Consider the following 57,671-nt stretch of genomic DNA (forward strand, 5'->3'; position numbering starts at 1 on the left):
GGGCGCGGCGGCGGCGGCGCTCTACTTTGTCCAGCTTGCGCGGCGCCTTCTGCGTGCGGCGCGGCGCGGGACAGGCGGTGCGGCGCAGGTGCAGATCGGGTTGGTGCTGATGCTCGTCCTCATCGGAGCGGTTCTCTGGGCGGCAACGATGACGGGCGTGCGGCATTTCTTTGCGGCAGTGGGAGGATTCCTTCTGATGCACGCGCTGATGATGGCACAGCTGATCGGCAGGGCTCTGTACGCAGATGGAAAGGACCGTCCGACGGACGGTTCGAAGTAGGAGGGGGGAGACCCCCGAGGGAGGTAGAGGTTATGCACGAAATCGGTGTTCGCGAGGCAGTGCAGATCGCCGGATTTACCTTCAATTCACAGACCCTCGTCATGACGTGGATCTCGATGGCCGTGGTGCTCCTGATCGGCTGGCTGGCGGTACGCAATCTGAAGGTTGTGCCGACGTCCAACTGGCAGATGATGATGGAGACGGTGATCGAGGCGCTGCATGACCAGGTGGAGGAGAACATGGGCCCGCGCGGGCGTGGATTCCTGTCCACGTTCATCGTGTCCCTGTTCTTGTTCCTTCTCGTGTCGAATTGGATTGGTCTTATTCCGACGATGGCATCGCCGACAAATGATCTGAACACCACCCTGGGACTGGCTCTGCTGGTCATCGTCATGATGCACGTCCTTGGACTGGCGGTGAAGGGAATGCACTATGTGGCACATTTCTTCCAGCCGGTCGCACCGTTCATCATCATCAACATTGTCGAGGAGCTCGCGAAACCGATTACGCTGTCGTTCCGTCTTTTCGGCAACATTCTGGCGGGTGAGATTCTGATTCACATCCTGCTGCAGCTCCTCGGGAACGGTTCGACGATCCCGTCGGTGATCTGGCTCGCGTTCAGCGTGTTCGTCGGCATTGTGCAGGCGCTGGTCTTTACGATGCTGTCGACGGCGTACATCGGCGCTGCCATCAAGACGGACGACGGTCACTAACGGCAGTATCGGTCGTGACCACACAGGTTTTGCACGCCGTGCAGCAGGCACGGACACGAAGATTTTGTTCACATATTTAAGGAGGATCTTTTCATGGAAAACGCAATCATGGTCGCAGGCGCTCTTATCGGTGCGGGTCTCTGCTTTGGTCTTGCTGCAATCGGCGCAGGCATCGGTGACGGCCTTGTCACGGGCCGCTTCATCGAGGGCCTCGCACGTCAGCCGGAGGCGGGCGGCGTCCTCTTTACGCGTACGCTGATCTCGGTCGGTCTGATTGAGGCACTTGCCATCATCGGCGTCGTTTTCGGCATCATCATGCTCTTTGCAAATCCGCTGATTCACTAAGACGCATGTGGCACGGATTTTGCAAAGGGGGCATAGGAATTGAGTGAAATTACGCAAGGCCTGATTGATCTCAACGGGACGCTGCCCATCCAAATCATCAACTTCCTGATTCTCGTTGCACTTCTGCGCGCGGTGGCATACAAGCCGATCGTGCGCATGATGGACGAGCGCAAGGCGAAGATCGCTGAGAGCATCGAGAAGGCGGATGCGGATGCCGCGGCAGCGGAGGCGACGCTGAACGAGTACAAGGCGCAGCTCGCTGCGGCGCGTACAAAGGCGCAGGAGATCGTCGATATGGCGGAAAAGCGTGCCGGCGAGGAGCGCGAGGCGAGCATCCAGGCGACGAAGCGTGAGATCGAGCAGATGAAGAAGTCCGCCGAGGAACAGATGGAGCGCGAGCGCGCCCATGCGGTGGAGCAGCTGAAGGCCGAGGTCGTCGCCCTATCGCTCGCAGCGGCGGGCAAGATCATCCAGAAGAATCTGGACGCAAAGGACAATGACGCCATCATCGGCGAGTTCATCGCAAAGCTCGACGCGAAAAAAGTCGGTGACGCGTCATGCTGAACATGGAGCTGGCGCGCAAGTATGCGCGTGCGATCTTCGAGCTGGCGTGCGAGGAGAACGCGCTCAGCGCCTACGGAAATGACCTCGCCAAGGTGCAGCAGACATACGTCGACTGCCCGGAGCTGAAGGCGTACCTCTGCAACCCGAACATCCAGCCCGAGGACAAGAAGTCCCTCCTGAAGGAAGTGTTCGGGGACGATGTGCGCGAGATGGTGCTGAACTTCCTTCTGCTGCTCATCGACAAGCGGCGCATGATGGTGTTCGAGGCGATCAGCGCGATCTTTGTGCAGCTCTCGAACGAGAAGCTCGGCATCGCTGTGGCGGATGTCACGACGGTGGAGCCGCTCAGCGAGATGCAGAAGGCAGAGCTGATGGAAAAGCTCGGACGCGTGACGGGCAAAGAGGTTTCCCTGCGCGAGCACCGCGACCCCTCGCTCATCGGCGGCGTGGTGGTGCGCATCGGCGACCGCCGCATCGACGGCAGCATCAAGGGACGTCTGGCAGCGATGACGGCAGAGTTAATGGCGAACTAGCGGGGTGACAGCGAAATATGAAAATGAATCCGGAAGAGATTACTTCCATCATCAAGGAACGCATCAAGAACTATGATGTCGATCTGAACGTCAACGACGTCGGCACGGTTCTTGAGGTCGGCGACGGCATTGCGCATATCTACGGCCTCGACAAGGCGATGGCAGGCGAGCTGCTCGACTTCGGCAACGATGTTTACGGGCTCGTGCTGAACCTCGAGCAGGAGAGCGTCGGCGCGGTGCTGCTCGGCGGCGAGACCCTCATCAAGGAGGGTGACACCGTAAAGCGTACGGGACGCATCATGCAGGTGCCCGTGGGCGAGGCGATGGTCGGACGCGTCGTGGACGCACTCGGCCGCCCCATCGACGGCAAGGGTCCCATCGATACGAAGGAGTTCCGTCCGGTCGAGTCGCCGGCACCCGGCATTGCCGACCGCAAGAGCGTCCATGAGCCGCTCCAGACGGGTCTGAAGGCGATCGATGCCCTCGTTCCGATCGGCCGCGGCCAGCGCGAGCTGATCATCGGCGACCGCGGCACGGGCAAGACGGCGATTGCCGTCGATACGATCCTGAACCAGAAGGGACAGAACTGTATCTGCGTCTACGTCGCCATCGGTCAGAAGGCCTCCACCGTCGCGCGCGTCGTCAAGACGCTCGAGGACGGCGGCGCGATGGACTACACGATCATCGTCGCGGCGACGGCAGCAGACTCTGCGCCGCTGCAGTACCTCGCACCGTATGCGGGCGTGGCGATGGCAGAGTACTTCATGTACAAGGGCGGTCACGCGCTCTGCGTCTATGACGACCTCTCCAAGCACGCGGCGGCGTATCGCGCCATGTCGCTCCTGCTCCGCCGTCCGCCCGGACGCGAGGCATACCCGGGCGACGTGTTCTACTTACACTCCCGCCTCCTCGAGCGCGCGGCAAAGCTCTCCGACGCACTCGGTGCAGGCTCCATCACGGCACTGCCGATCATCGAGACACTCGCGGGCGACCTCTCGGCGTACATCCCGACGAACGTCATCTCGATCACCGACGGTCAGATCATGCTGGATACCGACTCGTTCTACTCGGGCATCCGCCCGGCGATCAGCGTCGGTCTCTCGGTCTCGCGTGTCGGCGGCTCCGCCCAGATCAAGGCGATGAAGCAGGTCGCGGGCACGATGCGTCTCGACCTCGCACAGTATCGCGAGCTCGCGGCGTTCGCTCAGTTCGGCTCGGACCTTGACAAGGCGACGAAGGCACAGCTCGACCGCGGTGCCCGCATGGTTGAGACGCTGAAGCAGGCGCAGTACAGCCCGCTCTCCGTTGCGGAGCAGGTGCTCGTCATCTTTACGGCGGTGCGCGGCCATCTCGCGGACATCCCCGTCAGCAAGGTCGTCACCTTCCACACGGACTTCCTGAAGTTCATGCGCACGGCGCATCCGGAGATCGCAGCGGCGATCACGGAGATGAAGAAGCTGGACGATGGGCTCGAGGGAGACATCACGAAGGCGATCGCGGAGTTCAAGGAAACCATCTCCTACAAAGAAGCGTAAGGGGAGAGGTGACCGTATATGGCAAATTTACAGGACATCCGCCGGCGCATCCGCAGCGTCAAGAGCATCCAGCAGATCACGAACGCCATGGACATGGTCGCGACCTCGCGTCTGCGCCGTGCCAAGGAGGCGGCCAACAGCAACCGCCCCTACGCCGAAAAGACGGCTGCGGTCATCCGCAGCGTGGCGGCAGCGGCGACGGGCATCGCGCATCCGCTCCTCGAGCAGCATGAGAGCGGCAAGCGCCTCATCCTCGTCATGGCGGCGGACAAGGGGCTTGCAGGCGCATACTCCAGCAACGCGCTCAAAAAGGCGATGACGCTCGTCGAGGATAAGTCCAACACGCAGATCGTCACCGTCGGGCGCAAGGCACGCGACTTCTTCAAGAACCGCAGCTTTGACATCATCAGTCAGCGCGTTGGCATCAGCGAGCGCCCGCAGGCGCGTCATGCACAGAAGATTGCGCGCACGCTCATCAGTGCGTTTGAGTCCGGTGAGATCAAAGAAGTCTACATGGTCTACACGCGTTTCGTGTCGGCCATTACCTGTGTGCCCGAGGCCGTGAAACTCCTGCCCTTTACCGCAGAGGCAGGCGAGGGACACGCACAGGCACCCTACATCTATGAGCCGAATGCCGAGGAGGTGCTCGGGGCACTGCTGCCGCAGTACCTTTTCACCACCATCTATGCGGCGCTCCTCCAGTCGGCGGCGAGCGAGCTGAGCTCACGCATGAACGCGATGAGCAACGCGACCGACAACGCCGGGGAGCTCATCGGGAAGCTCGACCTCTACTACAACAAGGTACGTCAAGCGGGCATCACGAACGAGATCAACGAGATCGTCGGCGGCGCCGAGGCACTCAAGTGACATCCATGTACGCCGCGTGCATGGAGGTAAGGAGGTTTTCCATTGGCAAAAGGTAAAGTCGTACAGGTCATCGGACCTGTCGTAGATATTGAGTTTCCGGCGGGCGAACTGCCGGAGATTCTGAACGCCATCAAGGTCAGGGGCAAGACGGCCGACCATGACATCGACCTCACGGTCGAGGTCATGCAGCACCTCGGCGACAGCGTCACGCGCTGCATCGCCATGAGCTCCACCGACGGCCTGATGCGCGGCATGGAGGCGGACGACACGGGCGCGCCGATCAGCGTGCCGGTCGGCGAGGCGACCCTCGGACGCGTCTTCAACGTCCTCGGCGAGACCGTTGACCACAACCCTGAGCCCGTCGGCAATAAAGAGGTGTGGCCGATCCATCGCGCCGCCCCGAAGTTTGACGAGCAGGAGACATCGACCCAGATCCTCGAGACGGGCATCAAGGTCGTCGACCTCATCGCCCCGTACTCGCGCGGCGGAAAGGTCGGACTTTTCGGTGGTGCCGGCGTCGGCAAGACCGTTCTCATCATGGAGCTCATCCACAACATCGCGACCGAGCACGGCGGCTACTCCGTCTTTGCGGGCGTCGGCGAGCGTACGCGTGAGGGCAACGACCTCTGGTCGGAAATGACCGAGTCGGGCGTTATCGACAAGACCGCCCTCGTCTACGGCCAGATGAACGAGCCGCCTGGAGCACGTATGCGCGTCGCTCTGACGGGTCTGACGATGGCAGAGTACTTCCGCGATGTGCAGGGGCAGGACGTTCTGCTCTTCATCGACAACATCTTCCGTTTCATCCAGGCAGGTTCCGAGGTCTCGGCGCTGCTCGGACGCATGCCGTCCGCCGTTGGCTACCAGCCGACGCTGACGACCGACGTCGGTGCCCTGCAGGAGCGCATCACCTCCACGAAAAAGGGCTCGATCACGTCCGTGCAGGCGGTCTACGTCCCCGCGGACGACCTCACCGACCCGGCACCGGCGGCGACATTCACCCATCTCGACGCGACGACGGTTCTTTCCCGTCAGATCGCCGAGCTCGGCATCTACCCCGCCGTTGACCCGCTGGACTCCACCTCGCGTATCCTCGACCCGCACGTCATCGGGCAGGAGCACTACGAAGTCGCGCGCGGTGTACAGGCGGTGCTCCAGAAGTACAAGGAGCTGCAGGACATCATCGCCATCCTCGGTATGGAGGAACTCTCCGACGAGGATAAGCTCACCGTCTCGCGTGCACGCAAGATCCAGCGTTTCCTCTCGCAGCCGTTCGCCGTCGCCGAGGTATTCACGGGCTCGCCCGGAAAATACGTCGCGCTGAAGGACACGATCCGCGGGTTCAAGGAAATCCTCGACGGCAAGCACGACGACCTCCCCGAGGCTGCCTTCTACATGGTCGGCGGCATCGACGAAGTCATCGAGAAGGCGAAGAAGCTCAAAGAGGAGGAATGACGGATGGCGACCATCAAGCTGGAGATCGTATCTCCCGACCGCGTGGTCTATGCCGCCGACATCGACATGCTCATCGCCCGCTCCACGGGCGGCGAGATCGGCATACTGCCGAAGCACATTCCCCTCGTCACGGGACTTGAGCCCCATGCCATGAAGATTCATGTCGACGCCAAGGAACAGCTCGTCGCTGTGGCGGGCGGCTTCATGGAGGTTACCCCCGACAAGATCACCGTACTCGCAACAGCAGCGGAGGAGCCGATCGACATCGACATCAACCGCGCCCAGCGTGCCTATGAGCGTGCGCAGGAGCGACTGCAGCGTCTGCGCGAGGATCCCGATGCACAGGCGAGCATCATCGACGAGCAGCGCGCCTCCCTCGCACTGAAACGCGCCGCAGCACGCCTGCAGACCGCGAAGACAGTGAAGCCCGGTGCATGATTCACCGGGATAGAAAAACCGCCTCAGCCGTATTGGTTGGGGCGGTTTTGATTTTTATAACTGTCCAAAATGCTGATACCAAGCGAACACAATACTTTCCTTATTCGCTGCAATGCCCTTGAGCAGACGGTTTAGATCCTTTGACGGGATATTTCCATGGTTATGTGCGACCACGGGATTGCCGTCTGCCGGTATCCAAATTTTTGTCGCATTCGGGGAAGGCGCACCCTTGCAGACATGAACGTGGACAGGCTCGTTTTCCTCGCGCGACCAAAAGAAGATGCGATAGCCGAATAAATCACCCCACGTCGGCAATGACTTCACCGTCCTCGCGTGCGATCTCCCAAATGAGAGAGCTGTTGTTTCTAACAAACTCGGTCAGCTTTGCGCGTTCCTCCTCGTTGAAGCCACTGTACTTTGTGCAGGTAATGCTCGGCAGCAGAAACTCCGCCGTATCAAACCCGTGCGCGTTGGCACGCTCCATGCAGACCAGAATACTCTCGCCGCGCAGCGCGGAGCGGTGAATATCCGAAAACGTCGTGACAATACCGTCAATCGTGCTGTAATAGTGCTTCATGATACTCCCTCCTCATCCATAGTATACGTATGCGTGCGACTGCGGTCAATAGACAGCCGCTGTACCTTTTTGTGGACGATGCGCCGTGAATATGCTATCATAGCTCCACACATGACTGCGAAAGGAGGCATCTATGAACCTCGCGAATCACCGTACCTCCATCATCCTTGCCATCGTCTTTGCCGCACTGCTCTCCTCCTTCTGGTTCTTTCAGGACTTCGCCTTTATCGTCTTTCTCTCGCTCCTCCTGCAGATCCTCCTCCAGCCCGTCGTAGATGCGATGGAGCGGCGGCGCATCCCGCGCGGCATCGCGTCGGCGGGGGCGATCCTCCTCTTTCTCCTGCTCGTCCTCGTCCTCCTCTCCGTCCTTTCACGCTCTGTTGTCCCGTCCCTGCAGCGTTTCGTCACGGAGCTGCCGAGCATCGGGCAGGGACTCCAGCAGATGCCTCTTCTCACAGAGATGGATCTGCAGCAGGAGATGGAGAGCTTCCTCGACAAGCTGCGCAGCGTCGGCGCGGAGCTCCTGCGCGCGTCGCTCTCCTTCCTGCTTGCCGCCGTCGGCAAAATCATGGACTTCGTCATCATCATCTTCGTTTCCTTCTACCTCCTGAAGGACGGAAAGACGATCAAACGCTGGCTTGCGGGGCTCTTTCCGTATGGATCACGCGGGCGTGTCCTGAGCCTCTTTGACCGTCTGCTCCACGCTCTGCGCATTTACGTATGCAGTCAGCTTGTCATGTGTATCATCACGGGGCTTATCGTATTCCTTTACTTTGTCCTCATGGGTCTGCCGTATGGCTCCGTCTTTGCTCTGCTCTCCGGGATCAGTGAGTTCGTTCCCGTTCTTGGCCCCACCGCCGCATCCGCACTCGGCACAATCATGACCGCCTCGGCAGCCCATGACCTGACTGTGCAGACCGCACTCTTTTACCTTGCATTGACACAGATCAATCACAACATTGTCTATCCCGCCCTTGTCGGAAAGAGCCTTCACCTCCACCCCGTTGCCGTCATTCTCGGCGTCGTCTTCGGCGGCGAGATCCTCGGTGCCGCAGGAATGTTCCTCGCCGTTCCCTTCATGGTTATTGTCAAGATCGTTGTGACGGACATCTATCATGAGCAGAAAACCGAGACGACGGAGGGGGAGGAAGAAAAGCCGTGATTGAAAATTCTTTGATGAGGCATTATGATATGAACTGTGGGAATGCAGCTTTACTCGCACAAATACAAACCGAAAGAAGCGACCTATCATGAAAAAAAGTCTTTCCAACATCCCCAAAATCGTGTGGTTTCAGCTTTTCCTGCTGGCTCTAGGCTATGCTTTTTACTCGGCCAACCGTTTGTCGTTCGGCGTCGGACTCAAAGCCGTCGCGGCGAGCATCTCACTGACCGCCGTTCAGCTCGGCACGATCGGCACGATATTTACTCTTGGACAGGCACTCGTTGACATTCCTGCAGGCTATCTGGCAGACCGCTTTGGACGCAAGCGGATGCTTGTCATGGGGATGGTTGGGCTCGGCTGTATGACGGCTCTCGTGACGACCTCGGCGAGTTTCGCTGCTGCGGCGTTCTGGCGCTTTATGTTCGGTGTCGCAGAGGGCTGCTGGAACATCGTCATGTACTCCGTGGCGGGCTCGATTTTTCCTGCGGCACGCGCAATGCTCAACGGTCTCATGATGACCTTTTATTCGATCGGCGCGTATGTCGGCCCCGCCTACTACGGATGGAGCCTCGAGCGCACGGGAGAGTGGAGTGTCGGCCTTCAGCACATGGGCGTTGTGACCGTCATCTTCGGCCTTCTCCTCATCGCAGGACTGCGGGCGCGGTACACAGACACGTCCAAGGATGTCAAGCGCCTTCACCTGTGTGAGGCAGTGCGCACCGTCGGCTTCAACAAGGTCGTATGGCTCGCCGTGCTGATTCAGATTCTGAACATCATCCCATATTGGGGCTTCGCCTCGATGGGACCGTATCTCTTTATGACCTATAAGGGATTCAGTGCGACGGAGGCAGGGCAGTTCTTCGGCGCAATTTATGGGATCGGCGGACTAAGCGGCGTCCTTTTGGGATTCTTTGCCGATCGCTTCGGCCGGCGGCCGACGGTGCTCTTCCTCTCGGCACTTAACGCGCTCTGCGCCCTCGTCATTTTCCACATTATGCCGCAGAACTCACCGCTCCTCTACATCGTCGGTGCGATGATGGGCATCGGGCTTCATGCTGTCTATGTTCTCGGCTACACGATCGCACAGGATGGCGTCAGTCATCAGCAGATCGGGCTTGCGACCGGCATCGTCGGTGCATCGAGCTACTTCCTCTCGTTCTTTTCCGGTCCTTTGATGGGTTTTTTGACGAGTACGCTCGGCCATGCGGCGGCACTTGATATCATTGTCATTGCCTTCGAGGCGGTGCTCGTCGTCGTTGCATTCTTTATGAAGGAGACGCAGCACAGAGGGCAGGAGGAACAATCATAGCGGATCGGATCAACGGGCGGGCATGCGGCTCAGAAATGCGCTGCACCTCGTTTCTCAACAGAAAAAGCCGCCGTGCAGCTGCACGGCGGCTTTTTTTGTCGGGAAGAATATTATGCAAGCATGGAGCGGAGGAACCAAATCTGCTTTGCGTAGTTGGTGATGTGATCCTCCATGAGGTTCGCAACGCCGAAGCAGTCATGCGCATCGGCAGCCTTGCGGATCTCGAGCGCCTGATTCTGGAGGAGTTCGAGATCGGCGAGTACGATCTCAAGCACCTTCTTCTGGTCGATCTTCTCGTCCGGGAGCTCCTTGATCGTTGCGATTTCCAGGTAGCCTTTGAGGCTCGCGACCGGCTGTGCATCTGCCATCTTGAGGAGCTCCGCCGTCTCGTCGAGCACATCCGCGAAGGAATCATAGAGAGACTCAAGGTACTCGTGTACCGCCTTGAACTGTGAGCCGACAACGTTCCAGTGGAGATTGTGCAGCTTGATATAGCCGACGCCGATGTTGGCGATGTAGCCGTTGATTGCATTTGTGAGTTCAGACATATTCGTGTGTTTCATAGTGGTAAATCCCCTTTCGTTTTGTTGTTCCGCAGATGCCGTGACATCTGTTTCATATCTCATTACATGTGTTATTATATCCCAGTGCGTTTTATTTGTCAATACTTATTATTAAATAGTTTTGCGAAAAAATATCTCTACGGCAGAAATTACCGCAGAGATATGGAAGGTGGGGATATGTATCCTCAGTCCTTCACATTGCGGAAGGCAAGCGAGTACGCGAGCACAACGGCAAAGCAGAGGACGGGGAGGTAGAAGGCGGTACGGATGGCGGCGATCTCGGGGGTAAAGCCGCTGACAAGTCCGGAGAGTGTGCCGCCGTCGACGAGTGCGCCCATCATCGGGGTGATGATCGCGCCGCCGAGGATGGCCATAATGAGGCCGGCTGCGCCGAACTTGACTTCAGGACCGAGCCCGCGCAGAGCAATGCCGTAGATGGTCGGGAACATGAGGGACATGCATCCCGAGATACCGACGAGACAGTAGATGGAGATCTCAATCGGGAGGTAGATGGTCCCGAGGCAGCAGAGGATGCCGCCGAGGGCGAAGACCGCCATCATCTTTGCGGGGACGATGTACTTCATGAGCCACGTGCAGATCCAGCGGCAGCCGATGAAGAGGAAGATGGAGTAGATGTAGTAGTTCGCTGCCTCCGCCTCGATGAGGTTCATGTTCGTCATGACGTACTTGATCGTCCATGTCCAGACGGCGATCTGTACGCCGACGTAGAAGAACTGGCTGACAACGCCGAACGCATAGCGCGGGCGGGCGACGAGGCGGCGGATTGCCTCACCGACGCTCATGGTGTCGTCCGCATCGCGGTCACTGAGACCGCTGCGGTAGAAGAAGCACCAGATGATGAAGGCGATGAGGATGAGTCCGACGTAGGGGACGCAGACCCAGAAGAGTTCGGCGTCGCGGACGGCGGTGAGCGCCTCCGTGCTCATGGCGAGACGGTCGTCGAGCGTGGCGGGGTTCAGGTGCGCGAGGATGACATATTTCGCGAGGAAGAGCCCTGCCATGGACCCGAGCGGGTTGAACGCCTGAGCAAAGTTGAGACGGCGCACACTGGTCGACTCGTCGCCGAGGGAGAGAACGAAGGGGTTGCATGTTGTCTCGAGGACGGAGAGACCGCCCGCGAGAATGAAGATGGAGACGAGGAAGAGATTATAGCTTTGCAGAATCGCCGCAGGGATATAGCCGAAAGCGCCGATCATGTAAAACCCGAGTCCGACGAGGACACCCATGCGGTAGGAGTAACGCTTGATAATGTAGGCGGCGGGGAGTGCCAGAACGGCGTATGCGCCATAGAATGCTACCTGCACGAGAGAGGAGTCGACTGCCTTGATCATAAAGATCTTGGCAAAGGACGGGACGAGGTTGTCTGTCATGTTGTTGAGCAGTCCCCAGAGTGCAAAGCAGGAGACGAGCAGGAAGAAGTATACGCGGTACTGGTGGGGCACGACGGGGGTATCGTCCACGTCGCGCACGTCCGCTGTGAAGGCGGCGATATTTTTGGTCATGTGAATCACCCTCTGTTCGGTTTGATCTCAGTTATTCCTCAGCGTAGTGCTTATAGCCTGGGTGGCGTCCCTTGACACCATAGTAGCTGCGTAGATCGATGAGCTTGTCGATGTTCGCACGCGAGATTTCCTTCGGTCCGCCGAGCATATAGGCGGTGAGGTTGATCTTGGCGAACAGTTCGAGTGTCTCCATCTTGTAGTAGGCGTCGATGAGGTTCGCGCCGAGGGTCAGCGCGCCGTGGTTCTCAAGGAGTACGGCATCGTGCTCCTGGATGTAGGGCGCAATCGCCTCGGGGACTTCGTATGTGGACGGCGTGCCGTACGGCGTGATGGGGATGGAGCCGAGCGAGACGACGGTCTCGATCATGTCGTAGCGGTCAAGCGGTATGTGCGCGACGGCAAATCCAGTCGCCGTAGGCGGATGCGCGTGCACGACGGAGCGCACGTCTGCGCGGTCCTTGTAGCAGCGCAGGTGCATCTTGATCTCGGAGGAGGGGCGATAGCCCTTGTTCGCCTCAAGGATGTTGCCCTCGCGGTCGATGCGGACGAGCTTTTCGGGTGTGATAAAGCTCTTGCTGATGCCGGTCGGCGTTGCGAGCAGGGTGTCGTCATCGAGGAGGACGGTGACGTTGCCGTCGTTCGCAGCGACCCAGCCGAGCTGCCACATCTTATGGCAGACATCGCAGATGGCGTCTTTGGTTTCCTTTATATTATCCATTTCTCTCACCTTTCAGGCGTCCGTGACGACACCCTTTTGCAGTATGATGTTGGCGTACAGCGCGGATTCGCCCGTGGTGACAATGGCGTACGCCGTGCGTGCCTCGTCGTAGAAGCGGAACCGCTCGATCGTGCCGACGGCTGCCGCGCCGCGCGCGTCATGCTTTGCAATGATCTCCTTGTACGTGTCCCAGATCGGTGTTTTGACGGGATCGCCCGGCATGACCTCCATGAGGCTGACCGGTTTGTCGACGTAGGGGTCGAGCGGGAACAGCGTGAGGATCGCGTCGAGGAGTTCGGGAACGCCGTGCCCGTCGGCGCGGATGACGATGCAGTCCTTGCCGACCGATTCGGCGGGGAAGTTGCCGTCGCCGATGACGATGCGGTCGCTGTGTCCCATCTCGGCGAGTACCTTGAGCAGCGCGGGGGAGATGATTTTCGGGATTCCTTTCAGCATGGGGTCAGCCCCTTCCATTTTTCAAAATGTGCGTCCCATTGGTCGGTGTTCTTCGGCTCGTACGCCGTGATGTCGGAGGAGGCGCGGATGAGTGCCCGTGCCTCGGCGAGATCCCTGACCTCGCCCGCCGCAATCAGCTGCAGGGCGATATTGCCGAGGACGGTTGCCTCAATGGGTCCCGCGAGGACGGTGCGTCCGCACGCGTCTGCCGTAAGCTGGGCGAGGAGTCGGCTCTGGACGCCGCCGCCGATGAGATAGATCTTGTCGTAGTGTTTGCCCGTGCAGGTCTCGATCTCCGTGAGTGCCGCGCGGTAGGAGAGGGCAAGGCTCTCGTCGATGCAGCGAACGACTTCGCCGACGGTCTCTGGGACGGGCTGTCCCGTGCGCTCACACGCGGCGCGGATCCGGAGCGGCATATCGCCCGAGGGCAGGAACGCGGGATCGTCGGGGCGGATGAAGGAGCGCTGTGTGGGGGCTGCCGCCGCCATTTGCTCCAGCTCGCCGTAGGAGTATTCGTGCCCTTCGCGCATCCACTGACGGCGGCTCTCCTGAATGAGCCAGAGGCCGATGAGGTTCTTGAGGAAGGAGATCCGCGCACCGTAGCCGCCCTCGTTCGTGATGTTGCACGCGGCGGAGGTTTCGTTGATGATCGGCTCACGCAGCTCTGTGCCGAGGAGCGACCATGTGCCGCAGGAGAGGAAGATGAAGTCCTCCTCTCCCGTGGGCACGCCCGCCATGGCACTCTGCGTGTCATGCCCCGCAACGGCGATGATGTCGGGCCGCCCCATGCCGAGCTCGGCGGACAGCTCCTCCGTCATGCGCCCAATGGGCGTCGCCGTGGGGACAATGTCCGTGAGGATGTGCGCGGGCAGGTCGAGTGCGGTGAGCACCTCGTTCGACCATGTGCGGCGGTGTGCATCGAGCATCTGTGTCGTGCTGGCGATGGAGTACTCGGTCTTCTTCTCCCCCGAGAGGAAGTAGTTGAGAAGATCCGGCATCAGCAGGAGTGTCTTTGTACGCGCGAGCAGCTCGGGACGCTGCTGTCTCAGGGCGAGCAGCTGAAACACGGTGTTGATCTCCATGATCTGATTGCCCGTAATGCGGTAGAGTTCCTCGCGTGAAATCTTTTGGAATGCCGTGCCGCTCATGCCGACGGTGCGGCGGTCGCGGTAGTGGACGGGGTTTTCGAGGAGACAGCCGTCAGCGTCCAAAAGCCCGAAGTCCACGCCCCATGTGTCTGTGCCGATGCTCGCGATGTTATGCCCGCGCGCCTTCAGCAGACCCTGCTTCATCTCGTGAAAGAGGCGCAGGACATCCCAGTACATCGTACGTCCAAGGTGGACAGGGTCGTTTGTGAAGCGGTGCAGTTCCTCCATGCGGATGCGGCTGCCGTCGTACGCGCCCAGGACGGCTCTGCCGCCCGAGGCTCCGAGGTCGAAGGAGAGCACATATTTTTCCGTAGCCATGGAAGCCTCCGATGTTATTTATACATTGGCCCGTAGGCGGCACAGGCGCGATAGTCCTGTCCCTCCGCGTCCATGCCGAATGCGTTCCATGCGGCGGGGCGGAAGACATCGACGTCCGCGACGTTGTGCATGCAGACGGGGATGCGCAGGATGGAGCAGAGCGTGATGAGGTCGGCGCCGATGTGTCCGTAGCTGATCGCACCGTGGTTCGCGCCCCAGTTGTTCATCACATCGTAGGCGGAGCGGAATGCGCCCGCACCCGTCAGACGCGGGGTGAACCAGGTGCACGGCCAGGTGTAGTCCGTGCGCTTCCAGAGCTTGTCCGAGACCTCCTCGGGCAGGTTCACCGTCCAGCCCTCAACGAGCTGCAGCACGGGGCCAAGACCCTTCACAAGGTTGACGCGCACCATGGTCGCGGGCATCTCGCCGCGCGTGAGGAAGCGGGAGGAGAAGCCGCCGCCGCGGAAATAGCCGTTGTCCGCCGGGCACCACTCGGTCGCATCGAGGCACGCCTTCTGATCTTTTTCCGTGAGCTCCCAGAACGGCTTGATGACAGACTCTGCACCGTCCTTGATCTCGCCGCACGCATCAAGGCACGCTGCGCCGGAGTTGATGAGGTGGATGAAGCCCTTGCCCTCCTTTGCACGTCCTTCCAGCTCGTAGCCCGTCGCCTTTTTGACCGCCGCGGGGCTCCAGTAGGTACGCACATCGGCAAAGATCTGGGCGCGGTTCGTGAGCAGCTTGTTGAAGAGCATCGCAACGCCGTTCAGTGTATCGTTCTCCGTGGCGAGGATGTACGGCTCGCGCGCACCATTCCAGTCGAACGAGGAGTTCATCATCGCCTCGGCGAAGTCGCCGTTCGGGTAGAAGTCCGTCCACTGGCGCTGCCCCTGGAAACCGCCTGCGATTGCGTTGTGTCCGAGAACCTCTTCCTCACAGCCCTTCGGCAGATTCTTGTTGCCGTTGTAGAGGTCTTTGATGATGCACATCATCTTGACGACGAATTCCCACGCCTCTTCTTTCTCCTTGTCGCTCTTGCGCGCGAATTCGGGGTTCTTGTCAAAGCCCTCCTTGCAGTGCTCCTTCGTCCACGCGAGTGCCTTCTTGTACTCCTCCGGGGCGTAGACTCCCTCCGTCATGCGGCGGATGATCTCGACCTCGTCGACGGACTCGACGCGCATGCCGAGGTACTCCTCAAAGAACTCGGGGCTGATGATCGAGCCGCCGATGCCCATGGTGATCGCGCCGATCTGGAGGTAGGACTTGCCGCGCATCGTGGCGGCAGCAACGGCGGCACGGCCGAAGCGGAGCAGCTTCTCCACGACGTCGGCGGGGATACCCTCGGCGTCTGCCTCCTGCACGTCATGGCCGTAGATGCCGAATGCGGGCAGCCCTTTCTGCGCGTGGCTCGCGAGGACGGAGGCGAGGTAGACCGCGCCCGGGCGCTCCGTGCCATTGAAGCCCCAGACTCCCTTGATCGTCATCGGATCCATGTCCATCGTCTCCGAGCCGTAGCACCAGCACGGCGTGACCGTCAGCGTGATGTCCACGCCCGCGCGGCGGAACTGCTCTGCGCACGCCGCCGCCTCAGGGACGCGGCCGATGGTCGAGTCGGCGATGATGACCTTCACAGGCTCGCCGTTCGAGTAGCGCAGGTTCTCCTCAAAGAGCTTCTTCGCGGCGCGTGCCATACCCATGGTCTGCTCCTCAAGTGCGCCGCGCACGTCGAGAACACCGCGCCGCCCGTCAATCGTCGGACGGATGCCGATCACCGGATAACCGCCAATGCATCTTGCTTCTGCCATGATAATTTCCTCCATTTCACATGTGATTCATCGTGTTGATGAATATTTGCTTTTTTCTGTTATGTCTGTATTATAGCGTTGAACAGAGTACAGTGCTTGTGCTATACTATGTAAAAATAGAACAATTTTATCTTTTTAATAAAATGGATATAACTTGAGAAATATTACCAGTAAGAGCAAACGGAGAGTGATATGACGTTATTGATAAAAAATGCGACGATATTATCTTTTGTGAAATAGAGGAGAATACAATGAAACCTGCGGGATACAACGAATTCCGTACGCGCGGACGCTTTGATTTTCCGATCGAATTCCATCATGTGGACTGCCGTCACCCGCGCTTTCACATGCCCTATCACTGGCATATCGAGTACGAGATCGTCTACGTTCTGCACGGCGGGCTGACGCTTTCCCTCAACGAGGATACCGTGCAGGCGCGTGCGGGCGACATCCTCTTTATCCGTGACGGCATCGTTCACGGCGGTGCGCCGCTGGATCAGGAGACCGTCTACGAGTGTATCGTATTCGATATGAAGAAACTCCTGCACGGGAGTCAATGCACGGGGGAGCGCGTGAGCAAGATCCTCGAGCATGAACTTCTCATCAATAAATACATCCCCGGCGAGACACACGATGTACCACAGATGATCGCTGCGCTCTTTACGGCGATGAAGGGGGCGCGTGAGGGGTATGAGCTGATCGTCACGGGAATGCTCTACAGCTTCATTGGTGCGGTGCTGCAGCATGGACTCTGCCACGTACCGAATGCGGCGCTGCGCGAGAGCAGCCGGCGGCGTGTCATGCAGCTTAAGAAGACATTTCAGCTCATCGACGATGCCTACGATCAGCCGCTTACCCTCGGCGATCTCGCGGCGGCGGCAGGACTGACGCCGAACTATTTCTGTCGGTTTTTCCAGAAGATCACGAACCGCAGCCCCATCGACTATCTGAATCATTACCGCATCGAGGCGGCGTGCATCCGCCTCGCGCACAGTGGAGAGAGCATCACGGAGATTGCGCTTGCGACGGGGTTCAACGACATCAGCTACTTCATTAAGACGTTTCGAAAGTATAAGGGCATCTCACCGCTGAAGTATCAGAAGGCAAATTCTGCTTGACAAACAGCACATTTTATATATAATACATAGCAATAAAATATGTTATATCATTTTGGGTGAGAGGGGAATCGCCATGAGTGAACAGAAATATCATTTTGAGACCTTGCAGGTGCGCGTTGGACAGGAGGAAGCCGATCCCGTGACGGATGCGCGCGCTGTGCCGATTTATCAGACGACCTCGTACGTCTTCCACAATGCGCAGCACGCCGCCGACCGCTTCGCGCTCAAGGATCCGGGCTATATCTATGGACGCCTGATGAACCCGACGCAGGATGTCTTTGAAAAGCGCATCGCGGCACTCGAGGGCGGCACGGCGGCCCTCGCCTTTGCCTCGGGTGCCGCGGCGATCACAGCGACGATCCAGGCACTCGCCCATGAGGGCGACCACGTCGTCGCGCAGCAGAGCATCTACGGCGGTACGTACAACTTCCTCGCGCACACGGCGAAGGACTGGGGCATCGACGTGACCTTCGTCGAGCCGCGGGCGGGCGCACAGGGCTTCGCCGATGCCATCCGCCCGAACACGAAATGCGTTTTCATCGAGACCGTCGGCAACCCGAACGCCGATCTCGTGGACATCGAGGCCGTCGCACAGGCGGCACACGCGCAGGGCGTTCCCGTCGTCATCGACAACACCTTTGCGACGCCGTACCTCCTGCGCCCCATCGAGCACGGCGCGGACATCGTCGTGCACTCCGCGACGAAATTCATCGGCGGGCACGGCTCCAGCCTCGGCGGCGTCATCGTCGAGGGCGGCACCTTCGACTGGAAGGCATCGGGACGCTTCCCGCACCTCACGCAGCCGAACGAGAGCTATCACGGCGTGAACTTCGTCGAGGCACTCGGCCCCGTCGCCTTCGTCACCTACATCCGTGCCCTCCTCCTGCGTGACACGGGCGCGGCGATCGCTCCGTTCAACGCATTCCTCTTCCTGCAGGGGCTCGAGACACTCTCCCTGCGCGTCGAGCGGCACGTATCGAACGCACTGAAGGTCGTGGACTTCCTCGCGAAGCATCCGAAGGTCGAGCGCGTCAACCACCCCTCGCTCCCGCATCATCCCGATCACGCCATCTACGAGCGGTACTTCCCGCAGGGCGGCGTATCGATCTTCACCTTTGACATCGTGGGCGGGCAGGAGGCGGCGTTCCGCTTCATCGATCACCTGAAACTCTTCTCGCTCCTCGCGAACGTCGCGGATGTCAAGTCGCTCGTCATCCATCCTGCGACCACCACGCACTCCCAGATGAACGACGACGAGCTCGCAGCGTCCGGCATCGGCAGAGGCACCATCCGCCTCTCCATCGGCATCGAGCACATCGACGACCTCCTCGCCGACCTCACGGCAGCATTTGACGCTGTTTGAGCCGTTCTCCTGTAAAAGTAAAACCTCTGCGCGAAGGCTTTCCGTCGTGCAGAGGTTTTTGTGTTGGGTGTCATCCATTTTGCCTGTTTGTGTCGATACTTCATTGGGACATCCATCATTTTGATACACTGATCGTCGCTCCGTATGCGCTCTGTTGGAAAAGTTTTTAACGTTTTTCACAAGATTTTGGATATGTATAGAAGGATTTTCCGCATTTACGTCGAAAGCGTCCTAGAGTACCTATATGTAGATGCTTCGGATTTCTGACCGAGCGGTCGCAGATGCGTCCTGTCTCCGGGCTCTACGCGGTATGGACGTGCAGCGCCTCATCGGTGATGGGGATGCCCTAGGGGAAGGAGGGCGGTGATGTTTTCGGAGATACGGCTTTCTGCACTCATTCTCACCGTCCTCATCAGTGTTGCCCTCGTGGTAGGGCTGATCCACTATGCTCCGCCGCTGACGCAGACGTACTACTGGCGACTCGGCGGACTGATCGCGGGCGCGGGGCTGCTCGTCACCCTCTTTGACCGCTTGATGGCGGCGCGGGCGCGGCGGCGTGCGGCAAAGAATCCACCGCTCTCCTTTGAGGAGGGGCAGACCGCCCTGCCCGTTGCGGCAGAGGCCATGACGGAGCGTCCGTCCGTCTCCGTCTTCCCGGCAAAGGCAGCTGCCATGCCCCAAGCCCCGCCCCAACCGGCGGGAAAGAAATCGGCGGCAAAAAAGAAAAAGACAAAGGCACACGCGGAGAAGAACGCAGCGAAGCCAGCTCCACCCCTCGCGGCAGTACTGCCTTTGGCGGCAGAACCGCCCCCAGTGGCGGCACCGCCCGCGAAGAGCCCGCCGCCAGCTCCCTCGCCGGCAGAACACCTGCCGGATGGGCTCGATGCGCTGCTCGACATCGCCTATGTGTCGGCAGAGCCTGCGCCTGAGCGCGCCGTCGCCGCCTACCGAAAGGCACTCGCACGGTACCCGCAGGACTCCTACATGCCATATCTCATCATCGAGCTCTCCACACTCTACAAGCGTCTGGGGAACTACGACGAGGCGCTTCACCTCTTTGACGAGGCGCTCGCACTGCCTATCATTGCAAAGAACGCCGTCATGGTGCAGGAGTTTCGCCACTCCCGCCGCACCCTGCACGCCGTTTCGGATATGCTCCGCGCGCGGGGAACCCCTGCGCTCCCCTTCGGCGAGGTACCGGAGGACGTGCTGGCGGAGGCTGATCGACAGGCGGGCAATCACACCTGACATTTTATTAAAATGGAGGAATAAATATGAAGAAAAGCGTTGACATCCTGGGACTTCCCGTCATCAGCATCACAGAGGGGCGCGAGCTCGGCATGAGCAAGACCCTTCTCATTGATGCGCCGAACCGCATCGTGGCAGCGATCACGATTGAGGACGAGGACTGGTATCGCGGAGTCAAGCTCATCCCCTATGATAACGTGATTGCCGTCGGCGATGATGCAGTCACCATCAACAACAGTGAGAACATCCTCACGCTCGATGCGGCGGGAGATTTTGAAACCCTGCTCGACGACAACATTCGCGTCATCGGCACGAAGGCGATCACGCGCACGGGCGTCATCCAGGGCAACATCACCGAGATCTTTATCGGCGAGGACGGCAGCATCGAGAAATGCGAAGTCACGACGCCGGAGGGCTCGACCTCCGAGGTCACGGCAGATCAGGTCGCGATCTTCGGTAAGGAAGTTACGGTCATCTCACCGGAGGGCGATGCAGGAAAAAAATCTGACACAGCGTCTGCACCGGCGGCACCCGCTGTGACATCCCCTGCAGCAGAGCCCGCTGCGGCTGAGCCGGTCGAGGAGACTGCCCCTGCGGAGGAGATGCCTGCCGAAGAGCCGGCTGCTCCGGAGGAGACGGCTGCCCCCGAGGCACCGGCAGAGGAGCCCGCACCTGCCGCAGAGGAGCCTGCCCCTGAGGCACCGGCAGAGGACGAGGCCAAGGACGCAGAGCGCACGAACGAGGATCGTCACCGCCGCTTTCTCCTCGGCAAGAAGGCGACGCGCACCATTAAGATGGACAACGGTGTCGTCATCGTCGAGGCGGGCGCGGACATCACCGAGGAAGTCCTCCAGAAGGCCAAACTCGGCAACAAGTTCATCGAGCTCTCGATGAGCGCACAGTAAATGACATGGATGCGGCGGGGCGATTGCCCTGCCGTGTTTTCTCTTGAAATCTTGCGGAGAATCCCGTGCACGGGAGAGGAATCCGCGCCGCGCGAGATAGGACGGGGCATACAGCAGATTTCCAAACAAACGGACGCTGCTTTTCGCTCCCGCAACACCTCCGCGCCGCGAAATGGCATTTTCATCCAGATACCGCAAGGCCTCGCACGGCGAGGATTTAAGAACCAGAACCCCGCAAGGGGACGGAAACTATTTTTGTCGTTGCCCCGTTGCGGTCACTTGTAATGAATTTAAGAACCAGAACCCCGCAAGGGGACGGAAACCTCAGAGTGTTGCCCTCAACGACATCCTCAGTGTAAAAATTTAAGAACCAGAACCCCGCAAGGGGACGGAAACTAGCGAAAACTTCCATCGTCCCACACGCTTCCAGTGCAATTTAAGAACCAGAACCCCGCAAGGGGACGGAAACACCCGTCACAGACGCTCTCACGCGCTCTCAGAGCGTAATTTAAGAACCAGAACCCCGCAAGGGGACGGAAACGCGGTCATACCACTTGCCAAAGGGACGATTGCCAACAATTTAAGAACCAGAACCCCGCAAGGGGACGGAAACTTTTTGATCTCCTTTTCTGATAGGTGATTAGCTCTTAAATTTAAGAACCAGAACCCCGCAAGGGGACGGAAACTCATCATCGGGGCAGAACGCGTCGGCGACGTAATAAATTTAAGAACCAGAACCCCGCAAGGGGACGGAAACATCGGCGTGACGACGGTTCGGTCTGTCTTTTCCCGCATTTAAGAACCAGAACCCCGCAAGGGGACGGAAACTTGCGGCTGATTACCGCGATGCGCTCTTTGATGTCGTATTTAAGAACCAGAACCCCGCAAGGGGACGGAGCGTACCTCTAGCCTCCCCTGCCAGAGCGGGGGAGGGGGACCGCGTAAGCGGTGGAGGGGGCGCCATGAACGCAAGCTGTAAACCTTCATAGCATCAGAAGTGCACGCAAGGCACAAGCGCCCCCATCGGCTCGCGTTGCTCGCCACTTCCCCCGTAGCGACGGGGGAAGCTAGGGTAGAGGGACCCCGCAAGGGGACGGAAACCCCCTAGTTCGTCCCGCATTACTTCATCCATGTGCACGCATTTAAGAACCAGAACCCCGCAAGGGGACGGAAACTCTGCTGGCGATCCATCAGTTCACGGTATTGCATGACGTTATTTAAGAACCAGAACCCCGCAAGGGGACGGAGCGTACCTCTAGCCTCCCCTGCCAGAGCGGGGGAGGGGGACCGCGTAAGCGGTGGAGGGGGTGCCATGGACGCAAGCTGTAAACCTTCATAGCATCAGAAGTGCACGCAAGGCACAAGCGCCCCCATCGGCTCGCGTTGCTCGCCACTTCCCCCGCAGCGACGGGGGAAGCTAAGATAGGGGAACCCCGCAAAGGGACGGAGCGTACCTCTAGCCTCCCCTGCCAGAGCGGGGGAGGGGGACCGCGTAAGCGGTGGAGGGGGCGCCATGAACGCAAGCTGTAAACCTTCATAGCATCAGAAGTGCACGCAAGGCACAAGCGCCCCCATCGGCTCGCTGTGCTCGCCACTTCCCCCGCAGCGACGGGGGAAGCTAAGATAGGGGAACCCCGCAAGGGGACGGAGCGTACCTCCAGCCTCCCCTGCCAGAGCGGGGGAGGGGGAAAGTTAAGACAGAGGATCCCATGATGAGGAGCGGATGATCATGCGTGATGTACCGGCACATATTCGCCGTTATGCGAGAGCGATGCGCCGATCTATGACACCTGAGGAACGGTGTATTTGGCATGATTTTCTTTCGTGCAGTCCGTACCATTTTCGCCGACAGTATCCCATCGGTGGGTATATTGCCGATTTTTATTCACATTGTCTCAGGCTGGTGATTGAGATTGATGGCGGGCAGCATTTTGAACAGGATGGCTGTACCTATGACATGAAACGGACGACGTATATGCAGGCGAGGAGGCTCCGTGTCCTGCGGTTTACCAATGCGCAGGTGCGGAAGGAGTTCCTCAGTGTGTGTGAAGGGATTCGGCGGGCGATACAGGATATTGCTGATGGGGGTGTGATTCAGGGGGCTGATGAAAGCGGGCGTATGTTATGAGTGGATGCTCCATCCCCCATCGGCTCGCATTGCTCGCCACTTCCCCCGCAGCGACGGGGGAAGCTAAGATAGAGGGCCCCCGCAAGGGGGCGGAAACCTTCGTCTCTGTATCACGTTCCCACAGCAGGTCTTTGATTTAAGAACCCAAACCCCGCAAGGGGACGGACCCGTAACCTGAGGAAGCTGAAATAGAGGATCTCCACAGGGCTTCGCTATGATCGGAGTGGGAGAAGTCCACTGTTATGAAAGAGAAGGTGGTCGCGTGTTTGCCTATATTACGGAGGAAGGGGCATACGTTCAGAAACGCGGCGGGAATTTCGTCATTGGGCGCAACAATGAGTGTGTGATGGAGATTCCCGAGGAGGTGCTCGAGGCACTGACGCTGATCGACAGTGTTCAGGTCTCCTCACAGGCGATGGTGGAGCTCTTGCGGCTCGGTGTTCCCGTGACGTGGCTTTCGCGGTCGGGATATTTTTTTGGACGACTCGAGTCCACACGACATGTGAATGTCTTTCGGCAGGAACGTCAAGTGCTCATGAAGGGCTCGGGATTTTATCTTCGTATGGGCAGGAAGGTTATTGCGGCAAAGGTGCACAATCAGCTGACGCTGCTGCGGCGCTATAACCGTAATGCGGATATCGAGGGCGTTCGCCGCGCCATCGATGAGATCGTTGCCCTGCGAAAACGTATCTCGACGGCAGAGACGAGTGAGCAGCTGATGGGCTATGAGGGGGCGATTGCCAAGGTGTATTTTCGCGCACTCGGGCTGCTCGTGCCGGAGGAGTTTGCCTTTACGGGGCGCAGCAGGCGTCCGCCGCTTGACCCGTTCAATGCGATGCTGAGTTTCGGCTATACGCTGCTGATGTATGATATTTATACAGCACTCTCCAATGAGGGGCTGCATCCGTACTTCGGCTTTCTCCACGCACTGAAGAATCATCATCCCGCTCTCGCCTCTGATCTGATGGAGGAGTGGCGTGCGGTGCTGGTGGACGCGATGGTACTGTCTCTCGTGAGTCATCATGAGGTGCGGACGGAGCATTTTGCGGCGATGAAGGAGGATGAGCCGGGGATTATCCTGACACGCGAGGGGCGGGCGATTTTCCTGCGTGCCTATGAGAAGAAGCTGCGGACGGTCAATCGCTATGTGGAGGGGCAGCATTCCTATCGCCGTACGCTCGCCTATCAGGCGCGGCAGTATGCACAGGCGCTGCTCGCAAAAAATGAGGAGATGTATGAGCCGATTGCGCTGAGGTGATGCCGATGATGGACTATGAGGAAAATGAATTTCTGGTGGAGGATGAGCGGCGCTATATCGTGCTGGTGATCTATGACATTACGGACGATCGGCGGCGCACGCGGATGGTGAAGTGTTTGGAGCGATATGGCATCCGCGTGCAGAAGTCGGCGTTCGAGGCGTTTCTGACGGAGAAGAAGTATGAGCGCATGATGGAGCTGACGTCCGGTCTGATTGATCCTGCGACGGATTCGCTGCGGGTCTATCTGCTCGCCAATCATACGTCGGTGCGCTCGTGGGGAATCGGGGATCGTCATGTGGAGGATGTGGTGATTTTTTAGGATAGGTTTGGCCTTCTTTTTCCTGCCGATTGGCAGGGATTTTTCGTTTTATGTGGAATTTTCTAATATTAATCAGTGATGAGAGGAGATGAGGCTATGGATGATCTGTGTGGGCAAATTGAGCGGGCGGCTCTGCTGCATGATATCGGGAAACTGGTGCGGCGGGCGCACCCAGAGTCAAAGACACACGCGGCGTGCGGCGCGGCGTTCCTCGAGCGTTTCTTCGGCGGCGAGGGACGGGATATTCTGCGCGCCGTAGGACATCATCACTGGAGTGATCTGAAGGATCTGCGCGCCGATGCAGATGATATCAGCTATATTATCTATGAGGCAGATAATCTGGCAGCGGCGACGGATCGCCGTGAGACAGAGGAGGGGACGGGCGGCTTTTCTGCCGCCGCGAATCTTCAGAGCGTCTTTTATCTTTTCGCTGACGGCGGGGCACACTCCGCGAAGGAAGCGTTCCATCTGCGCGGACTGGATCCTGAGACCTATGAGATGCAGATGCCCTGCCCGTCCGCCGAGATACGGGCAACGGAGGCGGCGTATCAGGATCTCTGTCAGCATCTCGAGGCGAATTTTCAGCGCAGATCTCCGCTGGAGATGACCGTGGGAGAGCTCCTGCGCGTGTTGGAGGGGGTACTCAGCTATGTGCCGTCGAGTACGGCACGTGCGGAGGCGGCGGACATCTCACTCTATGATCATGTGCGTCTGACGGCCGCGTATGCGGCGGCGATGTACCGCTATTTCGAGGCGCATGGGATCACCGATTACCGTCGCTGTACGACGGGCGATGAGGGGCGTGCATGGCGGGAAAAGCCGATGTATCTGCTTGTCTCAGGTGATGTGTCGGGGATTCAGCCGTTCATCTACGGAATTCCGTCGGCGGGTGCGCTCAAGAGTCTGCGCGGGCGGTCGTTCTATCTTGAGATTCTGCTTGAGAATGTGGTGGACGAGATCTTAACGGCATGCGGCATCAGCCGCAGTGCGCTCCTCTATACGGGCGGCGGTCATTTCTACCTGCTGCTGCCGAATACGGATGCAGTGCAGGAGATCCTGACGAAATGCCGTCATGCAGTGAATGCCTGGCTGCTGGAACACTTTGGCACACACCTCTATCTGGCAATGGCATGGACGCCGTGCGCGGCGGCAGAATTCGGCGTGACGAAGGAAGGCGGGCACGGAACACAGGCGGCATTTCGCCGCGTGAGCGAGCTGCTGTCTGCGGAGAAGCTCTGCCGCTACTCTGAGGATCAGCTGGCGGCACTCTTTTCCCCGTCGAGTGCACTGAACAAGGTGCGCGATGCCTCGCGTGAGTGTGCGATCTGCCGTACATCGACGACGGAACTCGCACAGTATCGTGATGGATCTGAGATCGAGGTGTGCCCGATGTGCAGAGGGCTGTATGTGTTCGGTGAGCGTATTTTGGCGGGCGATGTGTTTGCCGTGTCAGAAGATCCTGCGGCGGATGCCCTGCCGCTCCCCGGGCTCTCGGGAACGCTATATCTCACGGCGGAGAAGCTGGCGGAAACGGACGATCTGCCGCAGACCCTGCGGCGGATCTACATCAAGAACAAGGTATATACGGGGGCACAGCTGGCGACGCATCTCTGGCTGGGTGACTACACGGTATGCAAGGACGATGGCGGCGTGATGGAGCTGGGACAGCTTGCCGCACGCAGCGGCGGCACGGAGGATGCGGCGGGGATCCGTCGCCTGGGCGTGCTGCGCGCGGATGTGGATAATCTCGGCGCGGCGTTCCTCGCGGGGTTCCCTGCTCAGTATGCGACGCTGACACGGACGGCATCACTGTCGCGTCAGCTGTCCCTGTTCTTCAAGCGATATATCAATGAAATTTGCTGCGGCAATGTGGGCTGCGGTGCGGAGAAGTTCTCCCTCTTCGGTCGGGAGAAGAAGGCGGCGCGCGATGTGCATATCGTCTACTCCGGCGGTGACGATATTTTCCTCCTCGGCACGTGGGACGATATTGTGGAGCTTGCCGTTGACCTGCGGCGTGCCTTCCAGCGCTTTACGAGCGGAAAGCTGCATTTCTCTGCAGGCATCGGTTTTTTCAAAGACAAATGTCCTGTGGCGGCGATGGCGCGGCAGACGGGGGCGCTGGAGTCACTCGCGAAGGGACTGCGCCCCGCAAAGGATGCGGTGGCGCTCTTTGGCACGTCGCTGAGCGGACGCTCTGCCGATACGGTCAAGGAGCGCGCGGAGGCCTATGGCTGGGACGACTTCATCGATGGCGTCTGCGGCGAGAAGCTCGCTTTCCTGCGGGAGAATCTCGCATGGAACGAGGTGCGGGATAAGACGCGTGTTCCCTTCGGAAAGTCCAAGGCATATCAGCTGCTGACTCTGCTGGAGGACGGCGGCGACGATATTCAGATTGCACGGTTCGCCTATGTGCTTGCCCGTCTCGCTGCGGGGCTTCATACGGAACAGAAGGCGGCATACGAGCGCGTCCGCAGCCAGCTCTACGCATGGTATCGGGACAAGGAGGCGCGGCGGCAGCTGCGGACGGCACTGGAATTTATCATCTACAACATTCGCGAGAAGGGAGAGAATGCCGATGGCTGAGGAGAAGGTTAAGGATATCGCGCAGGAGGCGGAGAATGTTATCCTGCGGCTGAAAAAGGATGGCGGCGGGAAGCTGGTCATTACGAAAAGTCAGATACGGAAGTTCCTGGCGGCGGTGAATGCCCTGACGAACAAGGTGGATGACTACCGTGCACGGAACCCGAGGGCAGTGGAACTCAGCCCTGCGCTGGCCTCTACGGTGAAGTATCTGAAGGTGCAGCTCGTCTATCAGGCGGCGCGCGAGCCGAAAAAGGTCAAGCCGTTTGTGGAGGCGTCGCGCCTGAAGGAGTGCATCGACGGCATCGGTACGGACCTTCGCGCCTATGAGGATTTCGCACACTATGTGGAGGCACTCGTTGCCTATCATAAGTTTTATGGAGGCGAAGACTAATATGGAGCAGCAGAGTACACTCAAGGGCAAACTGGACATTCGAGCATGCCTGCGTATCGAGACGGGGCTCCACATTGGTTCATCCTCGGACTTCGCTCCGATCGGTGCGGTGGACAGCCCGTTCGTGCGTGACCCGCTCTCGCGTCAGCCGATCATTCCCGGCAGCTCGCTGAAGGGGAAAATTCGCACCCTGCTCGTGCGCAGCATGGCCGAGGGGTACGACCTGCCCGATGTGAAGGACGACAGCGATGAGGTGCGCCGTCTCTTTGGCGCAGCACTGAAAGGGAAGGACGGAGGAGAGGGCGGAGGAAAGGCGTCACGCCTGCAGTTCTTCGACCTGCGGTTGTCTAAAGCATCGTTCGAGCGGCTCAAGGAGCTGGAGCTGGAGACGTACATCGGTGAGATCAAGTGGGAGAATACGATCAACCGCATCACGGCGGCGGCTAATCCGCGCCAGATCGAACGCGTGCCTGCAGGGGCGGAGTTCGATTTTCGGCTGGTCTACAATATCGAACACGAGGATGAGGTCGCGGAGGACATGGCGCTCCTCGGGGATGGTCTGCATCTCCTGCAGATGGACTATCTCGGCGGGCATGGCTCGCGCGGCTATGGCAGGGTCTCGCTGCATGACTTCACTGTGAGCTATTTCTCCCTCTCTGCGCCCGATGCACTCACGCAGGAGAAGCTGGATGAGATTGCGGCAGTCCTGTCGAAGGGCGGGCAGACGTCGTGAGCTGCGTGATCTATCCGCTCGTGTTTGACACGGCGGTGCATTTCGCTCCGACGGGGCAGGAGGGGCGGCTCGATGCGGCAGGTGCGTCCTATACGGCGGATACGCTGTTCAGTGCGCTCTGTGCGGAACTGGCGGCGGCCGACGAGGATGCTGCGTTCGAGCGTCTGTATCGGCAGGTGATGCAGGGGGCGATCCGTTTCTCCGACCTCATGCCGTGGCGCAGAGACGGAGAGGGGGAGATGGCGTTCTATCTCCCGCGTCCCGTTCTGTCGATTCCCGCTGACACCATGTCGCACGGTGAGGGATATGATACGGTATGCTGTCAAGCGAGTGCGCGAAAAAAGCAGAAGTCGATGAAGTACATCCGAGCGAGCGAGATGGATGCCTATGTGCATGCAATGCGCACGGGAAAGGCGCTCGCCTCGGGGGCGGAGGTCGGTGCAGCCTCCCTGCGCCCACGCGTGAACACGCGCGGCGAGGTACCCCTGCCGTACTATGTCGGGCAGTTTGATTTCCATGTGGATGCCGGGCTCTACCTCCTGCTCGAGACAGGGGATGAGGAGCTCGCGGACTGGATGGGCGAGCTGCTGACGTGGCTCGGCATGACGGGGATCGGCGGAAAGCGGTCGAGCGGTCTCGGCAAGTTCCATATCGAGGAGGAGGGCGACATCCGTCTCGATACGTCGGAGGACGGCATCTATACGGACGATGCGGCACTCTGCACGCTGCTCGCCGCAGCGGACGCACCGTGGCAGATGGCACTCTCTCCTGTCCTCCCGACGACAGAAGATCTCGCCGCGGTCAAGGAGGGCGCCTATCGTCTGCGGCGTGCGGGCGGCTTTATCACGGATCCGCGTCATGCGGCGGTGAAAAAGAACAGTGTCTGCCTCATTGATGCGGGCTCCTGCCTCAGGACGCGTGTAGCGGGATCACTCTGTGAGCTCGGGACACAGGACGGGCATCCTGTGTGGCGGTATGGATTCGGTCTCTATGCGGGGGTGACGGCATGAGCGGACAAATCGTTCGTCAGGAGTACGAGCTCACGTGCATTGCTCCGGTGCATGTCGGCTCGGGAGAGGTATTGAGACCCTTTGAATATCTTTACGACAGAGATAAACTGGAAGCATACTTTTTACATGGGGCTAAATGGTTTTTGTTTCTCGAGGACCGTGAGCTCTCAGATGCTTTTGTTCAATATCTTGAGACGGAAGCAACGGGGAGAAAATCACGCAATCTGCTTGAATGGCTAAAGGTCAACCATGTGACACTGGCAGATCTCCGGCAGGCGGGCGCTATCCGACGCAAGATTCCTGTCGCGAAGCTTTCAGACCAAAGAGCCAAGAAGCCTACACTCAATAATGTCACATGTCAACTCGTACGTTCTGACAATGCGCATCCCTATATTCCAGGCAGTACCATTAAAGGCGCACTGCGTACAGGGATTCTCTACCACTTTATTCGCAAAGATCCCAGACGATTTGATTCTTATTGGCAGGAAATTTCTTCTGTACGGGGGCCAGATAAAGCAGCTGCGTGGAATGATATCATCCTGCGGCTGGAACAGGAGATTCTGCATACGCTCACCTATGACGGTGCAAAGAAAAAGGATGCGGTTGTAAGCGCACTGCGCGGACTCTCTGTTAGTGATGCGGCTCTTGTTGGATGTAAGGCATCAGCACCAACTGTTATCGTCCAGAAAATCGATGCCACGACACTCATCAAACGCGGTGCGGCGAGAGGGGAAAGCGCGATCAGTCTCTTTCGCGAGTGTATCCCTGCCGGCAGCAGACTGCGTTTTGCCGTCACGGCGAACCTTAGTATGCTTCACACGGCGGGGATCGAGTCATTACCGTCCATCCTTGCCATGCTGCGTTCTTATACACTTGATGGTTTAAAGCTCCAACAGCGCGCCTTTGAAGCCATTGATAGAAAGTATTATGGAGATCTTTTTGATGATGTTACGGCATACAAGGCGAATGCGCTCCTTGGCGGGGGCACGGGATTCCTTTCAAAGACCATCATCTATACGTTAGCAGGTGCGGAAGCTGAGGCACGCCGTTTTGCTGCTGCTTATTTTGATGGGCAGTTCACGAACCCGTCACATAAACATAGGGCGATAGATAAGGTTCTGACACCACGTACGTTAAAGAGAGCACAGACGGACGGCGCGGACTGGATTATGGGGCTGTGCTCCATTCGGGGGATTGGCAATGCTCAGACGATATGAGGCGGAGCTCCGCTTCCCCACGGGGGAGCGTGCCGTTTCGGCGATGGGCTCGATCCTCCACGGCGCTCTGATGGAGCGTCTGCCCGCGGATGCGGCGGCAGTCCTGCATACACAGAGCCTGCGCCCGTACCGACAGAGTATCCGCATCGAACGGGAGTCGGGGCGTGTATTCTGGTGCATCGGGACACTCACGGAGGCGATGGGCGAGCTGGCTGCGATGGCACTCGGCACGACGACGGAGCTGTTCCTGCGGCAGAAGGGCTATGCGGTCTCGCTGCATGACTTTCACTGTGTATCTGAGAGTACAGATACGGCACTTGCCGATGCGTTCTTTCTCCCTGCACGAGCGCCGCGCGGAGCAGAGCTGACCTTTTATACGCCGACGGCGTTCAAGCGGGATGGACAGTATGTCCTCCTGCCGGAGATGCTGCTGATCGTCCAGAGTCTTCTCATGCGGTGGGGGCGTTTCTGTCCGCACGTACGCATGGAGGAGGATCTTGCCGCACAGCTCGCCGCCGGATGCCAGATTCGGCAGTATGCGCTGCACACGGCGACATTCTCCGTGGACGGACATCCGCTGCGCGGCTTTCGCGGGTCTCTTACCATAGGCTTTACGGGGACGGACAGCATGCGCCGTATCCTTGGGATGCTCATGTCGTTCGCATCGTATGCGGGCATCGGCATCAAGACCGCCCTCGGCATGGGCGCCGTGGAGGCGGATGTTTGGAAAGGGCGAGACGGATGAGGATTCTTTTTTCACCGCTGGGCGATACCGATCCCGTACGCGGCTGCTATGATGGCGCGATGCTGCATATCGTGCGGCACTATCAGCCGGAGCGCATCGTGCTTTTTTATACGCACGATATGGCGGAGAAGGAGCGGCATGATCACCGCTATACACGTGCGGTTCAGCGCCTCGCACCGGAGTGTCAGATCGAGGAAGTATTTACCGAGATACGTGATGCACATCTCTATGAGTCTTTCAGCCGCATCCTGCCGCAGGAGGTGCTGCGCATCCGCGAGACATACCCCGGGAGTACACTCCTCCTGAATCTCAGCTCGGGGACGCCGCAGATGAAGACGGTCCTCGCGATGCTCGCGTCCGATATGGAGCACTGTATCGGTGTGCAGGTGGCGGCACCGGCACGGCACTCGAACCGTGCGAATGAGGCAACGCAGGATGCCGAGGACATCGACGCCCTGCTCGAAAACAATTTTGACAACGAAGAAGGGGCGGAGAACCGCTGTGAGGAACCACCGCTGTCGGCGTTTCACTACTATGCAGAGCGGAGCCGTATCCTGTCTCTGATCGACTCCTATGAGTATGCGGCGGCAGGGAAGATTGCACGGCGGAGTGCGCTCGTTCCGTCGGAGGCGTCGCTGCTCCTTTCCCATGCAGAACGGCGCAGTATGCTCCTGACGGAGGAGGCAAAGGCTGTCCTGCGCGAATACGAAGGAAAGAAGCTCTTTCCTTTCACTGGGAAAACGGAGGAGCTGGTTGAATACTTCCTCATGATGCAGATCGATCAGGAAACGGGGCGGCTGTCGAATCTGATGCTGCGCATGATTCCGTTTCTCTATGAGTTCCTCAGGGAGTATACCGCGAAGAATCTGACAATCCCGATTCGTTCCCTTTGTGAGCCGCGTCATGGTGTTCGTTTGCTCGTGCGGGAACGCCTTACTGTGCAGGAGAAGGAGCTGCTTGCCGCATTGGATCGGGAATTTCCCTACGGCTATCGGGATCAGCCGCTTTCATTTTATCTATTGTCTCTTTGCTGCACTTATGCAGGTGAGGCACAGCGCATTCGTGATGCGAAGCTGCACACGGCGGTCATGGTGGAACTGGAATCTATTGCGGATATTCGGCAGCTGCGCAACGAGGCGGCGCATGAGATCGTGAATGTGACGGAGGATCAGTTCCGTCAAAAGGTCGGTATGGGCTCACAGGAAGCCGTAAGCTGCTTCTGCCGCATGCTTGCGCTCGTCTATGGGGATAAGGTACGGGCGATGCGCAGCACCTATCGTGATCTCAATGCGTGGATTGGACAGGCACTTGAGGTTCATGCATAGAGCATTCGCGTACGTTCGTGTCCATGCCCATATCGGTGGGAAAACAGATCTACCATAAAGGTGGTGTGCACGCCCCCATCGGCTCGCTGTGCTCGCCACTTCCCCCGTAGCGACGGGGGAAGCTATTATGCCGTTATATCCCAAAGCCTTCCCCGTTATGACGGGGGAGCGGTGGAAGGGGCACAAAGGCGGGGCTCGCGGGAGATAAGAATATGAAAAAGAAGATTTTACTGATTGCCTGCATTACTGCGTTAGCGGCTATTTTCCTCTTGCCGTTCGTCCAGCGCTCGATGGGGAAGACGGATTTTATACGGGAAGTGCTCGCTAAAGATGATGGATTTGCCGCAGAGGGCAGCGGCACGACCGGGGGTGCTGCTGCGGGACAAGACAATATCTTCCGCGTGACCAATAGGCAGGAGTTTATTGCCGCATTGGGGAATCGAAAGAACACAGAACCTAGGATTTTGATGATTTACGGTACGATCGACTTCGATACGGACGCGGATGGAAAGCGCCTGACGAAGGAAGATTATATGGCGGAGGGCTATGATTTTCAGCAGTATCTGGAATCGCATGCACCGCATAGTACCGCGCCGCAAAGCCGAAAAGAAGAGCAGGAAGAAAAAAGAAAACAATCTCAAAAAAATCAGGAAAAAAACATCATGGTTCATGTCCCCGCCAATACGAGCATCATTGGGATTGAACATGCGAAATTAAAGGGCGTGGATTTAGTCCTCGACGCGGATAATGTTATCATCCGAAATGTTATGTTTGAGTCCCCGTATGATTATTTCCCGTCGTGGGATCCAAACGATGGGCCGGAAGGCAGCTGGAATTCTCAGTATGACAGTATTACGATCCGCGGCGGCACGCATATTTGGATCGATCATTGTCATTTCGAGGATGGCACGCAGCCGACGGAAACGTATTTTCATCGTGAATACGAGCATCGGGACGGTTTGGTCGATATTACGAATCAGGCAGACGACATCACGATGTCGTACAATGTTTTTGAACGGCATAATAAAGCGATTTTGATCGGGAACAGTGATGCAAAAACGGCGGATGACGGCAAACTGAATGTGACGCTGCATCATAACTACTTCCATAATTTGGTTCAGCGTGCACCGAGAGTGAGATTTGGCAAGGTTCACGTGTATAATAATTACTACCAAACGGACGATGAAAACGGCGCATACCGTTATGCGTATTCGTTGGGCGTCGGAAAAAACTCGAAAATATATGCCGAAAATAATGTCGCGGATATCGACGGCAGGACGTATCAAGATTTTGTCAAAGTATTTGGCGGCATGGAGTTTACCGCGGTCAATAATATCTTCAACGACGAGAAAATCGATGCATTTAGCGAGCATTTATCCCCGGTCGCGTGGGTGCCCGAGCGATACATAAAAATCGACGATGTGAGTGCGGTGAAAGAAAAAGTTTTACAGCATGCGGGCGTGCTGAAAAATGAAGATTAATTTGTTCCGATTGGAATATGACCTGCCCCCCAAAAGGCCGATCTTCTCATCTAACCTTTGGGGGGGCAGGTCATAAAACTTCGTGCGGCAGCCTCGATTGCCGGCCCACTCTCAGAGCCGGATGCGCTCGATATGCTCCATGTCGATGGTGACAACCGCTGTGTTGAGCGAGATTTCGTAGAGGATGAGGTCGTCGCCGACAGCATCAATGGTCTCCTGATAGCGTGGGATCTTTGCGGCAAAGAGTGCCGCGAGATCGTAGACGGTGCGCGCAGACTTCACGGCGCGTCCGCTCGCGCGGACGTGTTCGTTTGTGCCGTTGTGCGGAACGGTAGTGAATGCGATATTCGGATTTGCCGCGATCTCGACGACCTTCTCGTTGTCTTTGAACGTGGCGAAGTAGACGCAGTGTTCCTCGGGGGCATAGTAGAAGTTCACAATGCGGACATGCGGCAGCCCGTCCGTCGTTGTTGCGAGCGCGATCTCGCGCTGTTCGCGCATGATGCGCTCAAATTCGTCCCGTAGATTCATCTCATTCACCTCTTTGATGATGATGCAATATTCTTCGTGTGAAAGATATGAAAAGAAACGCCATCGGTCATGTTTGCCGATGGCGTTTCCGCTTTTGCGAGAAATTTCATGTTTCCTTTTTCCCGCTCAGCACGACTTTGCTGAAGAGGACGAGGACGCCGAGGAAGACGAGGAGCCCAAGCATCTCGGCAGTGCCGGCAAAATCGGCGCCGACGACGGCGAGAGGGCTTTCGCTGCCGCCGTTCGAGACGGAGATGACGATGATGCCTGCCAGGAGGACGCCGATGATGGATTCGCCGACGATGAGCCCCGAGGCAAACAGCGTGCCGCGCCGCAGACCTGCGCGCTCCGCCTCCTCCCCCTTCGTCTGACGCAGGTGACGGTTGACGAAGTAGCCGAGGATCGCACCGACGACGAGCGGTGTCTGGATGACGGGCGGGAGGTAGATGCCCATACCGACGGCGAGCGGCGGCATGGCGAGATTCTTCGTCGAGCGGCGCAGGAAGAGGTCGATGAGGACGAGCACGATGCCGACCCCGATGCCGATGTAGATGTACTCCCATGCGAGCTTCTGCGAGAAAATGCCCTGAGCGATGGTCGTCATGAGCACTGCCTGCGGTGCGGCGAGTGCCTGCGCGGGATCCATGCCCGCACGCGGCAGCGCGCCCGAGAACCCATACGCCTCATAGAGGAGGTTGAGCACGGGGGCGATGACGAGCGCGCCGACCACGCAGCCGATGAGGAGCGCGACCTGCTGACGCCACGGCGTTGCGCCGACGAGATAGCCGGTCTTGAGATCCTGCATATTGTCATTCGAGATGCAGGCGATTGCGAGGATGATCGACGTGGTAAAGATGGCGGTCGCCGTCGCGAATTTCTCACCGCCCGGCAGCGCGAAGATGCCGAACATGGAGCACAACGCGTACATGACGAGCGATGCAACGATGATGCCGAGGATGCCGATGCCCGAGATCGGGCTGGAGGACGTGCCGACGAGACCTGCCATATAGGCGCAGGCGGCGGCAACGAAGAAGCCCATGAGGACGGCGACGCCGACGCCGACGAGGGTGAAGATGACTTTCTGACTGCCCGGGATCTGCTCGGGGCTGACGAAGGCGTAGAAGATGACGAGCAGCCCGATGACGGTGACGGCAAAGACGAGCCCGACACTCTTCATCGTCATGTCGATGTCCATGCGGTGCAGACCGCGCTCTGCGCTGTCTGCGCGTGCGCCTGCGATGGATTCCTTTACGCCGTCAATGACGGGGCGAGCGAGGCAGAGCAGCGTCCAGATCGCGGCGACGCCCATGGCGCCCGCGCCGATGAGGCGCACCTTCTGCTGATAGACGGTACCCGCGAATTTCTGCAGGGTCATGCCGTCGGGGAGTGCACCGGTGATGGTGAAATAGGGGACGAAGCCCGCCCATGCGATGGCGATACCGATCAGCATCGCGAGTCCACTCGTGATGCCGATGAGGTAGCCCGCACCGACGAGTGCCGACGAGTAGCCGAGCGGGAGCTGCGTCATGCCGCGTCCGACGTGGAACCATGCGGAGAGGCTGCCGCCGAGCACCTGCAGGCCGTTCGTGAGGAACGCGATCACGCCAGCGATGGCACTGCCCGAGAGGATCTCTTTCAGTCCCGAGCCGTGCTGCTCGCGGCTGTCGTCGTGCGAGCCGACCTTCAGGATCTCCGCCGCAGCGACGCCCTCCGGGTAGGCGAGGTCGCTGTGGACAACCATCGCACGCCGCAGCGGGATGGTGAAGAGGACCCCGAGGCAGCCGCCGCAGGCAGAGACGACGAGCGTCTGCCAGAACTCAAAGTCCTGCCAATAGCCGATCATGAGCATGCCCGGGATGATGAAGATGATGGCGGACAGCGTCCCCGCTGCCGATGCCTGCGTCTGCACCATGTTGTTCTCGAGGATGTTCGCATCCTTCGCCATCTTGAGTACCGCCATCGAGATGACCGCCGCCGGAATGGCGGAGGAGAACGTCAGACCGACCTTGAGGCCGAGGTAGACGTTCGATGCGGTAAAGATGATGGTGAGGATTGCGCCGAGGATCATGCCGCGCATTGTCAGCTCAGGGAGCCGCAATTCGTGCTGCATGAACTCGTTTTCGGAGTGTTTCATGCCAATACCACCTATCTATAATAAAATGAAAAACATCTGTATTATAGCACGTAAATCCAAAATAGCAAAAATACATTGGAACGCTGTGCCCGCAGCGCTAGAAAAGATACGCCAAAAACAAAACCGCCGATGCGCTTTCTCGTCACGCATCGGCGGTTCTGAGGAAAATACGGGAAGTGATAGGTAACTCTCTTGCATTCAAACGATCCACGCTTCATTCCGCATCGCCGCTAGCTTGAGATGCGGAACTTTCCGGCGAAAACGCTGAGAAAAACCACCACGACATGTTCTCTGTGCGCACATTCTGTTCCTCTCTGGGGAACGTCCTCCTCGTCATGCGCTAATCCATGCCCTCTTGTGTGCCCACCCCACGCGGGCTGCCGCATTCCCTGCCGCACCTTCGCTCGGCATCCCCGTCCGACCCAGCGGGGCGGGGTGCACAGTGCAGACCTTTGCGGCCACTCAGTAACCCATCGGAATCTCCTCCCAGTCCGTCGTGGACGCTGCGGCTGCTTCCTCACTCAGCCAGCGAGGTGCATCCCGTGTCCCTCTCCAACAACCGTCGGTCAACACGGTGGGAAATCCCCGAAGGAGATACACCATGTGCTTACAGATCACATGGGGGCAGCCTGTCCTGAATCAGCCTGCCATCTTACGTTCTCCTTAACTATCCTTAGTATAGTAAAACTTCAGAAGATTGTCAACGCTTTTTGAAAAATTTTTTTCGCGGTGGATTGACAAACGCAGAAATTCGCAATAGAATAACATATAAATTTACTATGTTATTAAGGAGATGGAACGATGGGATATCATCTGTGGAATGTTCTTGATGAGCTGAAGTCGGATGCGTATGAGTGGGTGGATCTGACGCACCCACTGAATAACGACAGTCCGTGCTGGGCGGGGATCCCCGAGGGCTCGGTGGAGCTCTCAAAGACGTGCTTTGACTGGGGCAATCCGATGCTCGACTGCCTCATCCAGACGTTCAAGTTCCCGGGGCAGTTCGGGACGCACATTGACTTTCCGGGACATTTCGTGCGCAACCTCCCGCTCGCGGAGGACTTCGGTGCGCGGCACATGCTCTATCCGCTGTGTGTGATCGACGTGACGGAGCAGGTTGCACGCGATGTGCACTATGCGGTGACAGTGGAGGACATCAAGGCGTACGAGGCGAAGTACGGCGCGATTCCGGACGGTGCGTTTGTCGCACTCTATACGGGGTGGAGCCGTCACTGGCCGGATATGGATGCGATCTCCGGGATCGCCGCGGACGGCAGTGAGAACTTCCCGTCGTGGTCGATGGATGCGCTGAAGTATATCTATGAGACGCGCAATGCCGCGGCGAACGGTCATGAGACGCTCGATACGGATGCCTCGACGGAGGCGGCAAAGGCAGGGGATCTCGCGTGCGAGCGCTATGTCCTCGGCAAGGGGAAGCTGCAGGTCGAGGTGCTGACGAATCTCGACCGCGTGGCGCCGGCAGGGGCGCTGCTCTTCCTCGGGTGGCCGAACATCGAGGGCGCGACGGGGCTGCCCGTACGCGCGCTGGCGATTACGCCGAAAAAATAAGGGAATGACCTGTGGCAGAGGTGCTGCCATCGTCTTCGAGCCGTTTTGCAAAGCCGATACCTACCGGCTTGCAGGCGGCTCCTTTTGTCTCCGTGGCAGGACTTTTGCGCTGGGTATCGAATCATAAAGAGATAACTTGTGTGTTTAGGAGACGATGAATTGCAGAGTAAATACCTCGATATTGAGAAGAAAGCAGAGCGCGGAGAGCGGCTGACGTATGAGGACGGCGTGGCCCTCTTTGCCTCGCACGACATCGCGTGGCTCGGTGCCCTCGCCGATCATGTGCGCGCAGAAAAATGCGGCGATATTGTCTACTACAATGTGAACTGTCATGTGAATCTGACCAATATCTGCATGGCGCACTGTAAGTTCTGCGCGTTTGGGCGTGACGCAGAGGATGCGGGCGCCTACGAGATGAGCGCGTCGGAGGCGGTGGCACACGTCGCGGAGGCGATGCGCGACCCGCATCTCGCGGGACTGCACGTCGTGAGCGGGCTGCATCCGACGTGGACGTTTGACGACTACCTCCTGCGTCTGCGCGCGCTGCACGAGGCCTTCCCCTCACTCTACCTGAAGGGGTTCACGGGCGTGGAGATCACGCATTTTGCCCACACGTCGGGGCTCTCCGTGCGCGAGGTGCTCCTGCGCCTGCGCGAGGCGGGGCTGCAGTCGATCGCGGGCGGCGGCGCGGAGATCCTCTCCGACCGCGTCGGGCGGCGGCGCGGAGATCCTCTCCGACCGCGTGCGCGGGGAGCTCTGCCCGAACAAGGCGACGGCGGATGAGTGGCTCGCAACGCACCGTACGGCGCACGAACTTGGGATCAAGACGAATGCGTCGATGCTCTACGGACACATCGAGACGCTCGAGGAGCGCGTCGCGCACATGATGCGCCTGCGCGACCTGCAGGACGAGACGGGGGGCTTTCAGACGTTCATCCCGTTCCCGTTCCTGCCGTCACATACGGAGCTGGGGCGGACGGTGCGGCAGACGTCGATGTGGGACGATCTGCGGACGATCGCGATCGCACGCCTCCTGCTCGATAACTTCCGCAACATCAAGGCGTACTGGGTGATGCTGACCGTGCCCGTGGCGCAGGTCGCGCTCGGGTTCGGTGCGAACGACATCGACGGCACCGTGCACAAGGAGACGATCCTCCACGACGCGGGGGCAAAGAGCCCGCGCGCCCTCTCCGAGGATCACATCATCCGCATCATCCGCGAGATCGGACGCACGCCCGCCGCGTGTGACAGCAATTTCAACATCATCGAGATGTATTGAGAATTTCGCCAATATGTCCACCGCGAATCCCTTGGAATCAGGGAATATGGCGTGACGAAGGAGATGAGGACAATGTCCGACACGACGGACGAGGAACGCATTGTGCGCACGATGGAGGCATTCCGCAAAAATCGCTACGATGTCTCGCGCTTTGCGGAGCGGACTGCGGCGGCGGACTATCTCGCTCGTGAGATTCGCGGCAAGCGCGTCGGATTCGGCGACTCCGAGACGCTGCGGGCGCTTTCCCTCTACGAGCGGCTAAGTGAGCATAACGAGGTGGTCGATCCGCCACGTGCAGGACACGTCGGCGGCATCGAGGCATTTCTTGCCGCAGGGCGCGAGGCACTGATGACGGACATCTTTGTCCTCTCGGCGAACGCCATCACGGAGGAGGGGCAGATCCTCAACATGGACGGCGCGGGCAACCGTGTCGCAGGCTCGCTCTTCGGACATGAAAAGACCTACTTTGTCGTGGGCATCAACAAGCTCGTTCCCAACATTGAGGCGGGCATCGACCGCATCCACCGCATTGCCGCCCCGCGCAACGCCCAGCGCAAGGGGAAGAAAACGCCCTGCGCAGCGGCGGGCGATCGCTGCTATGACTGCGTGGCACTTGAGCGCATCTGCAATGCCCTCACCATCCACTACAAGAAAATGAGCTACCGCCCGATGGAGCTGGTACTGATCGAGGAGGAACTGGGATTATAGGTGTAAAGCAAATGACACGAAAAAGATTGATATGTCTTTACAAATATGATATTCTACAAAAAAGGAGGCGATTGATATGGCCCAGGCAATGGTGAATTTTCGGATGGATGCAAACCTCAAGAGCGAGATGGAGGAGACCTGTCGCAAGATGGGGTTGACGCTCACATCGGCATTCACGATGTTCGCGGCGAAGGTGACGCAGGATCGCCGAATTCCGTTCGAGGTAACGGCAGAACCCGATCCGTTCTACAGCGAGGAAAACATGGCACGTCTGCGTGCGGCGATTGCGGATGTTGAGGCGGGGCGTAGCACGCTGAAACCGCATGAGCTTATCGAGGTCGACTGATGGAGAAACTGTGGCAGGATGAAGCGTGGGAAGCCTATCTGTACTGGCAGACGCAGGATAAGAAGACGCTGAAAAAGATCAACCGTCTCATTCAGGATATTGACCGCAACGGATACCAATGCCAAGGACAGCCGGAACCGCTCAAGGGCGAGCTTTCCGGCTTTTGGAGTGTTCATATTGATGAAAAGAATCGTCTGGTTTTCCGCATCAAGGATGGGCGATTCGAGATATGGCAGTGCGGTTCGCACTATCGGGACAAATGAACAACAAAAAAGACGGAATTTTCACGAATTCAGCCGTATCTCATTTCGAGAGGGGCTGTTTTTATTGTCTATATACAGTGGATATCCAACCAAGAAAGAGACTTTTGACTTTCTATTGTATAATAACGGATATAAAATGAGTAGGAGGGATTTTCTTGGCGGTAACGAAACTGGAATTGACATGGGTGGGAAAAGACGAACCCATGCAGAAGATAGAGCCGCGCCTGTTGCTGCATCACAAAGAGAAGTCCTACGGTGAGACGGGGACAGGAAATATGCTGATTCACGGGGACAATCTGCTGGCCCTCAGGGCACTACTACCGAGGTACGGCGGGCAGGTGAAGTGCGTGTATGCAGATATCCCGTATAATACGGGATCGGCGTTCTCTCAGTATGATGACAATCTGGAACATAGTACATGGCTGAACCTCATCAGGCCACGTATGGAAATCCTTTACCAGCTGTTGAATAGGGATGGCAGCCTGTGGGTTAGCATTGACGATGACGAACAGGCATACGTCAAGGTTTTGCTGGATGAGATATTCTCACGCAAGAATTTCATCGCCTCCATCGTTTGGCAAAAACGGACTTCTCCGGACATGAGATCCGTCATCAGCGATGGTCATGACTATGTGCTTGTTTATGCCAAAGACAAAGATGCATTCAAGGCATCCCGCAATTATTTGCCACTCAGTCCAGAGCAGGCATCCAGTTACAAGAATCCAGATAACGATCCCAGAGGGCCATGGCGTTCGATTGATTTGACCGGACAGGTCGGTCATGCTACCGCCAGCCAGTTTTATGAAATCGAACTCCCGGACGGACGAAAATTGCCTCCTCCTGATGGCAGGTGCTGGGCTTTATCCGAAGAAACCTTTCACTCTCTATTGAAGGACAACAGGATTTGGCTTGGCGCAGACGGAACGTCTCGTCCCAGACAAAAGAAATTTCTGTCAGAAGCAAAGGGTGTCGTTCCTTGGACTTGGTGGACGAATAAAGAGGTCGGGCACAACCAAGAAGCCAAGAAGGAAGTCATCGCCCTGTTTGGGCCTGAAAGTCCTTTTGACACACCCAAGCCGGAACGCCTGATTCAGCGCATCTTACAGATCGCCTCCAACGAAGGCGATCTGGTGTTGGATGCCTTCCTCGGCTCCGGCACCACCGCCGCCGTGGCCCACAAGATGAACCGCCGCTATATTGGAATTGAAATGGGCGACCACTGCTATACCCATTGTAAGGCGCGCCTAGATAAGGTGGTGGACGGCGAGCAGGGCGGTATCTCCAAGGCACAGAGCTGGACCGGCGGGGGCGGCTATGACTTTTACGAACTTGCACCTACCCTCCTCAAAGAGGATGCCATCGGGGAACTCGTCATCAATAAGGAATACGATGCCGACAAGCTGGCGGCGGCAGTGGCCCTCCATGAGGGGTACACCTACTGCCCCGACCAGAAGATGTTCTGGAAACAATCGCAGGGGACGGAGCATTCCTTCCTCTATGTCACCACCAAGCATATCACCGCCGCCTACCTTGCCGGTATTCAGCAGATAATGGCGGAAAATGAATTCCTGATTGTTGCCTGTAAGTCCTTTGATGAGGGCGCTGACAAGGGAACGCCTCAAATTCGCATCAAGAAAATTCCCCAGATGCTTTTGGGCAGCTGTGCGTTTGGACGTGAGGACTACGCTCTAAACATTGTGCGCCCGCCACAGTACGAGGACGAGGAAAGTGAGGGCGAAGATGATGAAGGCTGACCTGCGTTTCCTCCAATATACACCGGATTTTATCAGCGGCACGATGTCCCTGCGAGAACCGCAAAAGATTTCCTTGGAGGTGCTGGCAAATATTCTTCAGGTCGTGCCGCCGGAGAAGGGCATCGACCTCAAGGGCGCCTTGCAGAAGGTGCATGGCCTTTATCCCACATGCACGGACTTCGAGAGGGAGTTCCTTTCCCTCACCTTTGCACTGGCGACCGGCGTGGGGAAGACGCGCCTGATGGGAGCGTTCATCACCTATCTCTATACGCAATACGGTTTGAAAAATTTCTTCGTGGTTGCGCCCAACATCACGATATACAACAAGTTGCACAACGATCTCTCACAGTCATCGAGTACCAAGTATGTGTTTAAGGGGTTGTCCTGCTTCAGTTGGCCGCCCATCATCTATCACGACGATGACTACAAGGAGAAAAATGGCGACGTTTTCTTAGGGGATAGCATCTCCATCTACATCTACAACATTTCGAAGTTCGACTCTGAGACGGCCAATATGCGACGTCTGAACGAGCGGCGGGGAGAATCCTTCATCGACTACTTGGCGGGGCTGGATGATCTGGTGCTGATCATGGACGAGTCTCACCACTACCGTGCGAAAGCTGGAATGCAGGCACTCAATGATCTGAAGCCCGTGCTGGGACTGGAACTGACAGCCACGCCGCTGGTGGCTGGCAAGGGAGGAAGGCAGGAGAAATTTAGGAACGTCGTATATGAATATCCTCTTTCAGCAGCCATCGAGGCAGGATATACACGTACACCCTATGCTATGACCAGAAGCAATATTGAGAGTTTCGGCTTCGGTGAAAAAGAGTTGGATCGTGCTATGATTGATGATGGTATACGGCATCATGAGAAGGTCAAGGCGCATTTGACCGCGTATGCCGACAAGAGCAACGCCCGTCTCGTGAAGCCTTTTGTCATGATCGTTTGTAAGGATACCGAGCATGCCCAGTCCGTCAATGATTACGTCACCTCCGACGATTTCAGGCAGGGCTGTTACAAGGGAAAGACGCTGCTCATCCACTCCAAGCAGGGAGCGGCAGCCAAGGCGTCGAATGTCGCCTTGCTTGCCGATGTGGAACGGGCAGACAATCCCATAGAAATTGTCATCCATGTGGACATGCTTAAAGAGGGGTGGGATGTGAACAACCTCTACACCATCATCCCTCTGCGTACTGCTGCATCGCGTATTCTGCGAGAGCAGATGGTGGGGCGCGGACTACGCTTACCCTACGGTGAACGCACCGGCGACCGCCTGGCGGATATGGTCATGCTCACTGCTCATGACAACTTTGCTGCGCTTGTCCGGGAAGCCCAAAGCGGCGAGAGCATCTTCTGTCGCGGCAACCTCATCGAGGCGGACAAGCTGCCCGATGAGAAGCAAAGCCCTCAGCAGATACCGTTGATCCAGCCGGAACCAGAGGATCTGTCCGAGGCTCACAGAAAGCTTGGGATCGAGCAGGAAACGGACGAGACCCGCAAGGCGATCCAGGCTGTGAACGCTGTGGCGCAAAAGGCCGTACAGTCAAAGATGAAGGAGAAAAAGTCTGCGGGACTGGAAGTAAAAGACAAGCAGGACATTGCTAAAGCAGTCATCGAGGAAATCAAAGCCAAAGAGGACTACGGCTATGTCTTCCAGCACAACCAGGATGCTTTTGCAGCCTTTGTGGCGGAGCAGACCGAGGAATACACTGTGAGGACAAAGGAACGGTTCATCCCCATCCCTCAGCTTGCCATGACCAGCACGGGTGGCGGCGCATACATTTTCGATGAGTTCGATCTTGATCTGGCAGAGTTCAACCATGCCCCCATCTCCACCGAACTGATTAGACAGAATCTAGTGGACGCACGGGATGCGGAGAGGGATGCTACGAGCAAAATAACCTTTATCGCTGAGCGCCCTGTCAACTGCATCGTCGAAATCCTGCGAGGAAAGCCCGTCATCGACTACGAGCAGTGCGGGGAGCTTGTCGTGAGTCTTGTTCAGTCCGTCTGCCGGCACTATACGGAGCGACATGGCTGCGAGGATATGCGAAACATCGTCATGATGTACCGGCAGGACATTGCAGGAAAGATTTACAGGCAGATGATGCAGCACTTTCATAAGACGGAGGAAATGTTCTCCTACGATATCGTGAAGGTCAATGATTTCAATATGCCTCAGGAACTGTTTGGCAGCTCTGAGCTGGATCTGTTCTCCCCAGACGCTAAAGCGGACGGCATCCGCTCCGTGGTCTTCACGGGGATAGAGAAGGGAGTCTTCGATAGGGCAAAGTTCGACAGTATTCCGGAACTGACTTTTGCCAGACTCTGTGAACAGGATGTCAAAGTGCTGAAATGGCTTCGTCCTGCTCCTTCCGATTTTGATCTCAAGTACGGCAGGGGACACAACTACGAGCCGGACTTCGTGGTGGAAACCGCCGACAGATGTTATCTGGTGGAGATCAAGGGGGAGGACAAGCTGAACGATACTGGGGTGCTGGCAAAGAAGGAAGTGGGTATTAGATACTGTCAGACAGCCACTGCCGTGTGCCGTGAGCTGCACTACAAGCCATGGGACTATGTGTTCATCCCATCGAAGCAGGTGCAGCCAACCTCCAGCATGGAATATCTTTGCGGGCAGTTCGTCTGCCATGTATAAATAGGGCGGATGTTTTTTTAGGCGAGTGTCAATGGAGGTACTCGCCTTATCCCTTCCGTTCGCCGACATTCCAGTCGGCATCCACCTCGAAGTAGGCACTTTTTTCCTTCCACGGGTATTTGTACTCGAGCACGACGGTGTGATCGAGTAAGATTTGCACGGCGATGAGCTGTGCCGTGCCGTGCTCATCCGTATGTTTTACCCATGCCCCGCTGTCGATGTGATCCCTGACCTCGGTCAGCCATGTGATGGGGAGCTTGGACATGCCCGCCTCATTCATGCGGAATACGATCTCCACCTCTGTATCCCCGGCCTTGCGCGGGAAATGGCAGTAGGGCGCGTTGCGCGTGTAGCTGCCCGCCGATATGGGGGAGAAGAGGCGCAGGACGCGGGAGAGTCCCTCCTCGTCGACGCGGATGCAGAGGATGGATCGCTGCTTTTGGTACATGTCATCGACGGCATCCGCCGCCGCGCCCTCCTGCGGAACCTCGGCCGCACGCGATGCCTGCTGCAGCTCCTCGTCATACGCTCCGTCGACCCAGTGAAAGCACATCTGCTCAATCGTTGCACCCTCCTCGATCTCACGTTCCAGCGTCAGGAACTCGTGGTCGTCCGGCACGAGGGAAAGCCCCTGCCGCACGGCGTCCAGCGCACCGTCACGGTCGCCGAAATGGGCGCGCAGCTTGCCGAGCACGAGATAGCACCACGGATAGTCTGGCTCCTCACGCGTTCCCTGCGCGGCATAGCGGAGCGCCTTTTCCAGATAGCCGCAGTGCATGAGGGCGACGGCGTAGCGATAGTACCACGTCCCGCACCCGCACGCATTCGGCTCGGAGTCCGGCATCCACTGTATCGCACGGTAGAAGTAGGGGTACTGATCGACATTGTTGCACGCATAGGCATACCACAGCGCAATGTCGCGGTCACGATGCGCCTCCTCGCGTGTGAACCGCCCCTTAATGATGCCGTTCTTGATGTATTTGTTCAGATAGCTGAGCATTTTAAAGAAATAGCCCGTGGATCCATCCTCCATCGCCTCGAGTTTGGCGACGGCCTCCGCTGTGAGCAGGGGGCCTTTTTCTGTGTCGGAGCTCTCCGGCGCGTCGGCGGCGTCCTCCTCCTCCTCGTCGCGATCAAAAATGTTGACGGTGCCCGCCGCGTCTCGTCGGAAGGAGTGAAACACCGCCCACGGCAGATTCGTCCTCTTGAGAACGGTTTCTGCGGCGACGAGGACGGCGTGCAGATCCCACGCGAGAAAGTCCAGATAGCCGTAGTTCGTGCCCGTCGCTCCGCCGAGGAAGGTCACCGCGTGCAGACAATCGGTCTCCTCCTCAATCGCCTGCATGAGCGCATCGCGAAAATCGAGAATCCCGTCGGCACTTTCGCGCATCTCATCCGTCAGCGGATAGGCGATAAAGCCCGCCGCGATCCCATCCGCATGGTAGATGTCCACGAGCGTCGCATCGTTATCCATATAGGAACTGAGGAGGGAGGGCAGGCGCGTGCTGCCCGCATAGACATCGAGCCGCAGATCCGCATCGTCCGATGTGTCCGGCTCGCGCTCGTAGGCGAGATAGTAGTGGTCAAGGTACTCCTCTGCATCGTTCGCGAGGGAGTACCCCGCCTCTGCGAGTGCCTGCGGCAGATCCGCCAGCAGAGTCGACGGCTCCTCGCGCGGCGCATCGAGGAGATCAAAATCATGGATGAGTCGGATGGCGGCGATCTCGCCGAGTGCCTGATCGACGAGCGTGGAGAGCATCCACCACGCGCGGCTCTCGTCCTCCTGCAGGAGCGGCAGGAGCTTTTCACAGTAGACCGTGAGGGCGATCCCGTCGCCGTCCGGCGCGAACCAGACGGCGACATCCGTCATCTCGATGCTGTAGTCGTCCGTGCGAAGGGAAAAGCCAAGAGAGGACGTGCGCCCGACGTGGATGTCCCAGTGCTCGCGCACAGAGGCAGGGGCATGGCACGCGAAATAGACGAGCGGAAAGAGCTTTGCGCGCAGACCTTCGGGCGTGAGGATGAGCTCATATTTCTCGTTGCCCTTTCCGAGCTCGAATGAGACATCGTCAAAGGCGATGTGCAGAGCAGAGCTGCACCGCTCGATGAGGTCCTCGCCGTGATCCGGTCCCGCATCCATCAGCGCGCGCAGCTCCTCCTCCGCCTCGGAGAACGCGAGCCATGCCTCCTGCACGCGGATGCGGAACGGGCGCGAAAAGAGCGGGAGAGAGAGTCCGCGGCGGCAGTCCTCGATCATCTGCTCGGTGTCCTCGTCGCCCGGCAGCGCCGCAAGCGCCGCCTCAAAGTAGGGCAGGGCGCGGTTTTCCTGATCGAGGTAGTAGTAGGCATAGCCCATGCGGAAGTTCCAGACGTGATCGTCGGCAGAATCCTCTGCGTGCGGCGCGAGGAGGTCGATCGCTTTTTTGAAATACCACCACTCGCTCGGCTGCGCGAAGTTGTTGTAGGCGCGCGCCAGCTCGCCATCGAGCTCGGGCGTGCGCTCTGCGGCGGGGATCTCCTCAATCGCCGTGATGATCTTCTCGTAATCTCCGTGATTGTGCCATGCTTGACACTGTTCCAGTAATGTCATCTGCTGCTCCTCTTGTCTGGGTCTAAGTTGCGCTCAGGGCGCCCTATCGGCTCGTGATGCTCGCCGCTTCCCCCGCGCGACGGGGGAAGCGAATATACCGTCATCCAATGCCTCCCCCGTGCGACACGGGGGAGGGGGACCGCGAAGCGGCGGTGGGGGCGCTTGTTCCTAATCCCACCAGAAATACCAAATATGCGATTTCCGCAGGCCGTCGGCGAGTCTGCTGATGCTCATGCCGGGGGTGCCCTGCTCGATGATGTCGCTGCAGTAGGCGTACTGCTCCACGGCGCGCGCGGCGGCGTGCTCCGGCGCGACGGGCGTGGGGACGCGGTACTCAAGCGTGTCGTAGGTGAGGACGGCAGGGACGGCTCTGTCCGTCTCGTACCAGTACTTTGCGATCGCCGTATGCGCGGCGGTATCGGGGCAGTCGTTCCACCCGCCGAAGGGCAGGTAGGTGAAGATCTCCCACGGATGCTTGACGGGGATCTTGGCGAGGATTACGGGATGCGTTTTCCCCGTCTCGCAGTTCCAGTAGGTGATGAGGTCGTCGTTTGCCTCACCCTTCGTATCTTCTTTGACCGTCATGTCCTCCGTACATGCCGCGCGCCGCTGCATAAGCACCGTTTTGCCGTCCTTGACCGCCTTCTGCGCCATGCGCTCACGGAACGCGATGACGGCATCCCGATCGAATTCGTAGTCCTCAAACGCACCCTTTTCGGCCTCAGCATTCATCGTCAGTGCCTCCCAGAGTGTGTCGCTCGGGACGATGATGACGGGGACAATGCCGTCGCGCGCGGCTGTGCGCGTGGCGTAGCTGTACCATGAGGCGATCGGGTCGTCGTCCGCCAGCGGCGGGAGGTACATCAGAGAGCAGCTCGCCCTGCTGGCGTTCAGGTACTGCATCGTTGCGATGGCAACGTTGCTCGGATCGGCGTCCACCTGCTCCTCAGTGTTGCGCTTCCACGCATCCCAGTGCCGCTCGATGAGCTCCGCCATCTCCCGATAGAGGCGCTCGTCGAATGGGACGAAGAGATATGCCTCGTCGTCAAACTCCTTCGAGTAGTATTTTTCCGCCCCGAAATACGCGAGGGCGTGATTGTCGACGTCCGATGGGTAGGAGGGAGCCTCACCATCGTAATAGTAACGCGCGAACGCCGCGCCCTCCTTGTTAAAGAAACCGCGCATCAGGATTCCGTGCAGCTCGTCGCGGAGGAAGGGGCGCAGATCTGTCTCCGCCGGATGTTCCTTTACGGCACGGACGGTCGCCTCGTACTCGCGGATGAACCAGTCTGCCATCAGGTCATGCAGGATGCACCACCGCAGGTAGACCGCCATGTGGCTGTACGCCGTGATCTCGTCCACGGGCAGCTTCTTCTCGTGCAGGCTGGAGAGATGCCACTCTGCATTGTCCATCACGAGATCCTCAAAGTCCTCAGGGGCGCATGCACTGCGCCGCTGTGGATCGACGACGAAGCTCACGTGCCGCTCGTCAAAGAGGTTCAGCAGTTCCTTTGCACTGCGGTCGAATTTGTAGTTGAGCTCGTCGCGGTAGAGCGGGATGATCTGATAGAAATTGACCTCGTCGCCGTCCGGCAGGGGACAGACCGTGTTGTCTCCCTTTACCTGCGCCCCGATGATCAGGGAGGCGGTCAGCTTGGTGTTCTCGGCGTAGTTGTTTGTCCTGCTGTCGATGGTATGCCCCCAGCCGAGCCATGTATCATCCTCGATCGGCAGACGTGCGAGGCTCTTCAGCAGGCGGATCGGCCAGTAGTGCTCCTCGTCGTCCTCGTGGATCTTCCAGTCGGACGGCAGGGCGATCGCGAGCTCGGCACGTTCGAGCTTGTACTCGGCGAGCTCTTTTGGCACGTTCATGCGGTGCGCCCCCATCCCGAGGGTGACGAGCATGTAGTAGTTCCGTTCCTCGGTCGGATCGACGATGCATATATCCAGATGGATATCGGGCGAGACAATCTCGTGAAAGACGTTTGCATACGTGCCGAAGTTCGTCTCGATGAAGTCCTCGACGGCAGACATCTCCTCCTCGGTGTAGACTTCCGTGGGCACGGGCTTTTTTCCATGCGAAGAATTATTGCGGACGATTTTTTTCATTGTGTTCTCCTTTATGACTGAGGAGCAGGCTCTCCAGCATCGTTTCCAGAAGGCTTGTCGGTGTGATGACGAATCCCTCCGCCGTGATCGTTTTGTTGAAGAAATCGACGGAACGGTCGTGGTCGATTATGGCGCGCCTCACGTCTGCTGGTGCTGCATGGAGACAATCTGACAGTCGGGGCAGAACTCGATGTAGAGCGTGCCCTCCATATAGTCCGTCAGTGCATCCCAATGAATCTGCATGAGATACTTCATCGGCTGCCCGCAGTCGGGGCAGGTCGTGTATTCCCAGTCCTGCCACCAGAGCGCAAAGCCGCCGAGCGTGCAGGTGTCCTCGAAGCGTGCGCCGTAGAACAGAGGAACAGGCGTCTCGCCGAGGATGAGATCGTTTTCAAAAATCCTGACAAGCTCCTCTTCGATATACATGGTATCGCCCGCATCCTCGCAGGAAAGCACCTCGCTGCCGCCGTCGAGCGCATAGCGGCTCAGCCTCGGTCCCTCATACGAAACGCAGTTTGGGCAGCAGGTCGCTGTGAGGATGCCATCGATGCCGAGGAAGTGCAGACGCGCATCCCGTCCGTCGAGGACGAGCATATCCGCCATGCGGCTGCCGCAGTGCGGACAGTGCTCCTCCCGTGGTCGGGCAATGCGGACGGGCGAGCGGCGGAGCTCTTCCTCCGATGCGGCGTGCACCAGCGTATAGCAGGTGGCGAAATTCAGCGTGCGCCGTCGCCCCTCACGGTCGAATGTCCAGCCGCCGCACTGCGCATAGACAGAGGGGTTGACGTGCAGCTTCCCGCGCCAGGGGCGCGGATTGCGTTCGAGTGCGAGGAGTGCCGCAAGGGCTTGGTCGTCTCCCTGCATACCGAGGCACATCATAAGCTCGTTCGCCTCATGTGCGGCATCCGTCTCCATCAGTGCTGCGATCAGTCCGTCCCGCACGTCCGTCGGTGCATGATAGTAGAGTGCCGAGGGCCAGAAGGAACGTGCCGCGAGTGCCGCGCGTGGGATCTCCGGCGCGAGCCGTCCGCGACAGCAGAGCAGATACCAGAAGTCATCGGGAACATCCTCGATCTGCGCGATGATCTCCTGTTCCTTTGCCGAGACCTCCTCGGGCGTCCATGCGAGTGCCGCACGGCGATTCGCCGCCGTACGGCAGCGCCAGCAGAGTCCCTTGTAGCCGAGCTCCGTGCCGCAGTCGGGGCACTGGTAGGGTAGATTCATGGGCGGCTCCTTTCCCATTTAGACATATCGATTCATTCTGATAATAATACGGATGTGGAGCAGCTTCAATAGGTCTTTTGGGAAAGTAAATGAGAAGGCGGCGAAAATCCCCGCGCTTCCTTTACCTTTTCGCTGAATCTATATATAATAGAAGAAGGGAATCGCTGAATTTATCCGTATTTCCCAAGTTTTGGAGGTGATGCTATGCGCTCAGGGGAGAATCCGCTCCTTTTGCGGCTGCGGGAGGAGAAGGCGCATCGCCTCTCGGGCGGCATCTACCATGAGCTGCAGGTGCGCATGACCTACAACTCAAACCACATCGAGGGGAGCCGCCTCAGTGAGGAGGAGACGCGGCGCATCTTTGAGACGAATACCGTGGGCGGGGATGCGCATGTGGATGATATCATCGAGACGGTCAATCACTTTCGGGCGATGGACTACTGCATCGACTGTGCGGAGGAGCCGCTGACGGAAGAGATCATCAAAAAACTCCATGAGTTGCTGAAAAGCAGAACGTCTGACGAGCTGCTCCCCTACTTTCGCGTGGGCGACTACAAGGAACGTCCCAATATGGTGGGCGGCGTGGAAACGACTCCGCCGCAGGAGGTTGCAGCGGCGATGCGGAGGCTCCTTGACCGCTATCAGGCCAAAGAGAAGATCGCCTTTGAGGACATTGTGGACTTCCACTACCATTTTGAGCGGATTCATCCGTTTCAGGACGGCAACGGGCGTGTCGGGCGGCTTATCGCGTTCAAGGAGTGCCTGAAGTACAATATTGTTCCGTTCATCATTGAGGGCACAAAGAAGGCATTCTACTACCGTGGACTGAAGGAGTATGAGCGCGAGCGCGGGTATCTCGTGGATACCTGCTATGATGGGCAGGATACAATGCGGCGCCTGCTCGATTTTTTTCAGATTTTCGGACATTCCTTTGAGGAGAGTACATGAGCGATTTGAGAACGGCCCGTGCCGCTGCCGAGGGCGGGGCGCGGCTGACGAGGGAGGATGCACTCCTCCTCTATGAGGACAACGACCTCCTCGCGCTCGCCGCGTGGGCGCGTGCGGCGAAGGAGCGCGCGAGCGGGAAGAATGTCTACTATACGGTGAACCGTCACATCAATCTCACGAATATATGCAGTGCGAATTGTCCGCTCTGCGCGTTCCAGGTGGAACAGGGCGATGCACGCGGCTATATTATGGAGACTGACGATGTGGCGCGTGTTCTGGAGACGGCGAAAAAGACACCGCGCCTCACGGAAATCCATATCGTGAGTGCGCTGCATCCCGACCGTCCCTTCTCCTACTACGAGGGCGTGGTGCGGCAGGTGCGCGCGGCACTGCCTCATGCGGACATCAAGGCATTTACGCCCGTAGAGGTTGTGAACTTCGCAAAGACGGAGGGGGCCTCCGTCCGCGACATCCTGCACCGTTTGCAGGCGGCAGGGCTGTCATCCCTCCCCGGCGGCGGCGCGGAGATTCTCTCCGACCGCGTGCGCGCCATCATCTGCCCGAATAAGGCAACGCGTGCCGAGTGGCTCGACTGCATGCGCACGGCGCACGCGCTCGGCATCCGTACAAATGCGTCTATGATGTACGGACACATCGAGACGGTCGAGGAGCGCATCGATCACCTGCTCGCTCTGCGCGAGCTGCAGGATGCGACGGGCGGCTTTCAGGCATTCATGCTCTTTCCGTTCCATCCCGAGAACACGGTACTCGGTGCGGAGAAGAAGCTCGCGCGCGTCGGCTCGTGGGAGGATATGAAGATGCTTGCACTCTCACGCCTTGTGCTCGACAATGTGGCGCATTTCAAGGCATTCTGGGTCATGCTGACGCAGCCCATTGCGCAGCTGGCGCTCGGCTTTGGTGCGGACGATCTCGACGGTACGATCGGCGAGGAGAAGATCATTCACGCGGCGGGGGCACAGACGCAGACGGGCATCACGCGGCGCGAGCTCGACGCGATGATTCGTGAGGCGGGCTACGAGCCTGTGGAGCGCGATACGTTTTATCAGCCGATTGCGGCAGGGGAGGGTGCATGAGACTCACGGAGCAGGAGGCTGCCGATCTCCTCATGCACGGCGACCCGATCGAACTCGGACGTGCGGCGGACGCGGAGCGGCGGCGGCGGTTCGGCGATACGGTGACGTTCATCGTTGACCGCAACATCAACTATACGAATATCTGCGTGAACGAGTGCCGTTTCTGTGCGTTCTATACAAAGGTAGGCGCGGAGGACGGCTACCTCCTGCCGATGGAGGAGATTCTCGCAAAGGTCGGCGAGACGGCGGCGGCGGGCGGCACGCAGGTCATGATCCAGGGCGGCATTCACCCCGACCTGCCGCTTTCCTACTATGAAAATATGCTGCGTGCGATCCGTGACCGCTATCCCTCCATCGTGATTCACTCCTTCACGGCGACGGAGATTCTGTACTTTGCGGAAAAGGAAGGCATTACGATTGAGGACACGCTGCGGCGGCTGCAGGATGCGGGGCTCTCGTCGCTCCCAGGCGGCGGGGCGGAGATCCTCGTGGATCGCGTGCGAAGGCTCATTGCACCGAAGAAGATCATGACGGAGGACTGGCTGCGCGTGATGCGGACGGCGCACAAGATTGGCATGGAGTCGACGGCGACGATGGTCATCGGCTTCGGCGAGACGATGGCGGAGCGCGTGGAGCACATGGAGCACATCCGTCGTTTGCAGGAGGAGACGGGCGGCTTCCGCGCGTTCATCACATGGACATTTCAGCCGGGGAACACCGCGCTCGGCGGCGAAAAGACTTCGAGCTGGGACTACATGCGGACGCTTGCCGTCACGCGTCTCTACATGGATAATGTCGCGCATATCCAAGGATCGTGGGTGACGCAGGGCGAGCGTATCGGACAGCTGACGCTCGGCTTCGGTGCGGACGATCTCGGGAGCATCATGCTTGAGGAGAACGTTGTGCGTGCGGCGGGAACGCGGTACAATATGTCGATTAAGAAGATGATTGATCTGATCCGCGGCGCGGGCAGAGAGCCGGCGCAGCGTGACACGCAGTATCGCGTGATACGGAGGTTTTAGTATGGCAGAGCAACAGGTTCCTGCGGCGGGTTATGCCATCATCGGCGGCTCGGGGACGCTGTCGAGCGACTTCCCGCGCGCCTCGATGGCGGCGGATGTGGAGATCCTCGCGGACGGGCTGCACTTTGCAACACCCTACGGCGCGAGTCCTGCATTCCGCCTCTTCTCCGTCGCGGGACGGCGCGTGCTGACCTGCCGCATGCACGGCTGGCGCAGCGGCGTGACGCGCGCGGATGCGTCGCGGCAGGTGTTCTGGGTGCTGCGGGAGGCGGGCGTGCGGCGCATTCTCTCCGAGGGCGGCGTTGGGACGGTGAACCCGCTGCTCGACCCGCGCGACTTCCTCATTCCTGACGATTACCTTGATATGTCCGTGCGCAAGGATGTCATGCTCGACGGACGTTATCTGCTTGTGATGCGGGATGCGCTCTGCTCGGAACTTCGCACGACGCTCATTGAGGAAACGAGGAAGTGCTATACGGGGCGCATTTTTGACCGCGGCATCTACGCCGTCACTGACGGGCGGCATTTCGAGAGCCCTGCCGAGATCGCGATGCTGAAAGGGCACGCGGACATCGTCGGGCAGAGCCTTGCGCCCGAGGTCTACCTTGCGCGCGAGATCGGCGCGTGCTATGCGGGACTGTATTTCGTCGTCAACTACGGCGAGGGCATCCGCCCGTGGTCGCACGACACTCTAGAGCAGATCTTCTACGACGATGCACCGATGATCGGCGACATCCTCCTCGCGACGATCCGCAGCGTCCCCGCCGAAAAGAGCGCGTGCGAATGCCGCAGCCTGCGCAAGGAGACACTGCTCAAGGATGTTTACAACGAAGAGTCGGACAAGGGTTGACGAAAAACGCCGAACATCGTATAATGGACATAGAAAAAGGTGCTGCCGGTAAACGGTCAGCCCCCGTAATCTAAGAAATGGTTATAAGAAACCCGCCTAGAGTTGGTGACTGCAGGCGGGTATTCTTATGGTCTCAAGGCTACGATACAGATCGTTACAAGAAAGATGAACGACAGAAAATCGTACAGAGTCATAAGTATCGCCTCCTCTCTTGAGGAGACTGACCGCCTACCGCTCGTGACAACACCTGCGTGTATTATAGGAAGCACTGATAAATTCAGCACTGCCATCTTGGCACATCTTTTCCGCCCGCTCTGTGTCGACAAATCCTCCACATAGCCTTTGCTATGCGTCCGGTTTGTCTCCTTGATCGGACGGAAAATCTGTACCAATCTGACAGACTTCATTTTATCAGCGATTCCTATAGCATGAAAATATTTGTCTGTGAACTGTTGTTTCATATTGACAGGTCGGCAATACGAACTCTCCTGTATACACGCTATACTCCGTGAAAAAACCCGTTGACAATAATTCCCTGTGGTGCTACTATGATGGCGCAGGAAATCCTGCGGCGATGATTTGACCGAGAAGAGGTGTGATTCGTCGTGAAACAATTATTATCTGTACAAATTCTTCTTCGACCGTAGTGCCCGAGTGCGTTTTTGCGTTCGGGCTTTTTATTATTTAGGAGGTCATTATTATGTCCATCAACCGGGGAAAAGTCGTCATCATCGGTACGAGCAATGTTGGCTCCGCCGTGCTCAACAAGATCGCGGACTTTCAGCTTGCCTCGGAGATCGCGCTGATCGATCTCGACATGGATCGCGCACGCGGCGAGGCACTGGATACCAGTCATGCCATGTCCTCACCGTACAGTACGAACATCAAGATCCATACGGGGACGTATGAGGACTGCCGCGATGCGGCGTTCATCGTCATCACGGCGGGACCTTCGATCCTGCCCGGGGAGAAGCCCGACCGACTGAAGCTCGCGAGCACGAACACGAAGATCATGCGCTCCATCTTCTCTGAGATCGTGAAATACACGAAGGAAGCCATGGTCATCATGATTACGAATCCGCTTGACGTTGCGACCTACGTCGTATCAACCGAGTTCGACTACCCGCGCGAAAAGATCCTTGGCACGGGCACGATGCTCGAGACCTATCGCTTCCGTTACCTTCTCGCGGAGCATTATGATATGGATCCGAAGAATATCCACGGCTATGTCCTCGGAGAGCATGGCAACGATGCTTTTGTTGCGTGGTCGACGGTCAACTGTGCGGGGCTCGGGATCGATCATCTTGACGAATACTTCCACTTTAAGGAGCGGCTGAATCGTCATGACATCGAGCAGGGACTCATACAGACGGCATACGATGTCATCAACCTCAAAGGATTTACCAACACGGGAATTGCTATGGTTGCCTGCCGCTTTATTAAGGCGATTCTCTACAATGAGCATACGATCCTGCCCTGTGCCGCCGTTATGAACGGCGAGTACGGCATGAAGGATGTTGCACTCTCCATTCCGCGCATGATCGCACAGGACGGCATCGTCCGCTCGCTCGAGGTGCGCCTTGCCGACGATGAGATGGAAAAACTTTTCCGTGCGCAGAAGAGCGTTCGTGCCGCACTCGACGGTGCGGGCGTGAAGTAAAGGCTGTTATGTCCTTTGCAGTGAACGCTCCCACCCGTCAGGCTTGACGGAACGGTTCACACGTCGTATAAATGAGCACAGAAAAAGGTGCTGCCAGTAAACGGTCAGCTCCTCTGCTAAAAACGAACTAAGATTAGCCGCCTAAGTTTGGAGACAGAGGGCGGCTTTTCTTATGCTTTGATCGCTGCAATACAAATTGTAACGAAAAAGATCAGCGAAAGAAATTCGTATGGTCCCATAAGCATCACTCCCTTACGGGAGCGTGAATCGACCGCCTACCGTTATTGACAATACCTATGTGTATCATAACATGAAATTTCATGTTTATGAACATCTGTTTCATACAAAACACCGCCCCGTGTGTAGTGGCGCGGTGTTTTCGTTTGTCGTTATCCCTTCGCCGCCTCGTATCCGACCATCAATGCCTGCATATTCGCCTCAACGGTGTGCGGCGGAACGCGGTTCGCGACGGCATTCTTGACCGCATCGAGCGGGACGATGCCGGAGACGTGCGTGATCACGCCGAGGGCGACGATATTGGCAAAGAGTGACTTGCCAATCTCGCGGGTGGCGAGCGTGGTGATGGGAACGGAGACGATGTGCGCTGCCTGCGGTACATTTGGCACAAGCTCGCTGTCAACGATCAGGATGCCCGTCGCGGGGTCGAGATCGCCCGCGTACTTGTCCGCCGCCGCCTGTGTCATGGCGAGGACGATGTCGGGATGTTCGACGTGCGGATGATAGATCACGTCATCGCTGATGATAACCTCGGAGCGGGACGCGCCGCCGCGTGC

General features: G+C 58.3%; 52 protein-coding genes, 2 pseudogenes and 1 CRISPR repeat array (1 of these 55 running past the window's edge). Of the genes and pseudogenes, 38 read left to right on the forward strand and 16 right to left on the reverse strand.

What is annotated here, in order from left to right:
* From C1713_RS00175 to C1713_RS00215, 9 genes are all read left to right on the forward strand, one after another.
* The coding region (locus C1713_RS00175; RefSeq protein WP_102492644.1) for a hypothetical protein at positions 1-280 on the forward strand (280 nt) is incomplete at its 5' end.
* Positions 281-312: 32 nt separating this feature from the next.
* Complete coding sequence (gene atpB, locus C1713_RS00180; protein ID WP_006690455.1) at positions 313-993, forward strand: F0F1 ATP synthase subunit A; 681 nt, start codon at positions 313-315, stop codon at positions 991-993.
* Positions 994-1,086: 93 nt separating this feature from the next.
* A complete protein-coding gene (atpE, locus tag C1713_RS00185) occupies positions 1,087-1,338 on the forward strand; it encodes a F0F1 ATP synthase subunit C (protein ID WP_050342353.1) in 252 nt (83 codons plus the stop codon).
* 39 nt (positions 1,339-1,377) lie between these two features.
* On the forward strand, positions 1,378-1,902 hold the full coding sequence (gene atpF / locus C1713_RS00190) for a F0F1 ATP synthase subunit B (RefSeq protein ID WP_050342355.1): 525 nt from the start codon (positions 1,378-1,380) through the stop codon (positions 1,900-1,902).
* The gene (locus tag C1713_RS00195; RefSeq protein ID WP_009753344.1) at positions 1,896-2,435 is read left to right on the forward strand and encodes a F0F1 ATP synthase subunit delta; all 540 of its coding nucleotides are present in this window, start codon (positions 1,896-1,898) and stop codon (positions 2,433-2,435) included. The genes atpF and C1713_RS00195 overlap by 7 nt, the downstream gene beginning before the upstream one ends.
* A gap of 17 nt (positions 2,436-2,452) precedes the next feature.
* The gene (gene atpA, locus C1713_RS00200; RefSeq protein ID WP_009753343.1) at positions 2,453-3,970 is read left to right on the forward strand and encodes a F0F1 ATP synthase subunit alpha; all 1,518 of its coding nucleotides are present in this window, start codon (positions 2,453-2,455) and stop codon (positions 3,968-3,970) included.
* A gap of 18 nt (positions 3,971-3,988) precedes the next feature.
* Complete coding sequence (atpG, locus tag C1713_RS00205) at positions 3,989-4,837, forward strand: ATP synthase F1 subunit gamma (RefSeq protein WP_006690450.1); 849 nt, start codon at positions 3,989-3,991, stop codon at positions 4,835-4,837.
* A 42-nt stretch (positions 4,838-4,879) separates the two neighbouring features.
* Positions 4,880-6,292: a F0F1 ATP synthase subunit beta gene (gene atpD, locus C1713_RS00210; protein WP_006690449.1), complete on the forward strand. Its 1,413-nt coding sequence runs from the start codon at positions 4,880-4,882 to the stop codon at positions 6,290-6,292.
* 3 nt (positions 6,293-6,295) lie between these two features.
* Positions 6,296-6,730: a F0F1 ATP synthase subunit epsilon gene (locus C1713_RS00215; protein WP_009753342.1), complete on the forward strand. Its 435-nt coding sequence runs from the start codon at positions 6,296-6,298 to the stop codon at positions 6,728-6,730.
* 54 nt (positions 6,731-6,784) lie between these two features.
* Here C1713_RS00215 and C1713_RS00220 read toward each other — a convergent pair whose 3' ends face one another.
* A complete protein-coding gene (locus tag C1713_RS00220; protein ID WP_102492645.1) occupies positions 6,785-7,054 on the reverse strand; it encodes a DUF4160 domain-containing protein in 270 nt (89 codons plus the stop codon).
* Positions 7,029-7,307 (reverse strand): hypothetical protein, encoded by a 279-nt coding sequence (locus C1713_RS00225; RefSeq protein ID WP_009753340.1) that lies wholly within the window; start codon positions 7,305-7,307, stop codon positions 7,029-7,031. Before C1713_RS00225 ends, C1713_RS00220 begins: the two co-directional genes overlap by 26 nt.
* A 133-nt stretch (positions 7,308-7,440) precedes the next feature.
* Between C1713_RS00225 and C1713_RS00230 the strand changes: the two genes are divergently transcribed.
* Together C1713_RS00230 and C1713_RS00235 are read left to right on the forward strand one after the other, a co-directional pair.
* Entirely contained in the window at positions 7,441-8,469 is a 1,029-nt protein-coding gene (locus tag C1713_RS00230; RefSeq protein ID WP_102492646.1) for an AI-2E family transporter, read from the forward strand.
* An 88-nt stretch (positions 8,470-8,557) separates the two neighbouring features.
* Complete coding sequence (locus C1713_RS00235; RefSeq protein WP_102492647.1) at positions 8,558-9,778, forward strand: MFS transporter; 1,221 nt, start codon at positions 8,558-8,560, stop codon at positions 9,776-9,778.
* 110 nt (positions 9,779-9,888) lie between these two features.
* Here C1713_RS00235 and C1713_RS00240 read toward each other — a convergent pair whose 3' ends face one another.
* From C1713_RS00240 to C1713_RS00265, 6 genes are all read right to left on the reverse strand, one after another.
* Positions 9,889-10,341 carry a Dps family protein gene (locus C1713_RS00240; RefSeq protein ID WP_069181405.1) on the reverse strand — a complete coding sequence of 151 codons (453 nt, stop codon included), beginning with the start codon at positions 10,339-10,341 and terminating at the stop codon, positions 9,889-9,891.
* Between the two features lie 185 nt (positions 10,342-10,526).
* The gene (gene fucP, locus C1713_RS00245) at positions 10,527-11,864 is read right to left on the reverse strand and encodes an L-fucose:H+ symporter permease (protein ID WP_102492649.1); all 1,338 of its coding nucleotides are present in this window, start codon (positions 11,862-11,864) and stop codon (positions 10,527-10,529) included.
* 31 nt (positions 11,865-11,895) lie between these two features.
* Complete coding sequence (locus tag C1713_RS00250; protein ID WP_009753335.1) at positions 11,896-12,582, reverse strand: class II aldolase/adducin family protein; 687 nt, start codon at positions 12,580-12,582, stop codon at positions 11,896-11,898.
* Positions 12,583-12,594: 12 nt separating this feature from the next.
* Positions 12,595-13,038 carry an RbsD/FucU family protein gene (locus tag C1713_RS00255; RefSeq protein WP_050342368.1) on the reverse strand — a complete coding sequence of 148 codons (444 nt, stop codon included), beginning with the start codon at positions 13,036-13,038 and terminating at the stop codon, positions 12,595-12,597.
* Entirely contained in the window at positions 13,032-14,504 is a 1,473-nt protein-coding gene (locus C1713_RS00260; RefSeq protein ID WP_102492650.1) for a rhamnulokinase, read from the reverse strand. Before C1713_RS00260 ends, C1713_RS00255 begins: the two co-directional genes overlap by 7 nt.
* 14 nt (positions 14,505-14,518) lie before the next feature.
* Positions 14,519-16,309: an L-fucose isomerase gene (locus tag C1713_RS00265; protein ID WP_102492651.1), complete on the reverse strand. Its 1,791-nt coding sequence runs from the start codon at positions 16,307-16,309 to the stop codon at positions 14,519-14,521.
* Between the two features lie 251 nt (positions 16,310-16,560).
* Here C1713_RS00265 and C1713_RS00270 point away from each other — a divergent pair, with 251 nt between their 5' ends.
* From C1713_RS00270 to C1713_RS00340, 15 genes are all read left to right on the forward strand, one after another.
* A complete protein-coding gene (locus tag C1713_RS00270; protein ID WP_050342374.1) occupies positions 16,561-17,427 on the forward strand; it encodes an AraC family transcriptional regulator in 867 nt (288 codons plus the stop codon).
* A 73-nt stretch (positions 17,428-17,500) separates the two neighbouring features.
* Positions 17,501-18,790 (forward strand): O-acetylhomoserine aminocarboxypropyltransferase/cysteine synthase family protein, encoded by a 1,290-nt coding sequence (locus C1713_RS00275; protein ID WP_102492652.1) that lies wholly within the window; start codon positions 17,501-17,503, stop codon positions 18,788-18,790.
* A gap of 366 nt (positions 18,791-19,156) precedes the next feature.
* Positions 19,157-20,038 (forward strand): tetratricopeptide repeat protein, encoded by an 882-nt coding sequence (locus tag C1713_RS00280; RefSeq protein ID WP_050342377.1) that lies wholly within the window; start codon positions 19,157-19,159, stop codon positions 20,036-20,038.
* A gap of 26 nt (positions 20,039-20,064) precedes the next feature.
* Positions 20,065-20,943, forward strand: coding sequence for a PRC-barrel domain-containing protein (locus C1713_RS00285; RefSeq protein ID WP_102492653.1), 879 nt, complete (start codon positions 20,065-20,067; stop codon positions 20,941-20,943).
* A gap of 214 nt (positions 20,944-21,157) precedes the next feature.
* Positions 21,158-21,844: direct repeats of the CRISPR family, unit length 36 nt; unit sequence AATTTAAGAACCAGAACCCCGCAAGGGGACGGAAAC.
* 822 nt (positions 21,845-22,666) lie between these two features.
* Complete coding sequence (locus tag C1713_RS00290) at positions 22,667-23,071, forward strand: endonuclease domain-containing protein (RefSeq protein WP_245870861.1); 405 nt, start codon at positions 22,667-22,669, stop codon at positions 23,069-23,071.
* A 262-nt stretch (positions 23,072-23,333) separates the two neighbouring features.
* The gene (cas1, locus tag C1713_RS00295; protein ID WP_102492654.1) at positions 23,334-24,329 is read left to right on the forward strand and encodes a CRISPR-associated endonuclease Cas1; all 996 of its coding nucleotides are present in this window, start codon (positions 23,334-23,336) and stop codon (positions 24,327-24,329) included.
* Positions 24,329-24,649 (forward strand): CRISPR-associated endonuclease Cas2, encoded by a 321-nt coding sequence (gene cas2 / locus C1713_RS00300; protein ID WP_245870877.1) that lies wholly within the window; start codon positions 24,329-24,331, stop codon positions 24,647-24,649. The genes cas1 and cas2 overlap by 1 nt, the downstream gene beginning before the upstream one ends.
* Before the next feature lie 96 nt (positions 24,650-24,745).
* A complete protein-coding gene (gene cas10, locus C1713_RS00305; protein WP_102492655.1) occupies positions 24,746-27,232 on the forward strand; it encodes a type III-A CRISPR-associated protein Cas10/Csm1 in 2,487 nt (828 codons plus the stop codon).
* The gene (gene csm2 / locus C1713_RS00310; protein WP_102492656.1) at positions 27,225-27,623 is read left to right on the forward strand and encodes a type III-A CRISPR-associated protein Csm2; all 399 of its coding nucleotides are present in this window, start codon (positions 27,225-27,227) and stop codon (positions 27,621-27,623) included. The genes cas10 and csm2 overlap by 8 nt, the downstream gene beginning before the upstream one ends.
* The gene (gene csm3 / locus C1713_RS00315) at positions 27,607-28,356 is read left to right on the forward strand and encodes a type III-A CRISPR-associated RAMP protein Csm3 (RefSeq protein WP_245870862.1); all 750 of its coding nucleotides are present in this window, start codon (positions 27,607-27,609) and stop codon (positions 28,354-28,356) included. Before csm2 ends, csm3 begins: the two co-directional genes overlap by 17 nt.
* Positions 28,353-29,366 carry a type III-A CRISPR-associated RAMP protein Csm4 gene (gene csm4, locus C1713_RS00320; protein ID WP_102492658.1) on the forward strand — a complete coding sequence of 338 codons (1,014 nt, stop codon included), beginning with the start codon at positions 28,353-28,355 and terminating at the stop codon, positions 29,364-29,366. The genes csm3 and csm4 overlap by 4 nt, the downstream gene beginning before the upstream one ends.
* The gene (csm5, locus tag C1713_RS00325) at positions 29,363-30,583 is read left to right on the forward strand and encodes a type III-A CRISPR-associated RAMP protein Csm5 (RefSeq protein ID WP_102492659.1); all 1,221 of its coding nucleotides are present in this window, start codon (positions 29,363-29,365) and stop codon (positions 30,581-30,583) included. The genes csm4 and csm5 overlap by 4 nt, the downstream gene beginning before the upstream one ends.
* On the forward strand, positions 30,567-31,328 hold the full coding sequence (gene cas6, locus C1713_RS00330; protein ID WP_102492660.1) for a CRISPR system precrRNA processing endoribonuclease RAMP protein Cas6: 762 nt from the start codon (positions 30,567-30,569) through the stop codon (positions 31,326-31,328). The genes csm5 and cas6 overlap by 17 nt, the downstream gene beginning before the upstream one ends.
* Positions 31,325-32,653, forward strand: coding sequence for a type III-A CRISPR-associated CARF protein Csm6 (gene csm6 / locus C1713_RS00335; RefSeq protein WP_102492661.1), 1,329 nt, complete (start codon positions 31,325-31,327; stop codon positions 32,651-32,653). Before cas6 ends, csm6 begins: the two co-directional genes overlap by 4 nt.
* A gap of 212 nt (positions 32,654-32,865) precedes the next feature.
* On the forward strand, positions 32,866-34,134 hold the full coding sequence (locus C1713_RS00340) for a pectate lyase family protein (protein ID WP_102492662.1): 1,269 nt from the start codon (positions 32,866-32,868) through the stop codon (positions 34,132-34,134).
* 111 nt (positions 34,135-34,245) lie between these two features.
* Here the strand turns inward: C1713_RS00340 and C1713_RS00345 are convergent, their stop codons facing one another.
* A complete protein-coding gene (locus C1713_RS00345; RefSeq protein WP_040572596.1) occupies positions 34,246-34,665 on the reverse strand; it encodes a pyridoxamine 5'-phosphate oxidase family protein in 420 nt (139 codons plus the stop codon).
* A 106-nt stretch (positions 34,666-34,771) separates the two neighbouring features.
* The gene (locus C1713_RS00350; RefSeq protein WP_102492663.1) at positions 34,772-36,799 is read right to left on the reverse strand and encodes an OPT family oligopeptide transporter; all 2,028 of its coding nucleotides are present in this window, start codon (positions 36,797-36,799) and stop codon (positions 34,772-34,774) included.
* Positions 36,800-37,600: 801 nt separating this feature from the next.
* Between C1713_RS00350 and C1713_RS00355 the strand changes: the two genes are divergently transcribed.
* The 7 genes and pseudogenes from C1713_RS00355 (at position 37,601) to C1713_RS00385 (ending at position 45,380) form a co-directional block, all read left to right on the forward strand.
* Positions 37,601-38,368: a cyclase family protein gene (locus tag C1713_RS00355; protein ID WP_102492664.1), complete on the forward strand. Its 768-nt coding sequence runs from the start codon at positions 37,601-37,603 to the stop codon at positions 38,366-38,368.
* Between the two features lie 159 nt (positions 38,369-38,527).
* Positions 38,528-39,647 (forward strand): annotated as a pseudogene (gene mqnE, locus C1713_RS00360) (aminofutalosine synthase MqnE).
* Positions 39,648-39,719: 72 nt separating this feature from the next.
* On the forward strand, positions 39,720-40,355 hold the full coding sequence (locus tag C1713_RS00365; RefSeq protein WP_102492665.1) for an LUD domain-containing protein: 636 nt from the start codon (positions 39,720-39,722) through the stop codon (positions 40,353-40,355).
* Positions 40,356-40,431: 76 nt separating this feature from the next.
* A complete protein-coding gene (locus C1713_RS00370) occupies positions 40,432-40,701 on the forward strand; it encodes a type II toxin-antitoxin system RelB/DinJ family antitoxin (protein ID WP_006690556.1) in 270 nt (89 codons plus the stop codon).
* Complete coding sequence (locus C1713_RS00375) at positions 40,701-40,964, forward strand: Txe/YoeB family addiction module toxin (RefSeq protein WP_102492666.1); 264 nt, start codon at positions 40,701-40,703, stop codon at positions 40,962-40,964. The genes C1713_RS00370 and C1713_RS00375 overlap by 1 nt, the downstream gene beginning before the upstream one ends.
* 155 nt (positions 40,965-41,119) lie before the next feature.
* The gene (locus C1713_RS00380) at positions 41,120-42,718 is read left to right on the forward strand and encodes a site-specific DNA-methyltransferase (RefSeq protein WP_170950732.1); all 1,599 of its coding nucleotides are present in this window, start codon (positions 41,120-41,122) and stop codon (positions 42,716-42,718) included.
* Complete coding sequence (locus C1713_RS00385) at positions 42,705-45,380, forward strand: DEAD/DEAH box helicase family protein (RefSeq protein ID WP_212669075.1); 2,676 nt, start codon at positions 42,705-42,707, stop codon at positions 45,378-45,380. The genes C1713_RS00380 and C1713_RS00385 overlap by 14 nt, the downstream gene beginning before the upstream one ends.
* Positions 45,381-45,426: 46 nt before the next feature.
* Here C1713_RS00385 and C1713_RS00390 read toward each other — a convergent pair whose 3' ends face one another.
* The 4 genes from C1713_RS00390 to C1713_RS00400 all read right to left on the reverse strand — a co-directional run bounded on the left by C1713_RS00390 (position 45,427) and on the right by C1713_RS00400 (position 51,303).
* A complete protein-coding gene (locus C1713_RS00390; RefSeq protein ID WP_102492667.1) occupies positions 45,427-47,970 on the reverse strand; it encodes a tetratricopeptide repeat protein in 2,544 nt (847 codons plus the stop codon).
* Positions 47,971-48,138: 168 nt separating this feature from the next.
* A complete protein-coding gene (locus C1713_RS00395; protein WP_102492668.1) occupies positions 48,139-50,079 on the reverse strand; it encodes a suppressor of fused domain protein in 1,941 nt (646 codons plus the stop codon).
* Positions 50,057-50,221 (reverse strand): hypothetical protein, encoded by a 165-nt coding sequence (locus C1713_RS12020; RefSeq protein WP_170950730.1) that lies wholly within the window; start codon positions 50,219-50,221, stop codon positions 50,057-50,059. The genes C1713_RS00395 and C1713_RS12020 overlap by 23 nt, the downstream gene beginning before the upstream one ends.
* Complete coding sequence (locus tag C1713_RS00400; RefSeq protein WP_102492669.1) at positions 50,218-51,303, reverse strand: hypothetical protein; 1,086 nt, start codon at positions 51,301-51,303, stop codon at positions 50,218-50,220. Before C1713_RS00400 ends, C1713_RS12020 begins: the two co-directional genes overlap by 4 nt.
* A gap of 204 nt (positions 51,304-51,507) precedes the next feature.
* Here C1713_RS00400 and C1713_RS00405 point away from each other — a divergent pair, with 204 nt between their 5' ends.
* The 4 genes from C1713_RS00405 to C1713_RS00420 are packed head-to-tail and all read left to right on the forward strand — an operon-like array spanning position 51,508 to position 55,217.
* A complete protein-coding gene (locus C1713_RS00405; RefSeq protein ID WP_102492670.1) occupies positions 51,508-52,251 on the forward strand; it encodes a Fic family protein in 744 nt (247 codons plus the stop codon).
* Positions 52,248-53,345 (forward strand): radical SAM protein, encoded by a 1,098-nt coding sequence (locus C1713_RS00410; RefSeq protein WP_102492671.1) that lies wholly within the window; start codon positions 52,248-52,250, stop codon positions 53,343-53,345. Before C1713_RS00405 ends, C1713_RS00410 begins: the two co-directional genes overlap by 4 nt.
* Positions 53,342-54,367, forward strand: a complete 1,026-nt coding sequence (gene mqnC / locus C1713_RS00415; RefSeq protein WP_102492672.1) for a cyclic dehypoxanthinyl futalosine synthase — start codon at positions 53,342-53,344, stop codon at positions 54,365-54,367. The genes C1713_RS00410 and mqnC overlap by 4 nt, the downstream gene beginning before the upstream one ends.
* Position 54,368: 1 nt before the next feature.
* A complete protein-coding gene (locus tag C1713_RS00420) occupies positions 54,369-55,217 on the forward strand; it encodes an MTAP family purine nucleoside phosphorylase (RefSeq protein ID WP_102492673.1) in 849 nt (282 codons plus the stop codon).
* Between the two features lie 260 nt (positions 55,218-55,477).
* On the opposite strand, the pseudogene C1713_RS12185 reads toward C1713_RS00420, so the two are convergent.
* Positions 55,478-55,624, reverse strand: a pseudogene (locus C1713_RS12185) (ABC transporter substrate-binding protein); the annotation flags it as partial.
* 293 nt (positions 55,625-55,917) lie between these two features.
* On the opposite strand from C1713_RS12185, the gene C1713_RS00430 reads away from it, so the two are divergent.
* On the forward strand, positions 55,918-56,877 hold the full coding sequence (locus C1713_RS00430; protein WP_102492674.1) for an L-lactate dehydrogenase: 960 nt from the start codon (positions 55,918-55,920) through the stop codon (positions 56,875-56,877).
* Between the two features lie 389 nt (positions 56,878-57,266).
* Here the strand turns inward: C1713_RS00430 and C1713_RS00435 are convergent, their stop codons facing one another.
* A protein-coding gene (locus tag C1713_RS00435; RefSeq protein ID WP_102492675.1) for a 2-oxoacid:acceptor oxidoreductase family protein crosses the window boundary here: on the reverse strand, positions 57,267-57,671 show its 3' portion. It continues 126 nt past the right edge of the window; 405 of the gene's 531 nt are visible here — the last part of the coding sequence; the start codon falls outside the window, past its right edge; the stop codon is at positions 57,267-57,269.

This window comes from Centipeda felix, from assembly GCF_900186465.1.
GTDB classification, from domain to species: domain Bacteria; phylum Bacillota; class Negativicutes; order Selenomonadales; family Selenomonadaceae; genus Centipeda; species Centipeda felix.

Excerpts from the sequence above, each read along its gene's own strand:
- atpB (WP_006690455.1), top strand. The coding sequence starts at position 313 with ATGCACGAAATCGGTGTTCGCGAGGCAGTGCAGATCGCCGGATTTACC.
- atpE (WP_050342353.1), top strand. The coding sequence starts at position 1,087 with ATGGAAAACGCAATCATGGTCGCAGGCGCTCTTATCGGTGCGGGTCTC.
- C1713_RS00195 (WP_009753344.1), top strand. The coding sequence starts at position 1,896 with ATGCTGAACATGGAGCTGGCGCGCAAGTATGCGCGTGCGATCTTCGAG.
- atpA (WP_009753343.1), top strand. The coding sequence starts at position 2,453 with ATGAAAATGAATCCGGAAGAGATTACTTCCATCATCAAGGAACGCATC.
- atpG (WP_006690450.1), top strand. The coding sequence starts at position 3,989 with ATGGCAAATTTACAGGACATCCGCCGGCGCATCCGCAGCGTCAAGAGC.
- C1713_RS00215 (WP_009753342.1), top strand. The coding sequence starts at position 6,296 with ATGGCGACCATCAAGCTGGAGATCGTATCTCCCGACCGCGTGGTCTAT.
- C1713_RS00225 (WP_009753340.1), bottom strand. The coding sequence starts at position 7,307 with ATGAAGCACTATTACAGCACGATTGACGGTATTGTCACGACGTTTTCG.
- C1713_RS00230 (WP_102492646.1), top strand. The coding sequence starts at position 7,441 with ATGAACCTCGCGAATCACCGTACCTCCATCATCCTTGCCATCGTCTTT.
- C1713_RS00235 (WP_102492647.1), top strand. The coding sequence starts at position 8,558 with ATGAAAAAAAGTCTTTCCAACATCCCCAAAATCGTGTGGTTTCAGCTT.
- C1713_RS00240 (WP_069181405.1), bottom strand. The coding sequence starts at position 10,341 with ATGAAACACACGAATATGTCTGAACTCACAAATGCAATCAACGGCTAC.
- fucP (WP_102492649.1), bottom strand. The coding sequence starts at position 11,864 with ATGACCAAAAATATCGCCGCCTTCACAGCGGACGTGCGCGACGTGGAC.
- C1713_RS00250 (WP_009753335.1), bottom strand. The coding sequence starts at position 12,582 with ATGGATAATATAAAGGAAACCAAAGACGCCATCTGCGATGTCTGCCAT.
- C1713_RS00255 (WP_050342368.1), bottom strand. The coding sequence starts at position 13,038 with ATGCTGAAAGGAATCCCGAAAATCATCTCCCCCGCGCTGCTCAAGGTA.
- C1713_RS00260 (WP_102492650.1), bottom strand. The coding sequence starts at position 14,504 with ATGGCTACGGAAAAATATGTGCTCTCCTTCGACCTCGGAGCCTCGGGC.
- C1713_RS00265 (WP_102492651.1), bottom strand. The coding sequence starts at position 16,309 with ATGGCAGAAGCAAGATGCATTGGCGGTTATCCGGTGATCGGCATCCGT.
- C1713_RS00270 (WP_050342374.1), top strand. The coding sequence starts at position 16,561 with ATGAAACCTGCGGGATACAACGAATTCCGTACGCGCGGACGCTTTGAT.
- C1713_RS00275 (WP_102492652.1), top strand. The coding sequence starts at position 17,501 with ATGAGTGAACAGAAATATCATTTTGAGACCTTGCAGGTGCGCGTTGGA.
- C1713_RS00280 (WP_050342377.1), top strand. The coding sequence starts at position 19,157 with ATGTTTTCGGAGATACGGCTTTCTGCACTCATTCTCACCGTCCTCATC.
- C1713_RS00285 (WP_102492653.1), top strand. The coding sequence starts at position 20,065 with ATGAAGAAAAGCGTTGACATCCTGGGACTTCCCGTCATCAGCATCACA.
- C1713_RS00290 (WP_245870861.1), top strand. The coding sequence starts at position 22,667 with ATGATCATGCGTGATGTACCGGCACATATTCGCCGTTATGCGAGAGCG.
- cas2 (WP_245870877.1), top strand. The coding sequence starts at position 24,329 with ATGCCGATGATGGACTATGAGGAAAATGAATTTCTGGTGGAGGATGAG.
- cas10 (WP_102492655.1), top strand. The coding sequence starts at position 24,746 with ATGGATGATCTGTGTGGGCAAATTGAGCGGGCGGCTCTGCTGCATGAT.
- csm2 (WP_102492656.1), top strand. The coding sequence starts at position 27,225 with ATGGCTGAGGAGAAGGTTAAGGATATCGCGCAGGAGGCGGAGAATGTT.
- csm3 (WP_245870862.1), top strand. The coding sequence starts at position 27,607 with ATGGAGGCGAAGACTAATATGGAGCAGCAGAGTACACTCAAGGGCAAA.
- csm5 (WP_102492659.1), top strand. The coding sequence starts at position 29,363 with ATGAGCGGACAAATCGTTCGTCAGGAGTACGAGCTCACGTGCATTGCT.
- cas6 (WP_102492660.1), top strand. The coding sequence starts at position 30,567 with ATGCTCAGACGATATGAGGCGGAGCTCCGCTTCCCCACGGGGGAGCGT.
- csm6 (WP_102492661.1), top strand. The coding sequence starts at position 31,325 with ATGAGGATTCTTTTTTCACCGCTGGGCGATACCGATCCCGTACGCGGC.
- C1713_RS00340 (WP_102492662.1), top strand. The coding sequence starts at position 32,866 with ATGAAAAAGAAGATTTTACTGATTGCCTGCATTACTGCGTTAGCGGCT.
- C1713_RS00345 (WP_040572596.1), bottom strand. The coding sequence starts at position 34,665 with ATGAATCTACGGGACGAATTTGAGCGCATCATGCGCGAACAGCGCGAG.
- C1713_RS00350 (WP_102492663.1), bottom strand. The coding sequence starts at position 36,799 with ATGAAACACTCCGAAAACGAGTTCATGCAGCACGAATTGCGGCTCCCT.
- C1713_RS00355 (WP_102492664.1), top strand. The coding sequence starts at position 37,601 with ATGGGATATCATCTGTGGAATGTTCTTGATGAGCTGAAGTCGGATGCG.
- C1713_RS00365 (WP_102492665.1), top strand. The coding sequence starts at position 39,720 with ATGTCCGACACGACGGACGAGGAACGCATTGTGCGCACGATGGAGGCA.
- C1713_RS00370 (WP_006690556.1), top strand. The coding sequence starts at position 40,432 with ATGGCCCAGGCAATGGTGAATTTTCGGATGGATGCAAACCTCAAGAGC.
- C1713_RS00375 (WP_102492666.1), top strand. The coding sequence starts at position 40,701 with ATGGAGAAACTGTGGCAGGATGAAGCGTGGGAAGCCTATCTGTACTGG.
- C1713_RS00385 (WP_212669075.1), top strand. The coding sequence starts at position 42,705 with ATGATGAAGGCTGACCTGCGTTTCCTCCAATATACACCGGATTTTATC.
- C1713_RS00390 (WP_102492667.1), bottom strand. The coding sequence starts at position 47,970 with ATGACATTACTGGAACAGTGTCAAGCATGGCACAATCACGGAGATTAC.
- C1713_RS00395 (WP_102492668.1), bottom strand. The coding sequence starts at position 50,079 with ATGAAAAAAATCGTCCGCAATAATTCTTCGCATGGAAAAAAGCCCGTG.
- C1713_RS00400 (WP_102492669.1), bottom strand. The coding sequence starts at position 51,303 with ATGAATCTACCCTACCAGTGCCCCGACTGCGGCACGGAGCTCGGCTAC.
- C1713_RS00405 (WP_102492670.1), top strand. The coding sequence starts at position 51,508 with ATGCGCTCAGGGGAGAATCCGCTCCTTTTGCGGCTGCGGGAGGAGAAG.
- C1713_RS00410 (WP_102492671.1), top strand. The coding sequence starts at position 52,248 with ATGAGCGATTTGAGAACGGCCCGTGCCGCTGCCGAGGGCGGGGCGCGG.
- mqnC (WP_102492672.1), top strand. The coding sequence starts at position 53,342 with ATGAGACTCACGGAGCAGGAGGCTGCCGATCTCCTCATGCACGGCGAC.
- C1713_RS00420 (WP_102492673.1), top strand. The coding sequence starts at position 54,369 with ATGGCAGAGCAACAGGTTCCTGCGGCGGGTTATGCCATCATCGGCGGC.
- C1713_RS00430 (WP_102492674.1), top strand. The coding sequence starts at position 55,918 with ATGTCCATCAACCGGGGAAAAGTCGTCATCATCGGTACGAGCAATGTT.